55 protein-coding genes, 1 tRNA gene and 3 pseudogenes (2 of these 59 running past the window's edge) are annotated in these 55,145 nt (G+C 64.1%); 30 read left to right on the top strand and 29 right to left on the bottom strand.

Features of this window, described 5'->3' with window-relative positions; genetic code table 11:
• From AAFG07_RS22190 to AAFG07_RS22200, 3 genes are all read left to right on the top strand, one after another.
• Nucleotides 1–282, top strand: the end of a protein-coding gene (locus AAFG07_RS22190) for a LysR family transcriptional regulator (protein ID WP_342722035.1). Its footprint begins 669 nt before the window's first position; the window shows 282 of its 951 coding nt (coding positions 670–951); the start codon falls outside the window, past its left edge; the stop codon is at nucleotides 280–282.
• Nucleotides 283–360: 78 nt separating this feature from the next.
• A complete protein-coding gene (locus AAFG07_RS22195; RefSeq protein ID WP_342722036.1) occupies nucleotides 361–663 on the top strand; it encodes a DUF485 domain-containing protein in 303 nt (100 codons plus the stop codon).
• A 15-nt stretch (nucleotides 664–678) separates the two neighbouring features.
• Nucleotides 679–2,262, top strand: coding sequence for a cation acetate symporter (locus AAFG07_RS22200; RefSeq protein WP_342722037.1), 1,584 nt, complete (start codon nucleotides 679–681; stop codon nucleotides 2,260–2,262).
• Nucleotides 2,263–2,545: 283 nt separating this feature from the next.
• Here AAFG07_RS22200 and glmU read toward each other — a convergent pair whose 3' ends face one another.
• Complete coding sequence (gene glmU / locus AAFG07_RS22205) at nucleotides 2,546–3,904, bottom strand: bifunctional UDP-N-acetylglucosamine diphosphorylase/glucosamine-1-phosphate N-acetyltransferase GlmU (protein WP_342722038.1); 1,359 nt, start codon at nucleotides 3,902–3,904, stop codon at nucleotides 2,546–2,548.
• Nucleotides 3,905–4,087: 183 nt separating this feature from the next.
• Between glmU and AAFG07_RS22210 the strand changes: the two genes are divergently transcribed.
• Together AAFG07_RS22210 and AAFG07_RS22215 are read left to right on the top strand one after the other, a co-directional pair.
• On the top strand, nucleotides 4,088–5,476 hold the full coding sequence (locus AAFG07_RS22210; RefSeq protein ID WP_342722039.1) for a hypothetical protein: 1,389 nt from the start codon (nucleotides 4,088–4,090) through the stop codon (nucleotides 5,474–5,476).
• 95 nt (nucleotides 5,477–5,571) lie between these two features.
• Nucleotides 5,572–5,952, top strand: a complete 381-nt coding sequence (locus AAFG07_RS22215) for a hypothetical protein (RefSeq protein ID WP_342722040.1) — start codon at nucleotides 5,572–5,574, stop codon at nucleotides 5,950–5,952.
• Here AAFG07_RS22215 and AAFG07_RS22220 read toward each other — a convergent pair.
• Complete coding sequence (locus tag AAFG07_RS22220) at nucleotides 5,912–7,540, bottom strand: beta-(1-6) glucans synthase (protein ID WP_342722041.1); 1,629 nt, start codon at nucleotides 7,538–7,540, stop codon at nucleotides 5,912–5,914. The two genes, AAFG07_RS22215 and AAFG07_RS22220, sit on opposite strands and share 41 nt — an antisense overlap.
• 244 nt (nucleotides 7,541–7,784) lie before the next feature.
• Between AAFG07_RS22220 and AAFG07_RS22225 the strand changes: the two genes are divergently transcribed.
• From AAFG07_RS22225 to AAFG07_RS22235, 3 genes are all read left to right on the top strand, one after another.
• Nucleotides 7,785–8,393, top strand: coding sequence for a beta-1-3, beta-1-6-glucan biosynthesis protein (locus tag AAFG07_RS22225; protein ID WP_342722042.1), 609 nt, complete (start codon nucleotides 7,785–7,787; stop codon nucleotides 8,391–8,393).
• Nucleotides 8,394–8,587: 194 nt separating this feature from the next.
• Entirely contained in the window at nucleotides 8,588–11,416 is a 2,829-nt protein-coding gene (locus tag AAFG07_RS22230; protein ID WP_342722043.1) for a glycosyltransferase, read from the top strand.
• A 177-nt stretch (nucleotides 11,417–11,593) separates the two neighbouring features.
• Nucleotides 11,594–11,669, top strand: a tRNA-Lys gene (locus AAFG07_RS22235).
• A gap of 834 nt (nucleotides 11,670–12,503) precedes the next feature.
• Here AAFG07_RS22235 and AAFG07_RS22240 read toward each other — a convergent pair.
• The 7 genes and pseudogenes from AAFG07_RS22240 to AAFG07_RS22270 form a co-directional block, all read right to left on the bottom strand.
• Nucleotides 12,504–13,082 carry an IS5 family transposase gene (locus AAFG07_RS22240; RefSeq protein ID WP_342722044.1) on the bottom strand — a complete coding sequence of 193 codons (579 nt, stop codon included), beginning with the start codon at nucleotides 13,080–13,082 and terminating at the stop codon, nucleotides 12,504–12,506.
• Nucleotides 12,983–13,309 (bottom strand): annotated as a pseudogene (locus AAFG07_RS22245) (IS5 family transposase); the annotation flags it as partial. The pseudogene AAFG07_RS22245 and the gene AAFG07_RS22240, both read right to left, overlap by 100 nt.
• Before the next feature lie 139 nt (nucleotides 13,310–13,448).
• On the bottom strand, nucleotides 13,449–13,694 hold the full coding sequence (locus AAFG07_RS22250; RefSeq protein WP_342722045.1) for a hypothetical protein: 246 nt from the start codon (nucleotides 13,692–13,694) through the stop codon (nucleotides 13,449–13,451).
• A gap of 233 nt (nucleotides 13,695–13,927) precedes the next feature.
• Nucleotides 13,928–14,173 (bottom strand): hypothetical protein, encoded by a 246-nt coding sequence (locus AAFG07_RS22255; protein WP_342722046.1) that lies wholly within the window; start codon nucleotides 14,171–14,173, stop codon nucleotides 13,928–13,930.
• A gap of 114 nt (nucleotides 14,174–14,287) precedes the next feature.
• Nucleotides 14,288–14,380: pseudogene (locus AAFG07_RS22260) on the bottom strand (ribonuclease Z); the annotation flags it as partial.
• A gap of 44 nt (nucleotides 14,381–14,424) precedes the next feature.
• Nucleotides 14,425–16,662, bottom strand: coding sequence for an NF038122 family metalloprotease (locus AAFG07_RS22265; protein ID WP_342722047.1), 2,238 nt, complete (start codon nucleotides 16,660–16,662; stop codon nucleotides 14,425–14,427).
• A gap of 353 nt (nucleotides 16,663–17,015) precedes the next feature.
• Nucleotides 17,016–17,210, bottom strand: coding sequence for a hypothetical protein (locus AAFG07_RS22270; RefSeq protein ID WP_342722048.1), 195 nt, complete (start codon nucleotides 17,208–17,210; stop codon nucleotides 17,016–17,018).
• Between the two features lie 286 nt (nucleotides 17,211–17,496).
• Here AAFG07_RS22270 and AAFG07_RS22275 point away from each other — a divergent pair, with 286 nt between their 5' ends.
• Nucleotides 17,497–17,778, top strand: a complete 282-nt coding sequence (locus tag AAFG07_RS22275) for a hypothetical protein (RefSeq protein ID WP_342722049.1) — start codon at nucleotides 17,497–17,499, stop codon at nucleotides 17,776–17,778.
• Between the two features lie 39 nt (nucleotides 17,779–17,817).
• Here the strand turns inward: AAFG07_RS22275 and AAFG07_RS22280 are convergent, their stop codons facing one another.
• From AAFG07_RS22280 to AAFG07_RS22300, 5 genes are all read right to left on the bottom strand, one after another.
• Complete coding sequence (locus tag AAFG07_RS22280; RefSeq protein ID WP_342722050.1) at nucleotides 17,818–18,312, bottom strand: hypothetical protein; 495 nt, start codon at nucleotides 18,310–18,312, stop codon at nucleotides 17,818–17,820.
• Nucleotides 18,313–18,349: 37 nt separating this feature from the next.
• Nucleotides 18,350–18,514, bottom strand: a complete 165-nt coding sequence (locus AAFG07_RS22285) for a hypothetical protein (RefSeq protein ID WP_342722051.1) — start codon at nucleotides 18,512–18,514, stop codon at nucleotides 18,350–18,352.
• An 84-nt stretch (nucleotides 18,515–18,598) separates the two neighbouring features.
• A complete protein-coding gene (locus AAFG07_RS22290) occupies nucleotides 18,599–18,859 on the bottom strand; it encodes a DUF3551 domain-containing protein (RefSeq protein WP_176531265.1) in 261 nt (86 codons plus the stop codon).
• 297 nt (nucleotides 18,860–19,156) lie between these two features.
• Nucleotides 19,157–20,008, bottom strand: coding sequence for a 3-hydroxybutyryl-CoA dehydrogenase (locus AAFG07_RS22295; protein WP_342722052.1), 852 nt, complete (start codon nucleotides 20,006–20,008; stop codon nucleotides 19,157–19,159).
• 140 nt (nucleotides 20,009–20,148) lie between these two features.
• Entirely contained in the window at nucleotides 20,149–20,340 is a 192-nt protein-coding gene (locus AAFG07_RS22300) for a hypothetical protein (protein ID WP_342722053.1), read from the bottom strand.
• Nucleotides 20,341–20,585: 245 nt separating this feature from the next.
• On the opposite strand from AAFG07_RS22300, the gene AAFG07_RS22305 reads away from it, so the two are divergent.
• The 7 genes from AAFG07_RS22305 to AAFG07_RS22335 all read left to right on the top strand — a co-directional run bounded on the left by AAFG07_RS22305 (nucleotide 20,586) and on the right by AAFG07_RS22335 (nucleotide 24,765).
• Entirely contained in the window at nucleotides 20,586–20,735 is a 150-nt protein-coding gene (locus tag AAFG07_RS22305; protein ID WP_194454413.1) for a hypothetical protein, read from the top strand.
• A gap of 134 nt (nucleotides 20,736–20,869) precedes the next feature.
• Entirely contained in the window at nucleotides 20,870–21,085 is a 216-nt protein-coding gene (locus tag AAFG07_RS22310) for a hypothetical protein (RefSeq protein ID WP_342722054.1), read from the top strand.
• A 128-nt stretch (nucleotides 21,086–21,213) separates the two neighbouring features.
• Nucleotides 21,214–21,471, top strand: a complete 258-nt coding sequence (locus AAFG07_RS22315; protein WP_342722055.1) for a hypothetical protein — start codon at nucleotides 21,214–21,216, stop codon at nucleotides 21,469–21,471.
• Nucleotides 21,472–21,703: 232 nt separating this feature from the next.
• Entirely contained in the window at nucleotides 21,704–22,993 is a 1,290-nt protein-coding gene (locus AAFG07_RS22320; protein ID WP_342722056.1) for a hemolysin family protein, read from the top strand.
• A 119-nt stretch (nucleotides 22,994–23,112) separates the two neighbouring features.
• On the top strand, nucleotides 23,113–23,712 hold the full coding sequence (locus AAFG07_RS22325) for a formyltransferase family protein (protein WP_342722057.1): 600 nt from the start codon (nucleotides 23,113–23,115) through the stop codon (nucleotides 23,710–23,712).
• A 194-nt stretch (nucleotides 23,713–23,906) separates the two neighbouring features.
• Nucleotides 23,907–24,266 carry a hypothetical protein gene (locus tag AAFG07_RS22330; protein ID WP_342722058.1) on the top strand — a complete coding sequence of 120 codons (360 nt, stop codon included), beginning with the start codon at nucleotides 23,907–23,909 and terminating at the stop codon, nucleotides 24,264–24,266.
• Entirely contained in the window at nucleotides 24,211–24,765 is a 555-nt protein-coding gene (locus tag AAFG07_RS22335; RefSeq protein ID WP_342722059.1) for a hypothetical protein, read from the top strand. The genes AAFG07_RS22330 and AAFG07_RS22335 overlap by 56 nt, the downstream gene beginning before the upstream one ends.
• An 85-nt stretch (nucleotides 24,766–24,850) precedes the next feature.
• Here the strand turns inward: AAFG07_RS22335 and AAFG07_RS22340 are convergent, their stop codons facing one another.
• Nucleotides 24,851–25,249, bottom strand: coding sequence for a RidA family protein (locus AAFG07_RS22340; protein WP_194454419.1), 399 nt, complete (start codon nucleotides 25,247–25,249; stop codon nucleotides 24,851–24,853).
• 142 nt (nucleotides 25,250–25,391) lie between these two features.
• Here AAFG07_RS22340 and AAFG07_RS22345 point away from each other — a divergent pair, with 142 nt between their 5' ends.
• The gene (locus AAFG07_RS22345) at nucleotides 25,392–26,267 is read left to right on the top strand and encodes a DMT family transporter (RefSeq protein ID WP_342722060.1); all 876 of its coding nucleotides are present in this window, start codon (nucleotides 25,392–25,394) and stop codon (nucleotides 26,265–26,267) included.
• 79 nt (nucleotides 26,268–26,346) lie between these two features.
• Here the strand turns inward: AAFG07_RS22345 and AAFG07_RS22350 are convergent, their stop codons facing one another.
• Both AAFG07_RS22350 and cysK read right to left on the bottom strand, forming a co-directional pair.
• On the bottom strand, nucleotides 26,347–26,592 hold the full coding sequence (locus AAFG07_RS22350; protein WP_092114100.1) for a BrnA antitoxin family protein: 246 nt from the start codon (nucleotides 26,590–26,592) through the stop codon (nucleotides 26,347–26,349).
• Between the two features lie 3 nt (nucleotides 26,593–26,595).
• A complete protein-coding gene (gene cysK, locus AAFG07_RS22355; protein ID WP_092114098.1) occupies nucleotides 26,596–27,570 on the bottom strand; it encodes a cysteine synthase A in 975 nt (324 codons plus the stop codon).
• 228 nt (nucleotides 27,571–27,798) lie between these two features.
• On the opposite strand from cysK, the gene AAFG07_RS22360 reads away from it, so the two are divergent.
• On the top strand, nucleotides 27,799–28,014 hold the full coding sequence (locus tag AAFG07_RS22360) for a hypothetical protein (protein WP_050400485.1): 216 nt from the start codon (nucleotides 27,799–27,801) through the stop codon (nucleotides 28,012–28,014).
• 10 nt (nucleotides 28,015–28,024) lie between these two features.
• Here the strand turns inward: AAFG07_RS22360 and tgt are convergent, their stop codons facing one another.
• Complete coding sequence (gene tgt / locus AAFG07_RS22365; RefSeq protein ID WP_342722061.1) at nucleotides 28,025–29,158, bottom strand: tRNA guanosine(34) transglycosylase Tgt; 1,134 nt, start codon at nucleotides 29,156–29,158, stop codon at nucleotides 28,025–28,027.
• A 253-nt stretch (nucleotides 29,159–29,411) separates the two neighbouring features.
• Between tgt and AAFG07_RS22370 the strand changes: the two genes are divergently transcribed.
• The 5 genes from AAFG07_RS22370 to AAFG07_RS22390 all read left to right on the top strand — a co-directional run bounded on the left by AAFG07_RS22370 (nucleotide 29,412) and on the right by AAFG07_RS22390 (nucleotide 34,517).
• Complete coding sequence (locus tag AAFG07_RS22370) at nucleotides 29,412–30,545, top strand: patatin-like phospholipase family protein (RefSeq protein ID WP_342722062.1); 1,134 nt, start codon at nucleotides 29,412–29,414, stop codon at nucleotides 30,543–30,545.
• A 98-nt stretch (nucleotides 30,546–30,643) separates the two neighbouring features.
• Complete coding sequence (locus AAFG07_RS22375; protein ID WP_176531251.1) at nucleotides 30,644–31,381, top strand: TetR/AcrR family transcriptional regulator; 738 nt, start codon at nucleotides 30,644–30,646, stop codon at nucleotides 31,379–31,381.
• A gap of 307 nt (nucleotides 31,382–31,688) precedes the next feature.
• Nucleotides 31,689–32,291 (top strand): PepSY domain-containing protein, encoded by a 603-nt coding sequence (locus AAFG07_RS22380; RefSeq protein WP_342722063.1) that lies wholly within the window; start codon nucleotides 31,689–31,691, stop codon nucleotides 32,289–32,291.
• A gap of 250 nt (nucleotides 32,292–32,541) precedes the next feature.
• On the top strand, nucleotides 32,542–33,579 hold the full coding sequence (locus AAFG07_RS22385; RefSeq protein WP_342722064.1) for an aspartate-semialdehyde dehydrogenase: 1,038 nt from the start codon (nucleotides 32,542–32,544) through the stop codon (nucleotides 33,577–33,579).
• 113 nt (nucleotides 33,580–33,692) lie between these two features.
• A complete protein-coding gene (locus tag AAFG07_RS22390; protein ID WP_342722065.1) occupies nucleotides 33,693–34,517 on the top strand; it encodes an IS5 family transposase in 825 nt (274 codons plus the stop codon).
• Nucleotides 34,518–34,692: 175 nt separating this feature from the next.
• Here the strand turns inward: AAFG07_RS22390 and queA are convergent, their stop codons facing one another.
• From queA to coaD, 5 genes are all read right to left on the bottom strand, one after another.
• Nucleotides 34,693–35,769, bottom strand: a complete 1,077-nt coding sequence (gene queA / locus AAFG07_RS22395; RefSeq protein WP_342722066.1) for a tRNA preQ1(34) S-adenosylmethionine ribosyltransferase-isomerase QueA — start codon at nucleotides 35,767–35,769, stop codon at nucleotides 34,693–34,695.
• 134 nt (nucleotides 35,770–35,903) lie between these two features.
• Complete coding sequence (locus AAFG07_RS22400; RefSeq protein ID WP_342722067.1) at nucleotides 35,904–36,368, bottom strand: peptidylprolyl isomerase; 465 nt, start codon at nucleotides 36,366–36,368, stop codon at nucleotides 35,904–35,906.
• On the bottom strand, nucleotides 36,344–36,784 hold the full coding sequence (locus AAFG07_RS22405) for a hypothetical protein (protein ID WP_342722068.1): 441 nt from the start codon (nucleotides 36,782–36,784) through the stop codon (nucleotides 36,344–36,346). The genes AAFG07_RS22400 and AAFG07_RS22405 overlap by 25 nt, the downstream gene beginning before the upstream one ends.
• Nucleotides 36,785–36,790: 6 nt before the next feature.
• Complete coding sequence (locus AAFG07_RS22410; RefSeq protein ID WP_173643492.1) at nucleotides 36,791–37,354, bottom strand: peptidylprolyl isomerase; 564 nt, start codon at nucleotides 37,352–37,354, stop codon at nucleotides 36,791–36,793.
• Nucleotides 37,355–37,400: 46 nt separating this feature from the next.
• A complete protein-coding gene (gene coaD / locus AAFG07_RS22415; protein ID WP_342722069.1) occupies nucleotides 37,401–37,898 on the bottom strand; it encodes a pantetheine-phosphate adenylyltransferase in 498 nt (165 codons plus the stop codon).
• Between the two features lie 268 nt (nucleotides 37,899–38,166).
• On the opposite strand from coaD, the gene AAFG07_RS22420 reads away from it, so the two are divergent.
• Nucleotides 38,167–38,424, top strand: coding sequence for a hypothetical protein (locus AAFG07_RS22420; RefSeq protein ID WP_342722070.1), 258 nt, complete (start codon nucleotides 38,167–38,169; stop codon nucleotides 38,422–38,424).
• A gap of 312 nt (nucleotides 38,425–38,736) precedes the next feature.
• A complete protein-coding gene (locus tag AAFG07_RS22425; protein ID WP_342729215.1) occupies nucleotides 38,737–40,635 on the top strand; it encodes a KUP/HAK/KT family potassium transporter in 1,899 nt (632 codons plus the stop codon).
• A gap of 90 nt (nucleotides 40,636–40,725) precedes the next feature.
• Here the strand turns inward: AAFG07_RS22425 and AAFG07_RS22430 are convergent, their stop codons facing one another.
• The 3 genes from AAFG07_RS22430 to AAFG07_RS22440 form a co-directional block, all read right to left on the bottom strand.
• A complete protein-coding gene (locus AAFG07_RS22430; RefSeq protein ID WP_342722071.1) occupies nucleotides 40,726–43,797 on the bottom strand; it encodes a hypothetical protein in 3,072 nt (1,023 codons plus the stop codon).
• 357 nt (nucleotides 43,798–44,154) lie between these two features.
• The gene (locus AAFG07_RS22435; RefSeq protein ID WP_342722072.1) at nucleotides 44,155–44,346 is read right to left on the bottom strand and encodes a hypothetical protein; all 192 of its coding nucleotides are present in this window, start codon (nucleotides 44,344–44,346) and stop codon (nucleotides 44,155–44,157) included.
• Nucleotides 44,343–45,152, bottom strand: coding sequence for a transglutaminase family protein (locus AAFG07_RS22440; RefSeq protein WP_342722073.1), 810 nt, complete (start codon nucleotides 45,150–45,152; stop codon nucleotides 44,343–44,345). Before AAFG07_RS22440 ends, AAFG07_RS22435 begins: the two co-directional genes overlap by 4 nt.
• Nucleotides 45,153–45,412: 260 nt before the next feature.
• Here AAFG07_RS22440 and AAFG07_RS22445 point away from each other — a divergent pair, with 260 nt between their 5' ends.
• The gene (locus AAFG07_RS22445) at nucleotides 45,413–45,592 is read left to right on the top strand and encodes a hypothetical protein (protein WP_092114072.1); all 180 of its coding nucleotides are present in this window, start codon (nucleotides 45,413–45,415) and stop codon (nucleotides 45,590–45,592) included.
• Between the two features lie 402 nt (nucleotides 45,593–45,994).
• On the opposite strand, the gene gyrA is transcribed toward AAFG07_RS22445, so the two are convergent.
• From gyrA to AAFG07_RS22460, 3 genes are all read right to left on the bottom strand, one after another.
• A complete protein-coding gene (gyrA, locus tag AAFG07_RS22450; protein WP_342722074.1) occupies nucleotides 45,995–48,721 on the bottom strand; it encodes a DNA gyrase subunit A in 2,727 nt (908 codons plus the stop codon).
• Between the two features lie 235 nt (nucleotides 48,722–48,956).
• Entirely contained in the window at nucleotides 48,957–49,355 is a 399-nt protein-coding gene (locus AAFG07_RS22455; RefSeq protein ID WP_342722075.1) for a DUF2306 domain-containing protein, read from the bottom strand.
• Nucleotides 49,356–49,612: 257 nt separating this feature from the next.
• Nucleotides 49,613–50,107, bottom strand: coding sequence for a single-stranded DNA-binding protein (locus AAFG07_RS22460; protein ID WP_097672149.1), 495 nt, complete (start codon nucleotides 50,105–50,107; stop codon nucleotides 49,613–49,615).
• 446 nt (nucleotides 50,108–50,553) lie between these two features.
• Here AAFG07_RS22460 and AAFG07_RS22465 point away from each other — a divergent pair, with 446 nt between their 5' ends.
• The 4 genes and pseudogenes from AAFG07_RS22465 to uvrA form a co-directional block, all read left to right on the top strand.
• A complete protein-coding gene (locus AAFG07_RS22465; RefSeq protein WP_342722077.1) occupies nucleotides 50,554–51,300 on the top strand; it encodes an outer membrane beta-barrel protein in 747 nt (248 codons plus the stop codon).
• 87 nt (nucleotides 51,301–51,387) lie between these two features.
• Nucleotides 51,388–51,678 (top strand): annotated as a pseudogene (locus AAFG07_RS22470) (outer membrane beta-barrel protein); the annotation flags it as partial.
• 235 nt (nucleotides 51,679–51,913) lie between these two features.
• The gene (locus tag AAFG07_RS22475) at nucleotides 51,914–52,573 is read left to right on the top strand and encodes an outer membrane beta-barrel protein (RefSeq protein WP_342729216.1); all 660 of its coding nucleotides are present in this window, start codon (nucleotides 51,914–51,916) and stop codon (nucleotides 52,571–52,573) included.
• 245 nt (nucleotides 52,574–52,818) lie between these two features.
• Nucleotides 52,819–55,145 carry the 5' portion of an excinuclease ABC subunit UvrA gene (gene uvrA, locus AAFG07_RS22480; protein WP_342722078.1) on the top strand. 652 nt of this gene lie beyond the right edge of the window, so only the first 2,327 of its 2,979 coding nucleotides appear in the window; its start codon is at nucleotides 52,819–52,821; its stop codon lies beyond the right edge, outside the window.

The raw sequence follows: 55,145 nt of genomic DNA on the forward strand, positions 1-55,145 counted from the left end.
AGCATGATCGCACAGATGAACGCCGCGGCGGGCGGCCTCGGCATCGTCATGCTGCCGAGCTTTGCCACCAACGACCGGCCCGACCTGATCCCCGTGCTGCCCACCCTCGCCGGCACCGTTCGCGAGGTCTGGCTCAACGTCCACAGTGACCTGCAATTTGCCCCGCGCATCCGCGCCGTCCGCGCGTTTCTCAAAAATACCCTGAAGCAGGACCCCGACATGCAGGTCACGCTGGCCGATGCCCTGCCGCAGCCGCGCACGGCAGATTGCAAAAATCCATAGTTCCCTTCCATCGGAGCCCGGCTGAAGCTCGTCCGATTGGCGCAAGGTCGCGCGCGCTGAAGTTTTGAGGGGGCAAGCATGAACGTGGTTATTCCCGGCAAGTCCGATCCGGCGCCGAGCGTCAGCGCCTTGGCCAAGAAACTGACCAGGAAGCGGCTGATCGTCGCGCTCGTGCTCAGTGCCGCGATGATCGTGATCTATTTCAGCTTCATGGGGCTGTTCGCGTTCGACAAGCCGCTGCTCGGCACCATCCTGATGCCCGGCCTGTCGCTCTGCATTGTGCTCGGCCCGCTCGTCATCATCTCCTCCTTCGCGCTCTGCCTAGTCTACGTGCTGTGGGCGAACCGGGTGTTCGATGCCGGCATCCGCAATCTTCGCTGAAGGGACCAGAGCAAGATGGGCAGCAGCACGCTTTCGATCGGGTTCTTCTTCGCCTTCATGGCGTTGACACTGGCGATCACTTATTGGGCCGCGCGGCGCACGCGCACCACCGAACACTTCTTCGCCGCCGGCGGCCAGGTCACGCCGTGGCAGAACGGCTGGGCACTCGCAGGTGACTTCCTGAGCGCCGCCGCCCTGCTCGGCATTGCCGGCATCGTCACCTCAAACGGCTTCGACGGCATGATCTATTCGATCGGGTGGCTGGTCGGCTGGCCGATCATCCTGTTCCTGATCGTCGAACCGTTGCGCAACGTCGGCCGCTTCACCTTCGCTGACGTCGTGGCCTATCGGCTGCGCCAGCGCCCGGTGCGCCTCGCCGGCGCCGTCGGGACACTTGCCGTCATCCTGTTCTACCTGATCGCCCAGATGGTCGCGACGGGATCGCTGATCAAGCTGCTGTTCGGCCTGCCCTACACCTGGTCGGTCGTCGTGGTCGGCAGCGTCATGCTGGTCTATGTGCTGTTCGGCGGCATGTTGGCGACGACCTGGGTGCAGGTGGTGAAGGCTGCGCTGCTGATGGGCGGTGGCATCCTGCTTGCCTTTCTCGTGTTGACCCATTTCGAGATGAACCCGCTCAAGCTGTTCGCCGCGGCGTCCGAGAAATACGGCACCAAGGTCCTGCAGCCGGGATCCAAGGTGGTCTCGGGCCAGTGGGATGCCATCTCGCTCGGGCTCGGCCTGATGTTCGGGACCGCCGCGATGCCGCATGTGCTGATGCGGGCCTATACGGTGAAGGATGCCAAGGCCGCGCGGCTGTCGATCCTCTATGCCACCGGCCTGATCGGCGTCTTTCATCTGATGGTCTTCATCATCGGCTTTGGCGCCATGGTGCTGGTCGGCGCCGACGCGGTGGCAAAGGCCGGAGGCGGCGGTAACATGGCAGCGCCCCTGCTCGCGCTCGCGGTCGGCGGTAATGCCTTCTTCGGCTTCATCTGCGCGGTCGCGTTCGCAACCATGCTCGCCGTCGTCGCCGGGCTGACGCTGTCGGGCGTCGCCACGCTCTGCCACGACGTCTGGACCAATGTGATCCGCAATGGCAGCGCTTCCGAGGCCGAGCAGCTCAAGGTCGCGCGCGTCGCGACCGTCATGATTTCGATCTTCGCCATCTTCCTCGGCATCGCGTTCGAGGGCCAGAACGTCGCCTTCATGGCGGGCCTCGCGTTCTCGATCGCCTGCGCCGCCAACTTCCCCTCGCTGGTGCTCGCCATCACCTGGCGCCGTTTCACGACGCCTGCAGCCGTGGCGAGCATCCTTGTCGGCACGCTGAGCTCGCTGGTGCTGATCTATCTGTCGCCGACCATCCAGGTCGACATTCTCGGCAAGCCGCTGGCCGCGGTCGAGCATCAATGGTGGTTCGTGTCGCTGCGCAATCCGGCGATTATCAGCATGCCGCTATCGTTCGCCGTCGCGATCCTGCTATCGCTGGTCACGCGGGAGAAGAACGCCGATCTCGCCTTTGACGAGATGCAGCGGCGCATCCTGCTCGGACCGGTTCAGCCGGACACCAGCGCGCAGGGCCAGGTGAAGAGTGCGGCCTGAACCGCGGCGCGCAGAGCGAGATGTCGCGATAGCGCGGATGTGTGGCTCACATATCGTGCAACACACTCAGTGTCGTCCTGGCGAAAGCCAGGACCCATTACCCCAAATGCCAATCGCTGCGCGACGCTAAGGAAACAATCCCTCTCACAATCAGATACGGTGGTTATGGGTCCTGGCTTTCGCCAGGACGACGATTGGGGGGATTGGGGGCTCGAATCTATTACCGTTCTGCCGGCACAATGGCGAAGCCGTTGTGCCCACCTGACGGCGATCACACCAGCCCTTACTTCCCCTTCGCAGCCTTCGCCTTCAGCTTCGCCGCGCGATAGCGGGCGGCGCCGCCTTCGCGGATCGACTGTTCGCTGCGCTCGAGCGCCATCGCGTCGTCGGGGACGTCCTTGGTGATGACGGAGCCCGAGCCGATATAGGCGCCGTTGCCGATCGTCACCGGTGCGACCAGCGAGGTGTTGGTGCCGATGAAGGCGCCCTCGCCGATCAGCGTCTTGTGCTTGAGGAAACCGTCATAGTTGCAGGTGATGGTGCCGGCGCCGAGATTGGAATTGGCGCCGACATGGGCGTCGCCGACATAGGAGAGATGGTTGACCTTGACGCCGGCCTCCAGCGTCGCGGCCTTGGTCTCCACGAAATTGCCGATCCGCGCGCCGTCGCCGAGCGAGGTGCCGGGCCGCAGCCGGGCATAGGGACCGACCGACACCTTCTTGCCGATGCGGGCCTCGACGATGTGCGAGAAGGAATGGATCACGGCGCCGTCGTCGATCGAAACGCCCGGTCCGATCACCACGAACGGCTCGATCACAACGTCCCTGCCGAATTTGGTGTCGGCGGCGAGATAGACGGTGTCCGGCGCGATCAGGGTCACGCCGGCCTCGAGCGCCTGCTTGCGCAGCCGCGCCTGCATCACGGCCTCCGCCTCGGCGAGCTGTGTCTTGGTGTTGATGCCGCGCACTTCGTCTTCGCTGGTTTCGATCACGACGGCCTCCAGTCCCAATTCCCTGACGATGCCGACGGCATCGGTCAGATAATATTCGCCCTTGGCATTGGCATTGCCGATCTTCTCGATGATCGCGAGCGCCTTGCTGCCGTCGAACGCCATCACGCCGGCATTGCACAGCGTGATCTTGCGCTCCTCGGGGCCGGCATCGGCATGCTCGCGGATCGCAATCAGCTTGCCGTTCTCGGTCACCAGCCGGCCGTAGCCGGTCGGGTCGGCGGCGTGGAAACCGAGCACCGCAAGCGCGGCGCCATCGCGCAGCGGCGCACGCATCCGCGCAAAGGTCTCGGCCGAGATCAGCGGCGTGTCGCCGAACGCGACCAAGAGGTCGTCGGCGCCGCGGGCGAGCGCCTCGCGCGCCGCCAGCATCGCATGCGCCGTGCCGAGCCGCTCGCGCTGCACGAAGGTCTGCGCGTCGGGCCGCACCCGGCGCGCCTCGGCGGCGACCGCCTCGTGGTCGGGACCGATCACGACCGCGAGCTGTGATCCCTCGCCGGAGGCGGCGGCATCGAGCACATGCGCCAGCAGCGACTGCCCGGCCACCGGGTGCAGCACCTTCGGCAGCGACGAGCGCATCCGCGTGCCCTCTCCGGCCGCAAGTACCACTGTCAGGCTCGTACGCGTAGTCATTCGGCATCCTCGATGGTTCGCGCAGTCAACTGCGCAACGCTTTCTTTGAGGCCGTCTTTAATTGTTTTCCCCGGCAGAAGAAACCGATTCGCCTCCGTGGCCTCTCAGATTCAAGTTCCCGGTCCATTTCCTGTTAATCTTTGCCTCGTGATTCGGCGGGCCTTGAGGAGGGCCAAGCGGGCTTTGGCCAAAGATCCCGATAATCTGGCGGCGGATTTCGACACCGAAAGCACCACCGGCTTTTTGGCCGAGGAGGATGCTTTCGATCGCCGCATGCTGTGGCGGCTCGGCTCGTGGGGCGTGGCTGCGGTCGGCGCCGTCAGCATCGCCGTGATGGCCAACCAGTCCGCGCTGACGCTGCGGCGCGATCAGGTCGCCGCATCTGATATCGCGCGCCAGGCCCAGCAGTTGCAGACGCTGGCGAAGGAGAGCCACAACGAGACGCGGCGGCTGGCATCCGCGATCGATACGCTCAACGGCGACCGCGACCGGCTGTATTCGCGCGTCACCACGCTGGAACAGGGTCTCGACTCCGTGACCGGCACGATCGCCAAACAGCCGGTGGTGGCCGTGCCGGCACCACCACCCACTCCGGCTGCGGCGCCTGCTACGCCGCCAGCTTCAGCCAATTTGGCGCCGGCAGTGGCGGCACCGGCCGTTGCCGCCGTCGCAACGACGCCGCCTGCCGCATCGGACAAGCCGGCCGCGACCGACAAGGTGGTGGCATCCATCGACAGCAAGGCGCCGGCGCCGGTCGAGAAGCCGGTTGCTGCGACCGAGAAGCCCATGGCGGCCGACAAGAAGCCGGCGGCCGCCGCGAGCAGGCCCCAGGTTGCTGCGGAGAAGCCGTCGGCCCCCGAGAGCTCGCCGCCGGTTTCTGCCTCCGCCCCATCAGTTGCCAGTCCGATGAGCGCCGCGGCCGCCGCGGCCAGTACCGACGAAATAAAGCCGGCCGCGCCAGCGCCCGGGGCCAAGCCGGCTGCGGACAAGCCGCTGATGGCATCGCGCGATCCTGCGCCGAACAAGGCAACCGAAGCGCCCAAGCCGCCGACCTCGAGCGATGTCAACGCCGCGCCGATCCCCCCGCAGGTGATCACACCGGATCCGGACTCCGATGTTGAAGAGGATGCGCCGAAGGCGCAGATCCAGCGCACCGAGTTCGGCGTCGATCTCGGCACGGCAAATTCGGTCAATGGACTGCGCGCGCTCTGGCGCAGCCTCTTGAAGTCGAAGGCCAACGCGCCGCTGGCCGCGCTGCGGCCGATCATCGTCATCAAGGAGAACAGCAACGGGCTCGGCATGCAGTTGCGCCTGGTGGCCGGACCGCTGAACGACGCCGGGACCGCCGCCAAGATTTGCGCCGGCCTCAGCCTGGTCCAGCGGACCTGCGAGACGGCGATCTACGACGGCCAGCGGCTGGCCCTGAACGAGCCGCCTGCCGGAGCCAGGCCGGCGTTGCCGCACCGGCGGGCCGCGCTGAGGCGCACCGTCGCACCGCCGCAGCCGGTTGCAGAGGAAAAGAAGCCGGAGCCGACGTCGATCTCCTCGATGTTCCGGCGGAACAGCCAATAGTCATGTCCGGCAAAGGATTGCGGCCAAATTCTCAACCGATTTCGCTGCTTTGACCGAGCCTTGTCCGAAACCCCGTTCCCGACCATAGTGCCGCGATGACAAAACCTCCGTTCCGCCTCTCCCCCTATCAGGTCCAGTTCCTGATGGTCGTGGGCTTCGTCACCGTCGGCTACGCGCTGTACGTGCGCTATCTCGCCATCGAATTCTCGCCCGTTGCACTGGCCTGCGACGCCGGCACGCAGACCATGCTGTGCAAGGCCCGCGCGCTGTCGACCGTGCTGTTCAAGAACTCGGTGTTCGGGATCACGGCGCTGGTGATTGCGGTGCTGAACCTGACGCGGCCGTCGATCGTGCTGCTCACCGTCGGCTTGATCGCAGCCGCGCTCGGGATCGTGCTCTACAATGTCGTGCTGTCGGGGCTCGCGATCGGGCTGTTCATCCTGGGTTTTGCGCGGCCCGCGCCCGCCACAGCGTAGCGGCGAGCAGGAGGTACATCACGCAGGTCCAGTCCGACTGCCAGTTGATCGTGCCCTCGTTGAACATCGTGTAGAGCGCGGCGATCGCCAGCAGGCCGGCGAACACGGATTCCGCCAGCGGGCGGATACCTTCCTTCGGACGATTGAACATGGTGAGCAGCGCGAACGGCACCACCGCCATGGTCAGGGAAGCGTACGGAAAATCGCGGTAGCGCGGATCGAAGGCGAAGCCGAGTGCGGTCTCCGCTGCGATCACTGTGGTGATGACCAGCACGATCGCCAGCAACGCGCCGATCGCGCCCTTGCCGCGATAGTCGCGCGGCCCGACCAGCTCCAGGAAGGTCGGCAGCGAGCGCCCGGCGATCAGCGCATGCGCCGTCAACAAGGGCGATGCGATCGCGGCCGCGAGCAGCACGCCCCAATGCAGCCAGCCGCCGACGCCGTAGCTCTCGTAATACATCTTGTCGCCGGCGATCCCGAGCAGCGTCCCCGCCGTCGTCGCCGAAATCGCGACCGCGATCCAGGCCGACGGCCGCGGCGTCCAGGGCCGGCGGCGCAGCGTCAGCCAGGCCGCGAGGAAGATGGCGATCGACAGCGCCATGCCGCCCGCCATCTGCAGCTTCCACTCCGGATAGTTGCTGATCGCAACGCCGGGCGGGTACTTCACCTGCCGCTTGACCGCATCGAACAGGCCCCAATTGCCGCCAACCGTACCCTCGAGCTTGCGCTTCCAGGGTTGGTCATAGGCCTCGATCAGGTTGACCCGAAAGCCCTCGCGCTTGGCGAGATCGAGGATCTCGGACACCACCCGCGCCTGGTTGGTGCGCGATGGCAATGCGCCCTCCCGCATCCGCCCCGCGCTCGGCCAGCCGGTCTCGCCGATCAGGATCTCCTTGCCCGGGAAAGTCACTGCCATCCGCTTGCGGATATCGTCGACATGCGCCGCGGCGTACTTCGCCTTGATCGGGATGTCCTCCCAATACGGCAGGATGTGAATGGTGACGAAATCGACCGCGTCATAGATCTCGCGGTTCTTCACCCAGTATTCCCAGACGTCGGCGTAGGTGACGGGCAGATTGCCCGCCGCCGACTTCACCGCGCGGATGTTGCCGGCAAGATCGGTGGCGGTCATCTCGCCGCGCAGCAGCACCTCGTTGCCGACGATCAGCGAGGTGACGACGCCGGGATATTCCTTGGCGAGCCGGACCGCGATCGCGATCTGCTGCAAATTCTTGAAGCGGTTGCTGCTGAGCCAGATGCCCTGCATCACCTTCAGCCCGACCTTGGCCGCCACGCCCGGGACCTGGTCGAGGCCGTTCTCGATCGAATAGGTGCGCACGCAATCGGTGACCTTGGCGAGATCGGCGAGGTCCTGCTCGATCTGCTCGACCGGAACCTGCGTGGTCGGATCGAGCGGCGTCTGGGCGCCGCGGAACGGCGTGTAGGACACGCATTGCAGCTTTGCGGCAGGATCGATCGGTGCGCGCGCGAGCGTAATCGGCGTGGCGAGCCACCACCACACAGATGCAATCACTGCGAGCGAGATCAGGAGAAGCGCCAGCGGCGTACGAAGCGAAATCGGTTCCATCCTCCGGGGGACCGTCGAATTAGCCGGTCATAGCCCGTCTGCCAAGTCCAGGAATCGGTCAATACCATGGTTGTCCTGCGACAGTTTTGCGCTGGGTCGATAAAGTTGTGAGTTTGCTGGACAAAATACCAAATTCCAGTCATGGGATTCCGCCACAGTCTCCGCCGCACTGGAGACCTATTTGGACGGCATCACGCGAGCCGTTAGGATGATCCCGCAGGGGCAGGAACATATCGGGGAATGCATGCGTCGACGGCTGCTTGAGTTGAAGAACACTGCTTTGCGCCATCTTGCCGTAACGGGCCTCGTCACAGCGCTCGCGCTCTTGAACGGAGCCGGCGGCGCGTTCGCCCAGAGCGGCACGCCGAATCCGCCTGATCAGGCCAAACAGCAGCCTGGACAGCCCGACCCCAATGCCAACGCCGTGCGGGAGGCCAACCAGCGCAAGGTCGAGGAGTTCGTCGAGGCCCAGCAGGCCATCAACGGCCCGGCCGGTAATCCGGAATGCGTCTGGCTCGGCCGCCGCGTGGTCCGCCTCATGTGGAACGACGACCTCGACACCGCCTTCCGCCATCTCGACCTCTACGACCGCTTCGGCTGCCCCGGTGGCCACGTCCAGGCCGCCTTCCGCTGCCTGACCAGGTTCGGCGCCCAGATCGACGACAAGGTGCGCGGTAGCCTCGACGGCCGCATCCACGCCTGCTGGATCAACCCGGGCGCCCAGCCGCAGGCCGCGGCAGCCGCCGCGCCCACCCCGGCGCCATCGACGGCCGGCAATGCCGCGCCCGCGCCGGCAGCCTCGCCCTCACCTGCGCCGACCCCGTCGGCGACACCGGCGCCGGCATCGAAATAGCCGCATGGCGCGATTGGATCCGGCCGCGATTTTTTTTCGCGGCTGGAACGGCTTGCGCCCTTAAAACGCCATTGCGGCATACCAGTTGTTAAATCGGATGGCGGAGATATCTTTCCCTCCGCCGCTATGTTGGTCGAGCCCAGGGGACGGGTTCGCTTAGTCCTCAATCTCAGGCCCCGTATGGTTTAACCGCGATGCGCGCCGTCGTCGCCGTCCTGTTGCTTGTCACCGCCGCCCACGCCGCCCTGTGGGGTCTCTTCCAGGAGAAGCAGTCGGCGCCCGATTTCCGTGGCACGTTGCCGAGCCTGTCCTACGCCCCGTTCGAGTCCGGCCACTCCGTCGCGGACGTTGCCGCCGACAGCGAGAAGGTGCGCACCGACCTGCGAAAGCTGTCGACGCTCACCAAAGCGGTCCGCCTCTATTCGTCGACCGAAGGCAACGAGCTGGTGCCGCCGGTCGCCGCCGAGTTCGGCATGAAGGTCACGGTCGGCGCCTGGATCGACAAGGACGCCAACCGCAACAATCGCGAGCTCGAAGCCGCGATCAACCTGGCCAAGCGCAACAGCAACGTCATCGGCATCGTGGTCGGCAACGAAACCGTGTTCCGCGGCGAGCAGGTCCCGCTCGAAAACCTCGGCTCGGTTCCGGAGATCGGCGTGCCGCCTGAGGAGTCCGAGCGCATCCTCCGCGAGGAAGCGCAGCGCCTGCACGACGCGGAAACGCAGCCCGAAGACAAGCGGTCCGAAGCCGTCAAATGGGCAATCGCCGAAAGCAACGTGCATCGGCTGATCAAGGTGATCCAGCGCGTCAAGAAGTCGGTCAGCGTTCCCGTCACGACCGGCGAAATCTGGAACATCTGGCGCGACCATCCGCAGCTCGCCAATTCGTCGGACTTCATCGCCGCGCACGTGCTGCCGTACTGGGAAAACTTCACCGACAAGCAAGCGGTGGATCAGGCGGTCGACCGCTACAACCTGTTGCGCGACTCGTTCCCCGGCAAGCGCATCCTGATCGCCGAATTCGGCTGGCCGAGCCAGGGCTACAATCTGCGCAGCGCCGAGCCCGGTCCGTTCCAGCAGGCCACGGTGCTGCGCAATTTCGTCGCGCGCGCCGAAGCCATCGGCATGGACTACAACATCGTCGAAGCCATCGATCAGCCGTGGAAGTTCTTCGAAGGCGGCGTCGGTCCCTACTGGGGCATCCTCAATGCCGACCGCGATGCGAAGTTCGCGTGGACCGGCCCGGTCACCGATCTGAACTACTGGAAGATCGCGCTGGTCGCCGTGCTGGTCGGCCTCTTCATGTCGCTGCCGATCCTGCGGCTGGACCAGCCGACCGTGATGCAGGCGCTGCTGCTGTCAGCCGCCGCCAACGGTGTCGGCGCCTGGGTTGCGACCGTATTCTCGTACTGGACCACGCACTACTTCGTCTGGGGCTCAGCCTTCGCGCTCAGCCTTGGCCTCGTGCTGCTGGTTCCGCTGGTCCTGATCGCGATGGCGCGGATCGAGGAGATCGCGGCGGTGGCATTCGGCCGCGGCCCGCGCCGGCTGATCGGCAAGAGCGCGACCCTCGCACCGGCCACGATGGGCGAGAATGTGACGTTCCCGAAAGTCTCGATCCACATCCCGGCCTATTTCGAACCGGTCGAGATGCTGAAGCAGACGCTCGATGCGGTGTCGCGGCTCGACTATCCGAATTTCGAGTGCGTCTGCATCATCAACAACACGCCCGATCCCGACTTCTGGCGGCCGATCCAGGATCACTGCCGGATGCTCGGCGAGCGGTTCAAGTTCATCAATGCCGAGAAGGTGCAGGGCTTCAAGGCCGGCGCACTGCGGATTGCGATGGAGCGGACCGCGGCGGACGCCGAGATCATCGGCATCATCGACGCCGACTATGTCGTGCATCCGGACTGGCTCAAGGACCTGGTGCCGGCCTTCGCCGATCCGCGTGTCGGCCTGGTGCAGGCGCCGCAGGAGCATCGCGACGGCGACCGCTCGCTGATGCACTACATCATGAACGGTGAATATGCCGGGTTCTTCGACATCGGCATGGTCCAGCGCAACGAGTTCAATGCCATCATCGTGCACGGCACGATGTGCCTGATCCGCCGCGCCGCGATGGACAAGGCCGGCGGCTGGTCCTCTGATACGATCTGCGAGGACACCGATCTCGGCCTCTCGATCCAGCAACAGGGCTGGCTCACCCACTACACCAATGTGCGCTACGGCGAAGGCCTGCTGCCCGACACCTATGAGGCCTTCAAGAAGCAGCGCCACCGCTGGGCCTATGGCGGCTTCCAGATCGTCAAGAAGCACTGGCGGCGCTTCCTGCCCGGCGCGAGCCGGCTGACGCCGGACCAGCGCCGCGAGTTCTCGCTCGGCTGGCTCAACTGGCTGGGCGCCGAAAGCCTCGGCGTCGTGGTTGCGATCCTCAATCTGATCTGGGTCCCGATCGTCGCCTTCGCCGACATCGCGATCCCCGACAAGATCCTGACCCTTCCGATCATCGCCTCCTTCATCGTCTCGCTGTTGCACTTTGTGGTGCTCTACCGGCTGCGGGTGAACATCAAGGCGGCCCAGATGCTGGGGGCCATGATCGCGGCGATGAGCGTGCAGTGGACGGTGTCGCGCGCGGTGGCGCAGGGCCTGATCACCGAGCATCTCGCCTTCGCCCGTACCTCGAAGGGCGGCCTGTCGCGGATGTCGATCGAATTCCAGGCGTTCTGGGAAGCCGTGATCGGCGTGCTGCTCCTGGTCGGCGCCATCGTGCTTGTCGTCACCAACGGCTACAAGCAGGTGCGCGAGATCTACATCTTCGCCGGCGTGTTGGTGCTGCAAAGCCTGCCATTCCTTGCCGCGGTCTCCATCGCGATCCTGGAGAATTCGCGGATCAACGAGTTCGCGTTCTGGCGCAATAGCGCGATCCGGACCGCGGAACTGATCGGGCTCCGCCCGGTCAGCCTGCCCTCGGTCGCCGCCCCGTCGCAGCCGGTCGGCTCGGAAATCCGCCACGACAGCTGACTAACTTCAAGAAACCGGCCTAACCCGAGGCGCTAGAACGGCAAATCCGCCGTAACGGTGCACAATTGACCGCCCCTCGGCTATTGACCCGATGGGCCCTGCCCCCTACACAGCGCGGGCTGGAGCATGATCCGGAGCGGCTCAAAGCCTGCGGCCGGATCCGATGCTCAGGTGAGTGAGCGCGTAGCTCAGGCGGTAGAGCACGTGACTTTTAATCATGGGGTCGAGGGTTCGAGTCCCTCCGCGCTCACCAATTCCCCAGACTTTCCGAGCTGTTTCACAGGCTCCCCGAAGCAACATCCATTTGCCGTGGGTGCCGCACGTCATTAAGCGCGGCGAGGGATGGCGATAGTTAGGACTCATCCTGGAAGTAGCGTTTCACCAATTACGGTCCCCGAGAACTTTCCCGTTAGGCTTAGGCAGCTTGAGTTGGTCGCGCCGAGCACAGAGGCCGCCAATCTTGTCGAGCATCCGTTCAAGCAGCGCTTCGGTCGCTGCCGTTGGCCATCCCTCTTTCCATGTGCAAAATGCGATACTAGGAGCTAGCACATGAAACTTGCCAGGGCAGTCGCAGTTTGGGTCGTGCCCTGCGCACTTGCCGCAACTGCCAACGCACAGAGCTGCCTCATGGGCCCCATCAAAACGAAGGATGGCTCGCTGCAGACGTGGACTGTCGTCAATCACTGCGGCGCACCGGTAACAGTGCGCTATTCGCTGAAAGGTCCCCTAGGCAAAGATGCAAAAAGCGCGGTCGTCCCCGCTTGCAGTAGGCAGCGGATTGTTCAGACCTTCGAGACAGACCACATCGATTTTCTAGAAACGGCATATGGTCCAGGCTGGGAGAAGATTTGCCCATCATTGGACGATGAGATTCGACCCAAGAAGCGACCGGAAAAATCAACCAACGAAGCAGATCAGATCCCATTTCCATCCATCAGCCCTCCGCCCTTGGCCGGTCCCAAGCCAATAGGCCCTGCGGGAGGGAAACCCATTCCCAAGGGATAGTCTGGGGATTGATTTCTCAGTGCCCCCCGCGACCCGCAACAGTCTGGATGCTCCCGCAACTGCGACTAGGACGAATCCACATTCAACGGAGCCAAATGCAGATTGCGGCGAGGTGGACGAAGGCGAGGAAGTAGTCAGCTCGTCGGTCATATCGCGTGGCGAAGCGGCGGAAGTGTTTGAGCTTGTTGAAGCAGCGCTCGATGCGGTTGCGTAGCTTGTAGATCGTCTCGTCGTGCGGGATGGGGACCTTACGAGAACGGGTTGAGGGGATTACCGCTTCAGCGTTCATGTCTGCGATGGTCGTGCGTAGATCGTTGTTGTCGTAGGCCTTGTCGGCGAGCACGGCCTCGGCGTTGAAGCCCTCGAGCAGGGCTTTTGCAGTGAGGTTGTCGTGTCGTTGGCCGGCGGTGAGCATGAAGCGCAGCGGCCGACCGAGGCTGTCGCAGAGCATATGGATCTTGGTCGTCAATCCACCTCGGGAACGCCCCAACTCCTGAGTTTTGGCCCCCCTTTTCCGCTCGCGGCCTGCTGGTGGACACGAACCAGAGTGGTGTCGAGCATCAGGTATTTGTTGTCGCGATCCTTGATCAGTTCGGCAAACACCTTCTCCCATACGCCGGCCTTGGCCCAGCGAGTGAAACGCGCGTGTACGCTCTTCCACTTGCCATAGCGCTCCGGCAGGTGCTGCCAGTTGGCACCGGACCGTAGAACCCACAAAACCCCGTTCACGAACAAGCGGTTGTCAACACCGCTGCGGCCGGGATCACCTACCTTGCCTGGCAGCATAGGTGCAATCCGAGCCCATTGTGCCTCGCTTAGCTCATAGCGCTTCACACCCATCAGTCCGCTCCGAATCAAAAGGTTCGGAACGCATTGATTCAGCATCATTCAGCTATGGGAATCCTGAATGTGGATTGGTCCTAGCTCAGTGTCGACCGAATTTCACGCTGTTCAAGATGACTGAGCCGAAGTTGCAGCAGTGCCCTCATTTCCCAAGCCGATCACAGATACCGTCACCGCTACCCGCTCACGGTCCCACCGTCAGCGGCAGCTCGCCCTGGCCGTTCGTCCAGTCGATGATGTCGAGCTGCAGCCCTCGCTTCAGCATCTCGGCCTCGAGGCTGCCGGCGTGGCGTTTCCACTCCGGCGTCGCGCGGACCCGGAATTTTGGCTCTTCGCCGTGTGCCTCGAAATCATCGTCGGCTTTGAGCGCGCCGCGGATGGCTTCGTACATCATCTTCAGGCTGGCGTCGGTGAAGGCGCCGTAGTCCATCGGTCGTCTCCCTCAGCACTCTCGGAACGCAAAAGGCCGCCACGGAGCTTGTCGTGGCGGCCTTCGGCGTAGCGGCCCATCCAGACGGCCCAACATGAGCGTGGATGAGTCGCGTTAATGAAACGTTGTTCGTGCGGCGGCATCCATCCGTGGGCTCGCCGACAAAGCCGGCAAAGAAGGGCCCCGCCGAAGCGAGGTCCTCTTTGGTTACGCGTGGTGCGTCCCGCTGCCGTTTAGTCGTCGTCCCAGTCACGACCACGGATCACGATGCCACGGTCGCGGTAGTAATCGCGGTGATGGTGCCAGCCGTGGTGCCAGCCGCGATCGTGCTCCCGGTATACGCGCGGACCGTCATACCGATCGCCGTAATAGCCGGGGCTGCTACCGAAATAGACGCCGACACCCTGCGCGCTGGCAATGGTCGGTGCCGCTATCGAGAGGGCCGCCGCTGCGGCAAGGGCGTAAGTAAGCTTCGTCATGACATCCTCCTTTCCAGTACCGTGACAACGACTGGCGTCTGCGCATGTTGCAGGAACAAGTTCGGAACTTTTCTGAACGCATGTTCAGCATCGTGGCGAGATAGACGCGATCGGCAGGGCCTCGTCCGGGTAGCGGACCGAGATGTCCGTGAGAACGAGCTGCTTGACCCCACTGCTCGCCGCAAGCGCGGCAGCTTCGGTAGCCGTCGACGCGGTATTCGTGCTTCACCGATCGCGCGGACGAGCCAAATCTAAACGATATGGAAGCCGCTCTGGTGCTCGAGCAACTGCGCCGTTGAGACATGCTGGAGCGTGATCGTGTCGCGGGCGGCATCGGTGATGACCGCGTTGCCGGACGCGTCGTCATGGATCGCGGCGACCAGGGCGCTCAGATCCGCAAAGACGCTCTTGCTGAATTGCAGCGTATCGGTCGCGGGCGCAAAGTGCGTGTGCGTCACACGGCCGAAGTTTTCCGCGAACACGAATGTGTCCTGCGCTACCGCACTGGAAAGCTGGTTGCCGCTCTGGCCCGGTGATGCCGCCGCGACAACCAACGTTCCTCCATTCCCATCATTAGTGAACTGGAAATTGTCCTGCGCGTACACCCCGAGGAAGTGGAGCGTGGCCGTGTGCGAGCCATCGCTCACCGAAAGCTCTCCGGAGGCAGCGTCGAAGCTGGAATGGACGGTGTTGAAGGTGATGCCGTGCAAGTCGATTTGATCGGACCCCTGCCCGCCATCGCCGCTGAACGCGATCATCTGGCCGTTGAACGTGGATGGCTGTTGAAGGTTCAACGTCGTGCCGTCGAAGGTTGTTGGTGCAGCGGCATTCGGAGCGGGGTCTGAAGGAACGACGTGAACCTGCGCTGCAGACGCAAAGAACTGGTCGGATGCCGCACCCGCTTGAACCAACGAAATTCCGGAAGATCCAACCGACGCAACTTGGGTGACCTTGCTGCCATCGAACGCGAGTTCGGTGACTTGACCGGCACTGTCCTGGGTTATCAGTTCCGCGATTCCGGCCGTCATGTTCTTGACGTCGTGAACAGGATCGTAGCTTCCCGGCAACAAATTGCTTCCAATCAGCTTCCCTTGATCGAAGTACAGAATGTCTATTTGGCCCGTCGCAGATTGAGTTATGACGTCGGAATGGCCGTCAGCATTGACGTCTGCAACTCCAACGACGTTCCAAAATGCTTGATTGGTGAGAGCGCTTGCAGTCAGGTGGCCGACGGAATCGAACCATAGAAAGTCGATCTGGCTGTTCCACTGCGTCACGAACCCGGGGTTCGTCTCTCCGCTGAAATGCCCCGCGCCCTTGATGTCCAAATAGCTGCCGGCGAGCAGAAGCGATGCCGAGAATTTGCCTCCGGAAAACCAAAGCAGGTCGATCTGGCCATTGGATTGCGTGACAAATTGAGTGCTGCCCGTCGAGTTAAAATCGACATCGCCAACAACTTTCCAAAAGCCTTGAGGGGTCAGCGACGAGCCAGTCAGGTTGCCGGAGCCAAATTGCAATAGATCGATCTGACCATCCGTCAGCTGCGCAGCAACATTATTGGTCTGGGTGCTCGCAGGTGCGGACGATGCCCCGATGTGAAACCCCAGGGAATCGAGCTGCTGCAGATCGACCGAAGTAAGATGCTGCAGCGTGCTGCCGGTGTAATATTCGTTGAAGGGATCATTTGCCCCCTGCACGCCGCTGTTGAGGAAGTCGCTCGGATCCGAGTTCTGGCCGTAGTCCGCGAGCTTCGTGCCGCCTCCGTTCAGGGAGAAATAGGCCGCTGATGCGGGAATATTGTTCGAGAACAACCGGACACCGGAACTGGTGAAGCGGTAGAAATCAAAAATATCCGGTTGTGATCCGTAGGGAACGCGGCCCATGGCGTGAGTGAGTTCGTGAAGGGCGACGCCAACCAGAAGACTGGGATCGATGTCGGTGGCAAAGGTAAGGCTACCGTCATCGGTCGTCGTGTCGTTCGCACCGATCACCCCCCAGAGCTTGAGCTGGGCGTTCCACACCGCGACCGAGGACTGGCCCTGGATCGAAGTTCCTGCCGGCAACGCATTGAAAGTCGTGTCACCCGCAGACGCATAGTTCACCAGGTCAGCCCTGACCGTCGAATAGCTGAGCCACTGTCCACTATCGGCGCCCCCCGCGGCGCCGCCACCGGTGCCGCTATAGTCGACGTTGAAATTGAGCGTGATCTTGTCGGTGATCGCTGCACTCAAAAGCGCTGCCGCCTGCTCGATTCCTTGTCGGAAGCTGGCAGGCGCCGCCATTGCGGCAGCGTCGAAGATCAGGTTGATCGTGAGCCCGCCGGAGGTCTCCGCGACGACAGAGCCCACGCCGCCCGAGCCGGAGCCGCTCACCGCAGTCTGCGCTTGAACCGATTCATCAGGGAGGACGACAGGCGTCGGCGGCGGGCTGTATGGCGCAGGCGCCTCACCACCGTCCTGATCCTGTTGTAACGCAGCCCTGGATATCATCGCTCGCTCCAGCTTTGGATCGCCCTATCGAGGGGATCCTGACCTTCCGCTTCCTCGGCAGGGCTCAAGCAGAAGATGCGCGGTCATCCTTAACCAGATCTTAAAGCCGGTATTCTCGTGCTGTTCACGGCACCAGGCCGGATACATTCCGTGGAAGCTAAAGTTGGCGGCCGCGCAAAGGTTCCGGCGCCAAGGTGGTCCGGCCGTCGAAACGATCGCGACGCGGGCCGCGGGGCAGTGCTGGTCTTCCGCGCGGCCGCCAAGATCATAACAGCCGGCTTGAACTCGCCGATCTTCCGGACCGAGATTGGCGCTTGCACCGTCGCGCCGCGTCCGTGTCACGCGTCAATCAGTCATAGCCCCAAGCATCGAAACAGCTGGGCGAGCGCCGTGTTGGCGGATTGCGCGCGCCGTTCGAGGATTTCGGCCGCCGAGGCGTAGTTGCGTGCCAGGATCTGGAGCGCGCGTCGCGCATCCGGCAGCGTGGACTGCTTGGCCATCTCCAGGCACTGGTGCTCGAAGTAGCGAAGCTCCTCAAGTTCGGTCATTGCGATTCGTCCGATTTCATCTGCATCTTCGAACTCAGTGCGCCAACGACCTAGTGAAAGTTTGGCAAGATTGTTGCAGACGAGGGATGATCCGGTCGGAGTGTTGCTGGAGGCATGATTTGATAATCACTGCTCCGTGACCCGTGCGGGTGCGTGCTACGCGGATCGACAAGCACGCCCGATCGCATCACTATGCGTGAGTCTTGCTTGGGACACAGTAACGTCTTGGCCGCAGCGTTGGGGCATCTTCGCTCGGATTGCCGTGGCGAGGCATGCGGTGGAGTGGTTGGCGCAGGCACGTGGCCGGCGTGTCCTTGAGTTGGCATTGTTGTATCAGATGAAGAAACGCGATTGGGCCTTCGTGGCCGCCTGTGTGGCCGGCGCGCTGTTGTTCGGTGTCTGGAGTTTCCAGATGGGGATCGCGTTTCATCGCTCCCGGCAGGGCGCAACCGATCTCTCCAGCTCGCACCGGCGTAGCCTGGGCGGCTCTCAGGACGGCTCTTCTGCAGGTATCCCTGCCCGGCCCGCGGCCGACGACAGCGACCAACAGGCCCGACAGCCGCGATAGCCGGCGCAATTGCGTTCTTCACCGCCGCATCGCCTCGAACTAAGCCCACGCCAGCCCCGCGACGACAGTCGGCTCATCATCGTCGGTCCTCGCGCCGGTGAGACGCCTGCGGCGCGCGCTGTCCTTGGCGCGACGATGACGCGCGTCAAACCGCCGTAGCGCCATCGGCACACGCCACGCGAGGCTTTGAGCGAGCTCGATGGCCTGTCTGACCACGGCCGTCACGGTCGCCACGCGCGTGAACAGGCCGATCAGGAAGATCGTCGAGAAGACGTCGATATAGGCCAGCACATCGCCGACCAGCATCAATTCGGGAGGAAGCGGAATCCGGTGCAGATAGGCACCGATCAGGATGACGACCGGAATCAGCGCGATCAGCTTCCGCAACGTCAGCCGATCCAGCAAGGCCGCGAGCTCAACGACCAGAACCTGCCAGAGCCAGTCGCCAAGCGCGGCCGGCTTGTCGATCGTCCAAGTCTGCCACAATGGCTGCCACAACGTCTGCAACAGCTGCCGCCAGTTCCGTTTCCCCATCGCAGCGTCCGCATCCTCACGCGCGCAATACCGGCGGCTACGGCTTCGACGACGCCTCGCTGCCGTCGCCCTCGACCGCGGCGCCTTGCACGTCAGCCGAATCGGCCGATGGAAAGATGCGCTCGTAGTTGGCCCTGGCCTCGCGAATCAGCTGCGCACGCTCGCGTTCCGATTTCGAGATGAACCTGATGATCTCGCCCATGTGCTCTCCAACGCAGGGGGAATTCTCCGACCATCGGCAATGCAACCATCGTGCCTGATGGCCGCCCGGCCGACATGCTCGCGCTTACCGGATCCGCCGCGGCGATATCCGCTGCTGGCTGAACGCAACACGGGGATTGATGCCGCAATAGGCATCGCGGCCTGACGCCGACGCCTGGCACTGCTCGTAGGTCTGGTAGCCGCAATAGCCGGGGTATCCCTCATCCCTGCCCTGGATGCACCAGGGATAATCATAGGGATCGGCCGCCGCCGGCTGTGCGGAGCCGACAATCCAGCTCGTTCCGAGCGCCGCGAACGCCAGAATTGCCCAATTCGACCTGCGCATGAACCTGCTTCCTTCCTCGATCGGCACCCAGCCGTTGATTTAGGTACGCCGGGAAGATCTGCGAGGTTTCCGCTCACCGCCTCAAGAAGGTGTGACCCGAGCGCGGAGGGAGCGCATCGGAAGCCAGCCGCCCTAGATGGGCGCGGGACCCACAAAAAACACGAGGCCCGGTGTGCCTAGGAGCCCGGGCCTCGTGTCTGATGTCCCCCGCCTCAGTGGCGGATCAGGCGTTGTGGTTACGCGAGCTTGCCCGCGCGATCCATCCCGGATGACTACGGGGTCAGGCGCGCGCAGATTTCACTTGCTGTAGCTGTAGAACCCCTGCCCGGTCTTGCGGCCGAGATGGCCGGCATCGACCATCTCCTTCAGCAGCGGCGCCGGCCGGTATTTGGGATCGTTGAAGCCGGTGTAGAACACCTCCATCACCGACAGCATGGTGTCGAGCCCGATCAGGTCGGCAAGCGCGAGCGGGCCGATCGGATGGTTGCAGCCGAGCTTCATGCCGGCATCGATCTCTTCCGCGGTCGCAATGCCTTCCTGCAGCGCGAAGATCGCCTCGTTGATCATCGGGCACAGGATGCGGTTCACCGCAAAGCCCGGGCTGTTCTTCGCGGTGATCGCGACCTTGCCGATACGCTTGGCAAACGCTTCGGCCTTGGCGACCGTGTCGTCCGAGGTCTGCAGGCCGCGGATCAGTTCGAGCAGCGCCATCACCGGGACCGGATTGAAGAAGTGCATCCCGATGAAGCGGTCGGGACGATCGGTCGAGGCCGCAAGGCGGGTGATCGAGATCGACGAGGTGTTGGTTGCGACCAGCGCGCTCGGCTTCAGCCCGGCGCAGAGATCCCTGAGGATCTTGACCTTCAGCTCCTCGTTCTCGGTGGCGGCTTCGATCACGAGATCGCAGGCGGCAAGCTTGGACTTGTCGGTGGTCGCGTTGATCCGCGCGAGCGTCGCGTCGCGATCGGCCGCCGTCATCTTCTCCTTGGCGACCAGGCGATCGAGACTGGACCCGACCGTCTTCAGGCCGCGTTGCACCGCCGCGTCCGAGATATCCACCATGGTCACGGCAAGCCCCGCCGCCGCGCAGATTTGCGCGATGCCGTTGCCCATGGTTCCGGCGCCGATGATGCCAACCGTCTCGATCATTGTGTCTGTCCCTTCTCGTCGCTTGCGCCGCCGCGCGGCCGCATCGTCAAAAACGGCGGACCCGGAAGGTCCGCGGATGGCGCATGCATAGCAGTCCGGCCGAACGGCCGATACAGGACACGGCGGTATTCTGGTGAGGTCTATTCCGGGCGCGGCGGGATGGATCGCCGTGGCGGGACGGCGGCGCGCGGCGGCAATTGGGTGCGCGGCGGCTCTGCCGCACGCGACGGCTCGAGCACGCGGTTGAGCCGCACGATCCACCAGGCGAGGCGTCCGTAGCTGCGGCGCAGCGCCGACCCAAATCCCTCGTCGATGTCCTGGTCCCGATCCATGCCGCTCTCGTAAACGTCGATCCTTGAAGGAACGGTGTGACGCAATCACCCGCTGCGCCAGCCACTGTTAGGAATTTGGCAACTATCGGCGCGCAGACTGAAGGCTTCGCGCCGGTAATCTCCCGGATTGCACAGGGCAGACCCCGCGCAGCAGCATCGCCATGGCGGCGCGACTCGCTTTTAATTGATCGAATTTTCCGCCGGATGCCGCGACATAAGGACATTAGACGACGAGGGCTACGCCCATGCTTTCTGAAAAATTCTTTTTGGTTCTCGAGACATTGCTCAACGGCCAGACCCATTCCGACGGCAGCCCGCGTGTGGTGAGCACATCGCCCCACATCCCGGTCAAGCTTCCGCAGGAAAGCCAGCCGGAACGCAAGCTCCCTCGCTAGGCTTCGTGCCGCGAGCCGGCCTGATCGATCGCCGCGACGAGCGAAGCCGATCGTCCGTTTCGCGCCCGTGATCCAGCTCATAGTTGATGAAGGTGAGCCACGCTACACCACTCCCGCAACGAAGTGGTGCCGCCGTGAACCATGAGACCGACAGCAAGACCGATTTCGGGAGCATCGCCGTCGCGATCTGCGTCGCCGCCTACACAGCGATCATGCTCGCCTATCTCGCCCAACACGATCTCGGCCTGACCGCCACGCAAACGCGTCATCTTTCGATGATGGCCGCGCTGTTTCTCGCGCTGCCGATCGCGCTGGATTTCCTGCGCACCGGCCCCGACAAGGCGCGCTGAGCCGGGCAATGGCGCGCCTGCAGCATCCGATCTCCCCTGCCGAACACACGCCTGCGCAACATAGCGCTAGGTGAAGCGACGCGAATCAGCGTTACTTTGCAACTGATCACTTCGTGGGATTTGGCTGCATGACCCAGCCCAGCGTCCTGGATCAGAAGATTTTGGATCAGAACATTCGCGAGCTGCAGGAATGGCTGCGCAGCGCCTGGCAACAGCTCGCGGACCCCTCGCTCACCGCCTTCTCCCGCCGCGAACTGCGCAACCAGATGAAGCAATGCAACGCCGATTTGCGCGTGCAGCTGCAAGCCGCTTCCAAGCAAATGCGGAGTCAGCCGGCTCGATCGGGCAAGACGTTCGCCAGACCTGAGCTGCGGATACTCGCGTAGGAGCGTTTTCCAGCGCAGCGGATTGCGGCTCGCGTGAAGAAAACGCGCCGGTGTCGCAAGCGCCGGCGCGCCAAAATGCCGCGATCTCCTGCTGCATGCGCGCCATACGCACCCTCTGCTTGTGCAGGGGCGCCCGACAAGGCACAGCAAAACGGCCCCGGTATGCCTATATCCCGGTATGCCTATATAGGGCGTCGCAGAGCGGCCATGCCGCCAAACCTCAGGGACTCCCGTGTTATATCTGGAACTTGCGATCGTGGCGGTCTTGATCGTCGTCAACGGTCTGTTGTCGATGTCGGAGCTCGCGATCGTCTCCTCCCGTCCGGCGCGCCTCGCGGCGTTGGTCGAGAAAGGCGTCAGCGGCTCGCGCCGCGCGCTTGCGCTGGCCTCCGATCCCGGAAAATTCCTCTCCACGGTGCAGATCGGCATCACGCTGATCGGCGTGCTGTCCGGCGCCTTTTCGGGCGCGACGCTGGGCCAGCGCCTCTCGCAATGGCTGTTCGAGGTTGGAGTGCCGGCCAACGTCGCCGACGCTGCCGGTGTCGGCATTGTCGTCGGCGTGATCACCTATGCGTCGCTGATCGTCGGCGAGCTCGTGCCGAAGCAGATCGCGCTGCGCGATCCAGAGGCGATCGCGGTGCGGGCCGCGCCGGCGATGACGGTGATGGCAAGATTGTCGCTGCCGGTAGTGTGGCTGCTCGACCGCTCCGGCAAGTCGTTGCTGTGGCTATTGGGCCATCGCGAGGATGCGCAGGACCGCGTCAGCGAGGACGAGATCAAGACGCTGGTGGTGGAAGCCGAAAACGCCGGCGTGCTGGAGCCCGGCGAAAAGGAGATGATCGCCGGCGTGATGCGGCTTGGCGATCTGCCGGTCGGCGCCGTCATGACGCCGCGCCACGAGGTCAGCCTGATCGACCTCGCCGCTCCCACGCCCGAGATCCTGGCGGCGCTGCAAAGGAGCAGTCACTCGCGCTGCGTGGTGTTCGACGGCAACCGCGATCATGCGCTCGGCATCGTGCAGGCCAAGGACGTGCTCGACGTCTACCTCGCCGGCCAGACGCCCGACATCCGCGCGCTGACGCGCGATGCGCCGATCATTCCGGAGACCGTCGATGCCCGCGACGTGGTCGCGATCCTGCGCGACTCCGCGGTGCATATCGGCCTCGTGCACGACGAATACGGCACCTTCCAGGGCGTCGTGACCAGCGCCGACATCCTCGAGGCCATCGTCGGTGTTTTCCATACCGAGGAAGGCCCGGCCGAGCCCGCCTATGTCAGGCGCGACGACGGCTCCTATCTGATCTCGGGCTGGATGCCGGCGCTCGAGTTCAGCGAACTGCTCGGCATCGCGCTGCCCTCGCCGCGGCCCTACCAGACCGCCGCCGGCTTCCTACTGCATGCGTTCGGCGCGATCCCCGATACCGGTGCGAAAACCACTGCGCAGGGCTGGGATTTCGAGATCGTCGATCTCGACGGCCGGCGCATCGACAAGGTGCTGGCGAGCAAGCCGTCGGTGGCCTGAGGTTGCCAGCCGGCCGGCCTGTTGATAACGGGCAGGACAACGAACCAGGCGACCGCGGTGTGCTATCGGCATAGCGGCAGCCCAAGCAAATCCCGCGTAACCCCCACGGAATTGATCCCATGCGCATTACCCTTGTCGGTTCCCGCCATTTCGGCGTGACGACCCTGAACATGCTGCGCGAGCACCACGTCACGCTAGTCAGGGTGGTCGTCCATGACGGCGAGGACCGGCTGGCGGCAGCGGCAAGGGCGGCCGGCATCGAGGTCGTGGTGCAGGCGGATCCCAAGCTGGTGACGGCCGCCGAGATCGCGCCGGGCACCGAGCTGATCGTGACCGCCCACAGCCACGCCCGCGTCAGCAAGGAGGCGCTTGCCGTGGCCAAGCTTGGCGGCATCGGGTACCACCCCTCGCTGCTGCCGCGTCACCGCGGCATCGCAGCGGTGGAGTGGACCATCAAGGAAGGCGATCCAATCGCCGGCGGCAGCATCTATCACCTCGCCGACCGCATGGACGCCGGCGCGATCGCCGCCCAGGACTGGGTGTTCGTCAAGAAGGGCGAGACGGCCCGCGAGCTCTGGGAGCGCGCGCTGGCACCGCTCGGGCTGCGCCTGCTCGGTGAGGTCATCGACTACGGCAAGGTCAATGGCGCGCTGCCGGCCAAGCCCCAGGACGAGCAGTTTGCGACCAAGGCGCCTAACCTCAGCCCTGGCAAGCACTAATCCCGCATTTCGGTATCTAGATACCTCACAAAATCAAGCGACGGAACAAATTCTTCGTTCCTGGCCCGGAACCAGATTCACTATGATGTGTTTGAGTTCACAGGAACATTCGGGGCTCCCGCGACGCAGCAAATTTTGAACACATTGTGACAGGATAAGCCGCGTCATCACACGAAATTACAGGGATTTGATTCATGCGTTCGATCCGCATTCGCGACCTGATTTTGGTCACTTCGGTCGCCTCGGCTGCCGCCCTCACCGCTGCTCCCGTCTCCGCCCAGCAGCCTTATGACGGCCTCTGGAACGTCACCGTCGTCACCAAGACCGGTAGCTGCGAGCCGTCGTCCAGCTCCACCCTGACCGTTTCGGAAGGAAAGATCACGGCGCCCGGCGCGACGATCTCCGGCACCGTCGGCAGCGGGGGCCTTGTGCGAGTCTCGATCAATGGTGCATATGCGAACGGACAACTCAGTGGCAACTCCGGATCGGGGAAGTGGAATGGGGCATCAGCTGGCGTACCGTGCAGCGGCCGATGGGAAGCATCCCGTCAGTAAGATCAGCAGCGTATCGAGTTTCTTCGCTATCGCGCGGCGGCCAGCATATGCAGCCGTCGCGTTTTTCGTGACCGCATTGGCGAGCACCTCAGGCCATGCCCAGTCCAGCCCGTTCGCCGGCATGGCGGGCACCTGGTCGGGCGCTGGCTCGGTCACCCTCGACGACGGCTCCAGCGAGCGGATCCGCTGCCGTGCGACCTATCGCGTCGGTGGGCCCAGGATGACCATGAGCCTCACCTGCGCCAGCGACGCCTACAAGTTCAACCTGGCGGCCGACGTGGAGGCCGAGGGCAACGCGGTCACTGGCTCCTGGAGCGAGTCCAGCCGCAATGTCAGCGGCGATCTGCGAGGTCGCGGCGGCGGCGGCAACTTCCAGGTCGTTGCCAGCGCGCCCGGCTTCAACGCCGACATTTCGATGCGCACCAGTGGCAACAAGCAGTCCGTCACGATCAGAGCCGACAGCCAGTTCCGCGGCGCCAACATCACGCTGTCGAAGTAAGCTATCAGGACTCCAACGACAAAAGCCCTCGGGTGATCCCGAGGGCTTTTTTGTTGGCTGCGCAGGCAATGGCTCGCATGTGCCGCTATGCGGCAGGCACGAACGCCGTCACCTCGATCTCGACCTTGGCGCGCTGATCGACCAGCCCGTCGATATAGAGCAGCGTGGACGGGGGGAAATTGCGTCCGAGCGTCTCCTTCCACGCCGCGCCGATACCGGCGCCCGCGGCCTCGTATTCGCTGCGGCTGGTCAGGTACCAGGTCAGGCGCACGATGTGCTCGGGACCGGCGCCGGCTTCGTTCAACAGCTTGATGATGCGCTTCAGCGCCGTGCCGACCTGGGCAGCCATCTCGGGCGCGTACTCGCCCTTCTCGTCGCCGCCGGTCTGCCCCGCCAGCACGATCCATTTGCCGGGCGCGTCGAACGCGACACCGTGCGAGAAGCCGCGGGGTTTCGACCACTCGGCCGGTTGCAAGACACGCATGAGCAGATCCTCCTGATGTGATTATTCCCGCCCTGCTTAGCAGAGATCACGCGGCCAGCGCACCACGCATCGGCAGAATTGCGCGTTGCAAATTCATATCGGCTCGCCGATACCGGGAATCCCTCCTCATCTCATTCCGATCATGGATCGCACGCCCTCAAAGACCCGCGCAGCACTGTGGATGTCCGGTTGGCTCGCGCTGATGCTGATCGTGGCGGTGGCCGGCCGCGAGGCGACGCGCGAGGTCAACGTCTTCCAGCTGATGGCCGTGCGCGGCGTGCTCGGCTTCGTGATGCTGTATCCGATGGTCCACACCCATGGCGGGTTTGCGATCGTGAAGACCGCGCGCGTGCACGTCCACATCGCGCGCAACCTGATCCATTTCTGCGCGCAGCTTGGCTGGTTCTATGCGCTGACACTGATCCCGATCGGCCAGGTGGTCGCGATCGAGTTCACGATGCCGATCTGGACCGCGATCCTCGCGGCGGGCTTCCTCGGCGAACGCATGACATCCTGGAAGATCGTCGCGATCGTGCTTGGTCTGGTCGGCGTCATCGTGATCGTGCGGCCGGCGACCGGTGCGATCAATCCGGGCCAGCTGATCGCGCTCGCCGCGGCCATGGGCTTCGGAGTCTCGATCGTCGTGGTCAAATCGCTGACGCGGACCGAGCAGGCGCTGACGATCATCTTCTGGATGCTGGTGGTGCAGTCGCTCGCCAGTATCGGGCCTGCGCTCTATGTCTGGACCTGGCCGCCGCTCTCCACCTGGGGCTGGCTTGCCGTGATCGCATTCTGCGGCACCTTCTCGCATTACTGCATGGCGCGCGCCCTGCTCCACGCCGACGCGACCGTCGTGATCCCGATGGATTTCGTCCGGGTCCCGCTGACCGCGATCGTCGGGTGGCTGATCTATGCCGAGCAGCTCGACGCCTATACGGTGCTTGGCGCCGCCATGATCCTGGCCGGCAACCTCCTGAACCTGAAGCCCGCTGCAAAGGTGTCGGCGCGCCCAAGATGACGGCCGCGCGGCGCTACACCACGGCGGCTCGACCACAAAGCCCGGGGATGTTCCCGGGCTGCTCTGCTTCGAAAGCGTGCTACTTCCCGGCGGCTTTGCGCAGCGCCGCGTTGATGCGGTCCTGCCAGCCAGGGCCGCCCTCCTGGAAATATGCCAGCACGTCCTGATCGATCCGCAGCGTGACCTGCTCCCGGACGCCGGGGACCGGGACGGCCGCAGTCTTTGGCAGCGCATCCGCGACTTTGGTGGTGGCCCGTTTGAACGCCGCCTCGGCTTCGCTACGGGCATCGTTCAGGGTTCGCGGTCGTCTCGGCTGGTCGGCCATGTCCTAGATTCCTTCAAACAGCACCGTCGAGAGATAGCGCTCCGAGAATGACGGCACAATCGCCAGGATAGTCTTGCCCGCAGCCTCCGGCCGCTTGCCGATCTGCAAGGCGGCCGCGATTGCCGCCCCAGACGAGATACCGCCGGGGATACCTTCGTTGCGCGCCAGCGCGCGCGCGGTCTCGATTGCGGTGGCGCTGTTGATCTTGACGATCTCGTCGATCACCGAGCGGTCGAGGATGTCAGGGATGAAGCCCGCGCCGATGCCCTGGATCTTGTGCGGCGTATGCTGGCCGCCCGACAGCACCGGGCTCTCCTCCGGCTCCACCGCGACGACGCGCAATGACGGCTTGCGCGGCTTCAGCACCTGCCCGACGCCGGTGATGGTGCCGCCGGTGCCGACGCCGGCGACGAAATAGTCGATGTTGCCGCCGGTGTCGTTCCAGATCTCCTCCGCCGTGGTGCGGCGATGGATTTCGGGATTGGCGAGGTTCTTGAACTGCTGCGGCATGACGGCGTTGGGGGTCGTGCGCACGAGTTCTTCCGCGGTCGCGATCGAGCCCTTCATGCCCTGCGCCGCCGGGGTCAGCACGATCTCCGCGCCGAGGAAGGCGAGCATCCGCCGCCGCTCGATCGACATCGACTCCGGCATCACGAGCTTCAGCCGATAGCCGCGCGACGCCGCGACATAGGCAAGCGCGATTCCAGTATTGCCCGAGGTCGGCTCGATCAGCACGGTGTCAGCGTTGATGATGCCGGCCTTCTCCATCGCCACGATCATCGCCGCGCCGATGCGGTCCTTCACGCTGGCCGCCGGATTGAAGTATTCCAGCTTGGCGAGGATCGTCGCGTTGACGCCGCTTGCCTGCGGCAGTCTGCGCAGCCGCACGATCGGCGTCGAGCCGATCGCATCGACGATGGAGTCAAAGACGCGGCCGCGTCCGGGTTGCACTGCACTCGTTGTCGACGGCGCGTCCATCAAGCGGCTCCTGCTGCGGGATATGCTGGAAATATGCGGTCTTCTCTCATTAGAAGCAGCGCATCATGGCGCGCAAGTGAGAAACCGCCGAGACGCAAATTCGTTGCATCGCAAAATAAGAACCTACGCAAATAACGTAAAACCTACGCATTTGTGTTGCGACAAGGTCAAACAAGTGCGTCTATATACTTTCGTCAGGTGCAGCTCAGAACGCAAAGGGAGGCGCACATGCCAGCACTTGCTGAAGTCCGGTCGACCGCAGCGTCCAGACCCGATCCGCGCGGCAGCGATTTGCCGACCTGTCCTGTGTGTGCTGACTCCATGGTCGCGGCAGAAGCGTCCGCCTACCTGTTCGACAATTTGATCAGCTATCTCTGGACCTGCGACAATTGCGGTTACGGGTTCGTAACCAAGCACACGGTGAAACCGATCGTGTGCAACTGATCACTTAAGCTCACCTCGGAGCGATGTCACCGCGCGCCCAACCGGCGCGCGTTTTCGTTTTGAAATCCTCGAACGTGCCGTTTGCCACCGCGTCGCGGATGCCCTGCATCAGCTCCTGGTAATAGGCGACGTTGATTTCGGACAGCAGCATTGCCCCAAGCGTTTCGCCTGATCGCACCAGATGGTGCAGATAAGCGCGCGAATAACTGCGCGCCGCGGGCCACGTGCTCTCTTCATCGAGCGGACGCGGATCGTCGATGTGCCGGGCGTTGCGCAGGTTGATCTGCCCGAACCGGGTGAACGCCATGCCGTGGCGTCCGTTCCGGGTCGGCATCACACAGTCGAACATGTCGACGCCGCGCGCCACCGCCTCCAGAATGTCCTCCGGCGTGCCTACGCCCATCAGATAGCGCGGCCGATCGGACGGCAGCGCCGGCGCGGTCTCCTCGATCATCGACAGCATCACCGCCTGCGGCTCGCCGACCGCCAGCCCGCCGATCGCGTAGCCGTGAAAACCAATCTCGGTCAGGCCGCGCGCGCTGACGTGGCGGAGATCGGGGATGTCGCCGCCCTGGACGATGCCGAACAGCATGTAGCCGTCCGGCGCGCTCTCGAAGGCACGCTTGGAGCGTTCGGCCCAGCGCAGCGACAGCTGCATCGCGCGCTCGATGTCGGCGCGCTCGGCCGGCAGCCTCACGCACTCGTCCATCTGCATCGCGATATCGGAGCCGAGCAGCCGCTGCACGTCGATCGAGCGCTCCGGCGACAGCTCGACCTTGGCGCCGTCGATATGCGAGCGGAAGGTCACGGCCTTCTCGGTCACCTTGCGCAGTTCCGAGAGCGACATCACCTGGAAGCCGCCGGAATCCGTCAGCATCGGGCCGCCCCAGCCGGTGAAGCGCTGCAGGCCGCCGAGCCCCGCGATCCGCTCGGCGCCCGGCCGCAGCATCAGGTGATAGGTGTTGCCGAGCACGATATCGGCGCCGGCATCGCGCACCTCGCGCCAATGCATGCCCTTCATCGCCCCGGCGGTACCGACCGGCATGAATGCGGGCGTCCGGACGACGCCATGCGGCGTGGTCAGGCGCCCGGTGCGGGCGGCGCCATCAGTGGCCAGCAGTTCGAAATGATTGGGAAGATTCATGCGGCTGCTTATTGCGTGTCGCCGGTGCCCGATCAACCCGTCGGGTAACGGCTCCCGCGCGACTTCGTGAACGCCAACAGCCGGACGGATGCTTGCCCCGGAACGGTCCTTCCGTTAAACAAAACGACACCGTATCGTTTTATGTCGAGAATAAGGCGGCGGCACTTCCCGTTGCGACTGCTATCCGCGTGAAACCTGACTGGCCGAGATGTTCCCACCCTGCAGCGCCCGGCCTGACCGCGTCCGCCATCGGATGACAAGCGCTCATGCGATCCGGCAAGCGGTGCTGCTGTGCGGGCTCGCCTTCGCGCTGGCGGCCTGCAGCTCGCTGCCGCGGATGCCTTACACGGCGGCCAACGCCGCCAATTCGCGGGTGCTCGATCTCGACGGGCTGCGCCGTTACGCCGACGAGCCGGCGTCCAAATTCCGGCTCGAGAAGAACACCGTTGCCCCGATCAAGACCTATCTCGCCCTCTCCGGCGGCGGCGCCGACGGCGCCTATGGCGTCGGCGTCCTCAACGGCTGGACCGCGGCCGGCAACCGCCCGAGCTTCTCGGTCGTCTCCGGTGTCAGCACCGGCGGGCTGATCGCGCCCTTTGCATTCCTCGGCCCGCGCTACGACGATACGCTGAGGGAGGTCTACACGTCGGGGATCGCCGAAAGCCTGCTGCAGGACCCGAGCCTGATGCGGGTGCTGTTCGGCTCCGGCCTGTTCGGCAACAAGCGGCTGCGCGAGCTGGTGGCGCGCTACGTCGGCCAGGACGTTCTGAGCGAGGTGGCGCGCGAAAACGCCAAGGGCCGAAAACTCCTGATCGTCACCACCGATCTCGACACCCAGCGCACGGTGATCTGGGACATGGGACGGATCGCTGCCGTCGGAACGCCCGAGGCGCTACAGCTGTTTCGCGACGTGATGGCGGCCTCCGCCAGCATCCCGCTGGTGTTTCCGCCGATCATGATCGACGCCGAGGGCCAGGGGCGCCGCTTCCAGGAGATGCACGTCGACGGCGGCGTGACCGCTCCAGTCCTGACGCTGCCGGACGCACTGCTGTTCCGCGAGCGTAGCTGGCCCGCCGATGGCCGAATGAACATCTACATCCTCGTCAACAAGAAGCTCGAGGGCAACTTCGAGCTGGTGTCGAACTCGACGATCGACGTCGCTTCGCGCAGCATTTCCGCAATCACGCAGGCGCAGACGCGCTCGGTCATTCTCTCGACCTATGATTTCGCCCGCCGCAACCGGCTGGGCTTCCATCTGTCTTACATCGAGCGCGACTATCCGGCGCCGGAAACCCAAGGCTTCGACACCGCCTATATGCGCGCGCTCTACCAGCACGGCTACGAGAAGGCCGCCGCGGGGCAGGCCTGGACCGCGACGCCGCCCTAAAGCGGGCCAGCCCCCGGTACCACCGAATGGACGAATCCGCATCGCGCGGGTTATAGACCGGACAGACCCGTCCGAACGCACAACGAGATGAATGGGCAATGGGATTGACGGCAACCAAGGCCAAGGTGGCCAAGCGCGGCGTGATCAAGTCACGTGGCGGCCGGCCGACCCGGGATGCTGCGATCGAGCGCGACCAGCGGCTGATCGAGGTCGCCACGCGCCTGTTCCTCGAGCGCGGCTTCGATGCGACGTCGATCGACGCTGTGGCCGAGGCCGCCCGCGTCAGCAAGCCCACCGTCTACGGACAGTACGGCGACAAGCGCGGCCTGTTCACCGCGGTGCTCAGGCGCGAAATTGCCCGGTGGCTGGCCCCGCTCGCCGCCGCGGCGGCCGAAGCGCAGGCCGGCGGTAGCTGCGATGGTTCGGTCGAGGAACGGTTGATCGAGCTCGGGCGCCAGCTGCTGGTGCTGAACTGCAGCGCCGACTCCATCGCCTTCAGCCGGATCCTGACCGCGCAGGCGATCAATTTCCCCGAGGTCGCCAAGCTTGCCGTCGACGAGGGCTGGTCGAAGGCGGTGTCGACGACGGCGGATTTCTTCGACCATTTGGTCGACAATGGCGCTCTCGACCTCGAGGACACCACGATCGCGGCCGAGACCTTCCTCAACATGGTGGTCGGCCACACCCACCGGATGGCGACATTCGGGATTCTGATCGACATGAAAGCTGCCGTGACGCGGATGGAAGTCTCGATTCGGCTGTTCCTCGCCGGTGCCGTGGGACCGCGGGACCGGCTGCGCGACGCAGCCAAGGCCCGTCGCCGGCCGGCGCGCTGACCGTTTTATAGGATCGTTTCGTCGTCTTACACGTTGCCGTGATGAGTCTTGAATAAACAGAACGAAACCGTATTGTTTAGTTGCAAAGAGACGCTCAGGGCCCGGATCGCCCCCCAAGGGTTCTGCGTCACCTTGTAACTTCGATCGTCACGACGGAGCTGCCGCCATCGCTCCGCCTGAACGTTCGGCGGCCGATCTCTGACTAACAGAGGTCGGCCGCACCTTTCTCGGCCCGCCCCTCGCTCTGCGAACGCGGGTCACGCGCGTGCACATGTTCAATACAGGTTTGACGATGAGGACAGGACGATTGCGCGCACTGAGGCATTGGGCATTGGCAGCGCGGCTGCTTGCAACCGCGCTGCTGGCGCTGCCCTTCGCGTCGCCGGCCCATGCGATCACGAGCTCGGCTGCCGCCGCGCTCACCCCGCAGGACAGTGACAGCGCGCTCGACGTGCATGCGGTTCGCCGCGAGCTCGAGAGTTTCCAGTCCGCCCAGATCTCGCTGCGCAAGGCGATGGCGATCGCGGAGGCGCTGCACTCAGGCTCGATCACCGCCGACATCAGCTTCGACGGCGCGTCGGATCCCGCAGTCTATCGGGTCAAGACCATGCAGCAGAACCGCATCTGGCAGCATGCGATCGACGCCTGGACCGGCCAAGTGGTCGGCGGCGAGCCCCCGTCGCCGCTGGCCTCCCTTGGCGCCGAAGACCGCGACAACCTTGTCGTGCTCAGGGCGCTGCGGCATCGGCTCGCCGATGCGGTGCGCGTCGCCGAGCACACGACATCAGGCAAGGCGATCAGCGGCGGCTTAATGCGCGAGCGCGGCAAGCTCAATTTCGTCATCGTGGTGCTGACGGGCAGCGACCTGAAAGAGGTGATCCTCGAGCCGCCCGGCGCGCGCCGGCGCTGAGAGCGGCGCGGCGGTTGCCAGGTTTTTCCCGTGCCAAGTTTTCGCCCAAAAGCCGTTGACGGACGCCGATCTCTGCCGCATAAGTCCGCACCATGATCACCGCGACCAAACGCACGACCAAAACCACCAAGCCCTCTGGGGCCTCGGGAGGCGTGCGCGCGTAGTCGGTCGTACAGCATCATCTCTACCCGAAGCCCCGCCTGATGAAGGTCCGGGGCTTTTTTATTGCCCGCGTTACGCTCAAATTCGAATGGAGGACAAAGTGAGTAACGATCCCGTCGTCGCGATTGTCGGCGTCACCGGCGCAGTCGGCGCCGAATTCATCGCCACCATGGACAAGCGCGGCTTCCGCGTCGGCAAGCTGAAGGCGCTGGCGAGCGCCCGCTCGGCTGGCAAGACCGTCAGCTTCCGCGGCAAGCCGGTCGTAATTGAGGAGCTGAGCGAGCGCGCCTTCGAGGGCGTCGACATCGCCCTTTTCTCGGCCGGCAGCGGCATCTCGAAGAAGTTCGCGCCTGTCGCGGTGAAGTCCGGCGCCGTCGTGGTCGACAATTCGTCGGCCTTCCGGATGGATCCGAACGTGCCGCTGGTGATCCCCGAGATCAACGCCAACCGCATCCGCGACCACAAGGGCATCATCGCCAACCCGAACTGCGCCGCCATCACCGCGCTGGTGCCGCTGTGGCCGATCCACCGGAAGAACCGCATCAAGCGCGTGATCATCTCGACCTACCAGGCCGCGAGCGGCGCGGGAGCAGCCGCGATGGAGGAGCTCGTCGAATCCACCCGCGCCAATCTCAACGGGCAGGTCTACACCCCGAAGGTGATGCCGCACCCCTACGCCTTCAACCTGTTCAACCACAACACGGCCATCGATCCGGAGACCGGCTACAACGACGAAGAGACCAAGGTCATCAAGGAGACCCACAAGATCTTCGAGGACGACAAGATCGCCATCGGCGTCACCTGCGTGCGGGTGCCGGTGCTGCGCGCGCATTGCGAGGCGATCACCTTCGAATGCGAGAAGCCGATCACCGAGGACCAGGTGCGCGCGATCATGGCGCAGGCGCCGGGCGTCAAGATCGTCGACGATCGCGCCAAGAACTACTTCCCAATGCCGATCGATGCGTCCGGCCAGGACGATGTGCTGGTCGGTCGCATCCGCAAGGATCTCAGCGATCCCTCCGGGCACTCGATCTCGATGTTCGTCGCAGCCGATCAGTTGCTCAAGGGCGCCGCATTGAACGCGGTGCAGATCGCCGAGCTGCTGCCCGAGCGCGCAATGGCGTGAGGGAATGACGCGAAGTCCTGCCCCGTCATCCTGAGAGCCTGACCGAAAAAGCAGTGAGTGATTTCAGTCGGCTGTGATTCCTTCGGATTTGCAAAGATTCGAGGGAGTGCACCATGCCATGGACCAAAATCACTCGTGCTCAGTATCTGCGGAACGGACTGCGCTATGCAAGCGACATGACCGACGCGGAGTGGCGTCTGATAGCCAGGAAGTTGCCGGGTCGGCGTCGATTGGGCCGCCCGCGGAAGGTTGATCTGCGCAAGGTAGTCGAGGCCATTTTGTTCATTCTGTCCACCGGCTGCCAATGGCGCGCTCTGCCGCGGGAGTTCCCGCCGTACTCGACGGTGCAAGGTTATTTCTATACTTGGCGCGATACTCGCCGATGGCACAGGATCGTGAAGGCTCTGGTCCGACAGGCACGGCGCAAACTCGGCCGCAAGCCGACACCGACGGCGGCCGTCATCGACAGTCAGAGCGCTTCGACGACACAAGCCGGCGGCCCGCGCGGCTTCGATCCGGGCAAACGTGTTAACGGACGTAAGCGGCACATCGTCACCGATACCAACGGTCTCTTGCTGGCCGTCCACGTTCACCCAGCCAATGTTCAGGACGTGCATGGTGCAGTCCCCTTACTGGAGCGCGTGCGAGAGCGCTTTCCGAAACTGCGTCATGTCTTTGCTGACCGGGTTTATCGCGGAAAGCAGCTTGTTGGCGCGCTCTCCCATTGCGGGCCATGGACCATTGAGATCGTTCAGCGGCCGCCTGGGGTCAAAGGCTTCCAGCTCTTACCACGACGCTGGGTCGTCGAGCGCACCTTCGCGTGGTTCGGCAGGTGTCGCCGCCTCTCCAGAGATTTCGAGGGCTCCGCCTCAACTGAGGTCGCCTGGCTCCTCGTAGCCCATCTCAGACTCTTGACCCGACGCCTCGCTACGCCCTGAAAATACTCAGCTCATTTGGAGTCAGACTCTGAGGCGCGAGCGGAGCGAGCCTCGAAGGATGCATCGGCCCCAGTCGGGCCGTCGCCCTTCGAGGGCCGCTGAAGAGGCGGCCACCTCCGCGACAAAGGCGAAGCCTTTGCGCGGGGGTGGCGGTGATAAAGTTGAGTTCGCGGAGTCAGTCGCGCGCGCGAAACAGCAAGCACGCATCGCCGTAAGAATAGAACCGGTAGCCGTTCGTGATCGCATGCGCGTAAGCGGCCTGCATCGTCTCGAGGCCGGAAAAGGCCGAGACCAGCATGAACAGCGTCGAACGCGGCAGATGGAAGTTCGTCAGCAGGATATCGACCGCGCGGAAGCGATAGCCCGGCGTGATGAAGATCGAGGTTTCCGCCGCGAACGGCTGAATGGTGCCGTCGGCATCGGCGGCACTCTCCAGCAGCCGCAGCGACGTGGTGCCGATCGCGACGATCCGGCCGCCCTTTGCGCGCGCGGCATTCAAGGCGGCAGCGGTCTCGGCGGTGATGCAGCCCCATTCGGCATGCATCTTGTGTTCGGAGGTCTCATCGACCTTCACCGGCAGGAACGTCCCTGCCCCGACATGCAACGTCAGCCGATGCAGCGCGACGCCGCGGCTCTTCAGCGTGGCCTCGAGCGCCGGCGTGAAATGCAATCCCGCCGTCGGCGCGGCGACCGCGCCTTCGTTGGCAGCGAACATGGTCTGGTAGTCGCTGACGTCCTGGTCGTCGGGCGTTCGTTTGGAGGCGATGTAGGGCGGCAGCGGCGTGGCGCCGACATCGGCGATGGCCTGGTCAAGCACCGGACCATGGAACGAGAATGAGAGCGTCACCTCGCCCTCCTGCCCCTTGGCCTCGACCTCTGCATCGAGATTGCCGAGCAGGCAGACCTTGCCCTCATTGCCGAAGCGGATGGTGTCGCCGGGCGCAAGCTTCTTCGCCGGCTTCACCAGCGCCTGCCAGCGCGAGCCGTCGAGCCGCTTGATCAGGGTCGCCTCGATCTTCGGCTCGGTCTCGCGCCCGATCCGGCGGCCCTTGAGCTGGGCCGCGATCACCTTGGTGTCGTTGACCACAATCTGATCGCCCGCCTCCAGCCAATGCGGCAGGTCCGCGATGGTGGCGTCGCGCAGCACACCGTCCGGATGCGCCACCAGCATCCGCGCGGAATCGCGCGGGCTCGCGGGGCGAAGCGCGATGCTCTCGGGCGGCAGTTCGAAATCGAAGAGATCGGTGCGCATGGTGGCGATTATTACTTCAGCGCCGTCATTCCGGGGCACGCGAAGCGTGAACCTCAGGTGCGCAATTGCGCACCGGGGAATCTCGAGATTCCGGGTTCGATGCTGCGCATCGCCCCGGAATGACAGCGCTTAGCTCAAGCCGCGTCGGCGGCCATCCGCGCCTTGACGATCTTGTCCGGATCCTTCACCGGCTCGCCGCGCTTGATCTTGTCGACGTTCTCCATGCCCTCGGTGACCTTACCCCAGACCGTATACTGGCCGTTGAGGAAGGAGGCGTCGTCGAAGCAGATGAAGAACTGGCTGTCGCCGGAATCCGGGTTGGCGGCGCGGGCCATCGAGGCTGTACCGCGAACATGCGGCTCCTTGTTGAACTCGGCCTTCAGCTTCTTGCCGGAACCGCCCATGCCGGTGCCCTGCGGGCAGCCGGTCTGCGCCATGAAGCCGTCGATCACGCGGTGGAACACGATACCGTCGTAGAAGCCTTCGCGCACCAGCTCCTTGATCCGCGCGACGTGACCGGGCGCGATATCCGGGCGCATTTCGATCGTGACCGGGCCCTGGGTGGTTTCGAGGATCAGAGTATTTTCGGTAGCAGCCATGCTCGCTTCTCCTGGCTTCGGGGTGGATATTTCTTATTCCTGAACGGGATCGCGAACGGGCGGCCAGCAACCGCGCCGCCCAGGCTCTCGGTAAATGGCATCGGCGTGCAGCGTTGCAACGCCTCCATCACGGCGACCCGGTACGCAATCCGGTCGTTGTCGGTCGCCTCCTGCGATTCATAGCTGATCCTGGGATGCCCGAGGATCGCGCCCTCACGGTTGAAGCTGACAATGACGGTAATGTCGATCGGGCCAGCCTTGTCCGCCGGCGGCGGCCGCCAGCAGCGATGGATGGCAAGAACAACGTCCTTGATCGTATTGAGTTGCTCCGGCTCGGCCGCCACCGATCCGGTCAGCGCGAGCCACAGCACCAGCGGCGCGGCGAACCAGGCAAGTGGTTTGCTGCGCGCCGCCATCGCCGATCACTTGATGTCGGATGCGACCTGCACCTTCACCATCTTGTCGGGATCGGTGACGGCGCCGCCGGGAGAGCCCGCGGGAGCCTTCTTCAGCTTGTCGACCACGTCCATGCCCGACACCACCTCGCCGACCACGGTGTACTGGCCATTGAGGCTCGATCCGTCGGCGAACATGATGAAGAACTGCGAGTTGGCGCTGTCGACAGAGTCGCCGCGCCGGGCCATGCCGACGATGCCGCGCTTGAACGGGACCTGCGAGAATTCCTGCTTCAGGTTCGGATATTTCGAGCCGCCGGTGCCGTTGAAGTTCTGGCCGTCGCCGGTCTGCGCCATGAAGCCATCCATCACGCGATGGAACGGCACATTGTTGTAGAAGCCCTCGCGCGCCAGCTGCTTGATGCGCTCGGCGTGCTGGGGCGCGATGTCGGTGCGCAGCTTGATGACGATGCGGCCCTTGGTGGTGTCGATCACGATCGCATTGGCCTTGTCGAGATTGGCAGGCAGCGGCTGCGCGACCGCGGGCACGACGCAGAGCAGCGCGGCAACGAATGCAAGAATGCGGATCATGGAAACTCCGGACCTTTGATGTTCTGGGTGTGGCAGGCCGCCGGGATCAGCCGGCGAACTTGGCCTTCAGGCTAGCGGCGACTGATGACGGCACGAATGCAGAGAAGTCGCCGCCCATCTGGGCGATTTGGCGCACCAGTGTGGCGGTGATCGGGCGGACCGCGACCGACGCCGGAACGAACACGGTATGCACCTCGGGCGCCATCGCCTCGTTCATGCCGGCGAGCTGCATCTCGTAGTCGAGATCGGTGCCGTCGCGCAGGCCGCGAATCATCAGCGTGGCCTTGGCCGCGCGCGCGGCCGCGACCGTGAGGTTGTCATAGGTCGAGGCCTCGAAGGCGCAGCCCGCCTTTTGGGCAATCGGGTCGAACACCTCATGGACCATGGCCAGCCGTTCCTCGGTCGAGAACAGCGGCTTCTTGCCGGGATGGACGCCGATGGCGACGATCAGGCGGTCGCAGAGGAAGACGGCCTGTTTCACCACGTCCAGATGGCCGTTGGTGACGGGATCGAAGGAGCCGGGATAGAGCGCGATACGGGACATCGTCCCTCCTAACCCGCCCGGCTCTCCCCGGCAAGCCGCCCGGGTTCCGCCCGCCGCGCGAAATAAATCTCTCCTCGTCCGGTGAACGAGTCCTGGGATGCCAGCGTCTACGTGGGTGAATGTTTCGTCGGCCGTTGGCGGACGAAACAAAACCGGCCCGCGATGAAACCATTTTCCGCCCTGGCGAAGACACCAGGAAACTTGCGGCCGGTAGACGTTGGACAACGAAACGACGGGCCCGGGCGGGCCCGATCATATGGGGACCGTCATGATCAAGGCACTTTCCGCTGTCGCTGTTGCCGCGTTTATTGCCGCCGCGCTCACCGTGCTGCCGGGCTTTGCGCCCCAGGTCGCAGCCTCCACCCCGCAGCCGCTGGCCAAGGCCGACCGTCTCGACGTCCACCCGGTCGGCAAGGACTGCTCGCAACAGGCCTGGCCGAATTTCGAAGCCTCCTGCCTGCGCGGCGCCGGCAACAAGACGGTGGTTCGCGAAGCCCGCCTCGTCACCGCCGACCGCACCCCGTAGGTGATTTGAGGACACTTGGCACTGGTCCAGATGCAGACGACCAATCCCGACAAGTTGCATGGGCGTCGCCAAAATATCGAAAACAACCCCATGCAAAGTAGCTGCCCATCGCAGCAACCCGAAGCGATCGCCTTGCCGCTCCGGCGCGATCAGAGCGGAAACCGGCCCGTCAGTTCGGTGTAAGCTCAGTCCGTCACACAAAACCCAATGGTAATTTGCGACGTCCCGTCGCAGACTATCGTCTAAAGCGCCCGCCCGGATGATCCGGAGGGCGCAAGCCATCAGGGGATTGCCGTGACCAGTACGCCCGCCATCGTTTCTTCTGGCCATCCTCCCAGCAGTCCGCTCCCGGTCGCGGTCACACTCGGTGCCCTGGGTGTGGTCTATGGCGACATCGGCACCAGCCCCCTCTACGCCCTGAAGGAAGCCGCCAAGGCCGCCGCCCATGGTGGGCCGCTGACGCAAAGTGCCGTGCTCGGCGTGGTCTCGCTGATCCTGTGGGCGCTGATCCTGATCATCTCGGTCAAATACGCGATGCTGATCCTGCGCGCGGACAACCGCGGCGAAGGCGGTATCGTCGCGCTGCTGGCGCTGCTCTCGGCGCGCAATGCGGCGCCCGGCACCTGGCGCTCCCATCTGCTGGTGGTCGGCCTGATCGGCGCCGCCCTGCTCTACGGCGACGGCGCGATCACGCCGGCGATTTCAGTGCTGTCGGCGATCGAAGGCCTCAAGGTCGACGCGCCCTCGCTGACGCCGGCGGTGGTGCCGCTCACCGTCGTCATCCTGATCGGCCTGTTCTTCATGCAGAAGCAGGGTACGGGCTTCATCGGCAAGATCTTCGGCCCGGTGATGCTGTTCTGGTTCGCCGTGCTCGCAGCGCTCGGCATTCACGGCATCGTCAAGGCGCCCGGCGTGCTGGTCGCGCTGAGCCCGTTCTATGCATTCGATTTCCTGATCCATCAGGATTTCCACGTCAGCTTTGCCATCCTCGGCGCCGCATTCCTTGCCGTCACCGGCGGCGAGGCGATGTACGCCGACATGGGGCATTTCGGCCGCTTTCCGATCCGGCTCGCCTGGTTCGCCGTCTGCCTGCCCGCGCTGGTGCTGAACTATTTCGGCCAGGCCGGTGAACTGATCAACGACCCGAATTCGATCGACAACCCGTTCTTCCAGCTCGCCCCCGACTGGGCACATTACCCGCTCGTCCTGCTCGCGACCGTAGCGACCGTGATCGCCTCGCAGGCCATCATCTCCGGCGTGTTCTCGCTGACCCAGCAATCGATCCAACTCGGCTTCCTGCCGCGCATGCATATCCAACACACCACGAGCGACGCGATCGGGCAGATCTATGTGCCTCTGGTGAACTGGCTGCTCGCGGCCGGCACGCTCGGCGCGGTGCTGGCGTTCGGCACCTCCGACGCGCTCGCCGGCGCCTACGGCATCGCGGTGTCGCTGTTGATGGCGATCACCACACTGCTCGCCGCGCTGGTCGCGATCCAGTGGGGCTATTCGCCGATCATCGTGATCGCGGTGAACGGCTTCTTCTTCATCATCGATGCGATCTTCTTTGCGGCGAACACCGAGAAACTCTTTGAAGGCGGCTGGTTCCCGCTGCTGCTCGCGGCTGCCGTGGCGTTCCTGATGATGACCTGGCGCGGCGGCGTCAAGCTGGTCGAGAAGGCGCGCGGCAAGCTGCGCCAGCCCGAAGAGGATCTGATCGAGACCGCGGTCAACAAGTGCAGCGCCCGCCTGCCCGGCACCGCGGTGTTCCTGGCCTCGGCCCCCAACGGCGTGCCGCTCGCGCTGACCCAGTTCGTCAAGCACAATCACGTTCTGCATCAGCGCGTGCTATTGGTCACCGTGCAGATCGAGGAGCGGCCACGAATTCCCGACGAGGAACGCGCCGACGTGAACGAGATCAGCCCGGGTATCACCCGGATCATCCTGCACTACGGCTTCATGCAGTACCCGACGATCTACGAAGGGCTGCAGCTCGCCTGCCGGCAGGGCAAGCTGCCCGGCATCGATCTCTCGGACGTGACCTACTACATCGGCCGTGAAACCATCATCCCGCGCGAGGACGTTCCGGGCATGTGGGTATGGCGTGAATCGCTGTTCGCCTTCCTGCAGCGCAACGCCGAGCGGTCGGCGGCGTTCTTCGGCGTGCCGACCGGACAGGTCGTGGAGTTCGGCACCGAGATCGAGATTTGATCGAGCGGCTCGCGTAGCCCGGATGTCTGCATTCCGGGCTACGGATGGCGAAACAAACCTAGTTTTATTTAGGCCGTCGCTGGCCAACGATCATGCAAGATGCGGCGGGGCCGCAAGCACCATCGCGGGGCTGACGGGCTGGTTCACCACAAGTGTACCTCCATGGCCGTCGCTGGAGGCAACGAAGGTTGACGCCATGTAGTTGCCCAGCAGCGCGATGTTCGCGGCATGCGTGCCATCGGTCAAACTGAGCGTCCCGCCCGTGCTGTCGCCCGAATAGCCCGGGATGACCGCCTTCGAAAACGCGATGTCGGCGAAATCGATGGCGTCGCGCCCCGTCATTCCCGCAACCGTTCCGGTGAAGGTCTGGGAGTCATCCAGCTTCAGCGTGCCACTATCTGACGCAAAGGAAAGATCGGCAGCGCTCGCCGAAGGCAGATCGAGCGCTTGTCCGGGCGCGATCGTCGAGGGGTCCTGAACCGTGAACGGGCTCGACCAGTTTCCCCAGACCGTGCCATCGAACGCGCGAATCCAGAGCGTGTCGCTGCTTGAACCGACCTTGTAGGTTAGCTGCGAGAGTAGAGACGCCGATAGATAGTTGTCCTGGTTCGGTGCCAGTGCCAGCCCATTGAGGTAGAACGCGCCGCCGCCGGCTCCGGTGTCCCATACGTCATACTGCGTTGCCGGGCTCCCGAACGGGTCGGAATAGGTAAAGAGCACGGAGCCGGGATAGATCTGGCCCTGGATGGATGTCACCGTCGGGTTGACCGGCGTGACGACCGGCCCGGTGTCGATCGGCGCGTTGACCGTGAATGCACGGGACCATGCGCCCCAAACCGTCCCGTCATTGGCACGCACCCACAGCGTATCGGACCCCGATCCCGATTGGTAGGTCAGGTACGGAAGCTGTGCGGCGGTGAAGATGTTGTCGCCGTTGGGCTGGAGTGCCTGCCCGTTGAAGACGAAATGTCCGCCACCGCCGCCGGTGTCCCACACGTCATACTGCGTGGCCGCGCTCCCGAACGGGTCGCTATAGCTGAACAGCGACGATGCGGCGTAGCTTTGCCCATGGGTCGCGTTCAGATTTTGCACGATCTCGACGGGGCCGGGATCGATCGGAGCCGAGATGGTAAAGGCGTTCGACCAGGCTCCCCAGACGGTCCCGTCGTTTGCCCGTATCCAGAGCGTGTCGGTGCCCGATCCTGATTGATAGGAGAGCGATGAGAGTTGGGCGGCCGTGACGTAGTTGTCCCGGCCTGCCTGAAGCGCGAGGCCGTTGAGCGAAAAATGGCCACCGGGGACGCCGCTGTCCCAGACATCGTATTGAACCGCGACGCTTCCGAACGGATCGCTGTAGGTGAACAGCGACGACACGGCATAGCTCTGGGCATGAACGGCCACATGGTTGACGACGGTCTCGACCGGGCCGCTGTCGAGCGGGGCAGTCACCGTGAACGCTGCCGACCAATTCCCCCACACCGTCCCGTCATTGGCACGCACCCACAGTGTGTCCGCGCCGGAACCCGACTGGTAGACCAGCTGTGAGAGCTGCGCGGCCGTGATGATGTTGTCTGTGTTGGGGTTGAGCGTCACCCCGTTCAGAACGAAATGCCCGCCGCCCGCACCACTGTTCCAGAAATCATACTGCGTGGCGCCGGCCCCGAACGGATCGCTGTAGATGAACAGCGTGCTGGCCGCATAGCTCTGGCCGTGTGCCGCCTGGATCGACGCGACTGCCTCCACCGGTCCGGTATCGATCGGACCGACCACCGTGAAGGCATTCGACCACGAGCTCCACACGTACCCGTCGAACGCACGGACCCACAGCGTGTCGGAGCCGGAGCCAGCCGTGTACGTCAGACTGGAGAGCTGACTGGCATTGATGATGATGTCCTGACCACCCGCGTAAGGCGCAAGCGCGCCCAGCTGGAAATAGCCGCCGCCGGATCCTGTGTTCCAGAAATCATATTTCGTGGCGGCACTGCCGAGCGAGTCGCTGTAGCTGAACAGCGACGCCGCGCTGAAGATTTGGTTGTGCGTGGCGGTCTTGGCGAAACCAACAACACTAGGCGTATCGACGGGGGCCGTAATCTGAATGGCCTGCCAGGAGCCCGTGACGCTTCCGTAGACGTACTGGACCCAGAACGTGTCGCTGCCGGATCCCGCAAAATAAGTGGCTTGCGCCAGTTGTGCAGCCGTCAGGCCGACCGTTACGCCGTTCGACTGCACTACCCCGTTGACGGTAACCGTCGCTCCGCCGCTACCGGTCTCCCAGATATTGTAGAGCGTGATCGTGCCGCTCCCGGATGCGGCTCCCTTGGACACCAGGTTCGCCAGCGGCATGCTGCCGGCGTGCGCGAAACCGAACGAGGAAACGTTCAGTGATCCGTAGGTGTCGGCGTCAAGGATGTTGTAGTACCCGTGTCCGCCTGTCGAAGGATCGCCCGACCAGCGGCTGACGGCAGTATAGCCGCTGACCGTGACGCCCCCGGACGCTCCGTTCACCGCCCAGGTCGTGCTCGCACCGTTGATGGCGATCTGCACGATGCCAAAGTCGATCGCGCCCGCAGAAACCGGCTGGCCGTTCAGGAAATAGACCGGCGTGTCCCACTCAGTGGCGATCTGCGACAACACCTGAACCTCGGAGCCAAGCGCCGAGAAACCTGCATTCGCCAACTCGGTGGCATCGTTGGCCAGTTGCGAGCCGATCGCGAGCGGCGACTGCCCGTTCGGTTGCAGCAGCGCATTGACCAACGGCTCGATCGCATCGAAGGTGTTCTGGACGCTGTAGCCGTTCGCGATGTAGGCGTTCAACGTCGATACGAATTGGACGTTCGCGGCGATCAAGTTGTTGTAATAGGCGAATGCGCCGACCTCGAGCGTGACCGTGATGGGGCTGCCCTGGATCGAGCCGAACGGCGTGTATTGGAGGAGCGTAAAGACCCCGTTGGCGCCGGTCTCATTGAGGTGGTCGACATATTCCGGGTCGGGGATCAGAAGCACGCCGGCGATGGCGTTTGTCGAGACCGTGTAACTCTGCACCAGCGTGGGCGAGGCCGAGATCGTCGTCTGCCAGGCAGGGCCGCCATCGGCGGCGATCAGTGTCGGACTTCCCAGGATTGAATAAGTCTGTACCGCGTTAGATAATATTATGAGTGCCATGCAACTGTACCTGCCGTCTAAACCGTAGAGGCAATGACAGTGAAATATCAAATGTTGCGGCGAATTGCGAGAGCCCGGATTTCATCTCGCTCCATCCAGGCTACGGGTGCTGTCAGGGAAGGTCAGACGATCCGCCTCTCCAGCTGAAGCCACGGCTCGCAGTCTCGATCGACCAGGCGCAGGCGATCATCCGCCGCACCGCGCCTGGCGCCAGGGTGCGCGACGTCGTCGAGCTGCGCAGCGGTGCGATCCGGAGCTAAGCGAGCGGGAGCAATTTGCGATCTTCGCCGAGGGCGCGTTGGCTCATTGACCCAAATCGGACGCGGCATCCAAAGGCCTGGCAAAGGCCTGGACGGTCTATTTGCCCGCCGCGAGACGACGAACGCCGGATGCCGTCAGACCGAGTTCACCGAGCCGTCTGACTGCGTAGCCGAGACCGACAAGGCGCTCCCCGTGCAACTGGGGAATCTCCCGTTGGGCTTCGCCCTTGCCGACCTCGACCAGGGAGGCGAACTCGTCCGAACTGAGGACTTGGGGATCATCCGTCATGACGCGGCCTCGTCGGTCCAGACCTTGAACGAGATCAGTGTGTTTGGCCCAAACGTCTGGGTGATCGGAACGTCGGAGGCATCCCGTCCCTGTGCGATCAGAACCCGGCCGATCCTCGGCACATTGTTGCGCGGATCGAACATATGCCAGCGGCCGCCGAGATAGGCCTCGAACCAGCCGGCGAAATCACCAGCCGCCCAAGGCAGCGGGGTGCCGATGTCGCTGAGATAGCCGGTGCAATAGCGCGCCGGAATGTTCATGCAGCGGCAGAAGGCAATAGCGAGATGCGCGTAGTCGCGGCACACGCCCTTGCCTTCGTCGAAGACCTCCCGCGCCGTCTTGGTGGCGCGGGCGTGCTCGTAGCCGAAAGCGATGTGGTGATGGACGAAGTCGCAAATGGCCTGGACCCGCGGCCAGCCGGGCGGCGTGCCCTCGAACAGCTTCCATGCGATTTCCGAAAGCCGGTCGGTCTCGCAATAGCGGCTGCCGAGCAGATAGACCAGCGTGTCCGCCGGCAAGTCCTCGACCGCGTGCTGGCCTGCCGAAGCAAGCACCGGATCAGGCGCGCCGCTGTCGCGCACGACGCCATCGGCCGCCAGGCGCATCGGACCGGCCGGCGCGACGATACGGCTGCACCAATTGCCGAATCCGTCGCGATACGGCGTGATCGGCACCGCGGGGCTGGTGGTCAGGTGGTCGGGGACGATGATGTCGGACGCACGCGTGAAATGCGTGCCCAGCACCATGATCATGGGCGTCGGCTGGGGGAACTCGTAGTGCATTTCGAATCCGACGCGAAGCTTCATTCGAAATACGTTCCTGTTTGTCCTACCGACATGGCGACGATGCGGTCGAATACAAGGTACGATCTGCCTGATCGGACAAATACCCGTATCGCGCGAGAAAGTGCTGGCTATTTGCAGCAATCGCGCGCAGGAACGACGACGCTTGCCGGCTGGCGCGGCTTGCCAGCGCGAGGCGAACCCGACGAATGTTCCAGTCGGATGGTTGAAAGCCTCCTCCGTGCGTTCGAGACAGATTCGAACGCACTCACCGAAAGAGCTTCATGCAAAATCTCTCGCCTCGTCACGTCAAGACTGAAGAGTCCGTGCGCCTCGGCGTGACGTCAGGTTGGTATTCCACAAAAGTCAGCGGAACATTCGTGACCGGCCCGCACGACACCGAAGCCGATTGCCTGCGCAAGATCGCCGAGATCAATCCTCCGCCGCCGAGGAAGAAGAAATAGCTCCTGCGCGACCGGATTGGGCGCGTCGGCAAATGCCAACTCAGACGCATGTCGGCAAGATGGCCAAACAAACCCGCGTTCGCCTCCTGGAGGTCATCGTGAGTGCGCAGAAGGAGCCCACTCGCTGGAAATGGCATGTTTCCGAAGGCGGTCTGGAGCTCGTGCACGGCTACGCGACGTCACGCGAAACAGCGCAACGGGACGGCGATAGCGTTCTGTTCACAATGCTATCTGCCCCCCAGGCGCCCTGAACGGGTCGCCCGTCTAACATAGACGCAGGTTCCCGAAGCCCGCCGAAACGACCCACGGGCGCAGCCCTGCGCGCCCGCGCAATCAGGCATCAATCAGCCTGGCGGGCCCCAACCTCGAGCCGCATGCAACGAACTACGTTCGGGAACGGCCCTACTCGCCGTTCCCGTTCGCGCCGTTCTCTTCCTCCGGAATGTGCTCGACCGAGACCACATGCTCGTCCTCGGCGGTATCGAACACGATCACGCCCTGGGTCGAGCGCCCGGCGACGCGGATGTCGGCCACCGGGCAGCGGATCAGCTGCCCCTTGTCCGTGACCAGCATGATCTGGTCGGCGTCCTCGACCGGGAACGACGCCACCAGGTTGCCGTTGCGGTTGTTGACGCTCATCGCGACGATGCCTTTGCCGCCGCGGCCGGTGGTGCGGTACTCGTAGGACGAGGTCCGCTTGCCGAAGCCGTTGACGGAGACGGTGAGCACCACCTGCTCGGCAGCCGACAGCTCGGCGTAGCGCTCCTGCGACAGCTGGATCGCGTTCGTCGTCTCCTCGCCCTCGGCATCCGCGGGCTCCTCGGCCGTCGCCTCGCCGGCCACCGCTCGGCGCATCTTCAGGTAGGCTGAGCGCTCGTCCGAAGTGGTCTCGACATGGCGCAGGATCGCCAGCGAGATCAGCTTGTCGGCCTCGGCCAGCGCGATACCGCGCACGCCCATCGAGGTACGGCCGGTGAAGACGCGCACATCGGTGACCGGGAAGCGGATGCACTGGCCGCCGGCGGCGGTCAGCAGCACGTCGTCGCGCTCGGTGCAGATCTGCACGTCGACGATCGCCTCGCCCTCGCCGAGCTTCATGGCGATGATGCCGGAGCGGCGGACGTCGACGAAATCGGACAGCTTGTTGCGGCGAACGGTGCCGCTGGTGGTCGCGAACATCACGTCGAGATTGCCCCAGGAGGATTCATCCTCCGGCAGCGGCATGATCGTGGTGATGCGCTCGCCCTGCTCCAGCGGCAGGATGTTGATCAGCGCCTTGCCGCGCGCGTTTGGCGCAGCCATCGGCAGCCGCCAGACCTTCTCCTTGTAGACTTGGCCGCGCGACGAGAAGAACAGCACCGGCGTGTGGGTCGAGGCCACGAACAGCCGCGCGACGAAATCCTCGTCGCGGGTCTGCATGCCGGCGCGGCCCTTGCCGCCGCGGCGCTGCGCCCGGTAGGTCGACAGCGGCACGCGCTTGACGTAGCCCGCATGCGACACGGTGACGACCATGTCCTCGCGCTGGATCAGGTCTTCGTCCTCGACCTCGCCTTCCTGCTCGATGATGACGGTCTTGCGCGGGGTGGCGAACTGCTGCTTCACCTCGGCGAGCTCGGTCTTGACGATGCCCTGCACGCGGGCACGCGAGCGCAGGATGTCGAGATAATCGGCGATCTCAGCCGCGAGCTTGTCGAGCTCCTCGGATATTTCGTCCCGTCCCAGCGCGGTCAGGCGCTGCAGCCGAAGATCGAGGATGGCCCTGGCCTGCTCCATCGACAGCCGGAGCGTGCCGTCATCGTTGATGCGATGCCGGGGATCGTCGATCAGCGTGATCATCGCCTCGACGTCGCGTGCCGGCCAGTCGCGCGACATCAGGGCCTCGCGCGCGGTGTTCGGATCGGGCGAGGTTCGGATGACACGGATCATCTCATCGATGTTGGCGACGGCGATCGCAAGGCCAACCAAGATGTGGGCGCGATCGCGGGCCTTGCCGAGCAGGAACTTGGTCCGCCGGGTCACCACCTGCTCGCGGAACGCGACGAAGATGGTGAGCAGGTCCTTCAGATTCATCGTCTGCGGACGGCCGGAATCCAGCGCCAGGATGTTGGCCGGGAAATTCGTCTGCAGCGGCGTGAACCGGTAGAGCTGGTTCAGCACCACGTCGGGCACCGCTTCGCGCTTCAGCTCGATGACGACGCGATAGCCGTCACGATCGGACTCGTCGCGCAGGTCGCCGATGCCCTCGATCTTCTTCTCTTTTACGAGATCGGCGATACGCTCGACCATCGTCGCCTTGTTCACCTGATAGGGAATCTCGGTGATGATGATCGCTTCGCGATCCTTCCGGATGGTGTCGATCGCCACCTTGCCGCGCATCACGATCGAGCCGCGGCCGAGATGGTAGGCCGAGCGGATGCCCTGGCGGCCCAGGATGATGCCGCCGGTCGGGAAGTCCGGTCCGGGAATGATGTCGATCAACTCGTCGATCGTGAGCGCCGGATTGTCGATCAGCGCCACGCAGGCGTCGACGACCTCGCCGAGATTGTGCGGCGGGATGTTGGTCGCCATGCCGACGGCGATGCCGCCGGCGCCATTGACCAGGAGGTTCGGGAAGCGGGCCGGCAGAACCGCCGGCTCCTTCTCCGAGTTGTCGTAGTTCGGCTGGAAATCGACGGTGTCCATGTCGATGTCGGCCAGAACGGCAAGCGCCGCCTTGGTCAGCCGTGCCTCGGTATATCGATAGGCCGCCGGCGGATCGCCGTCGACCGAGCCGAAATTGCCCTGGCCGTCGATCAGCGGCACCCGCAGCGAGAAGTCCTGCGCCATGCGGACCATCGCGTCGTAAATCGACTGGTCGCCATGCGGATGATATTTACCGATCACGTCGCCGACGACGCGCGCGGACTTGACGTATTTCTTGTCCGGCGTGTGTCCCTGCTCATGCATCGAATAGAGGATGCGCCGGTGCACCGGCTTGAGCCCGTCGCGCGCATCGGGCAACGCACGCGACACGATCACGCTCATCGCGTAATCGAGGTAGGACTTCTTCATCTCGTCGAGAATGGAAACGGGACGAATATCGGAGGGCACCGGCGGCTCGCCGGGCTTGTCGTCTTCGGGTTCGGACAAAGGGGAAATCCGGTCAGTTCTGCTGGGGAATCATATAGACCATCAGGGGCCTGATAACCACCCTTGCGCGGCTCCGGCAAGCCGTTTTTCCCTTCGTTTTTTCATGTACTTACGGGCTTGTTTGCGGCTTCGGCCGCGGCTTGGCCCGGGAAGCGAATCGTGAGCGGCGAATTGCGCATGGAACACGGGTTCCCGGTACGGTATTCGCCGCTCACCATTCGCGATTTCGCTTCTCTCAGTGCCCGAACACCACTGCGTGCATGATCCGCCCGGGCACGAAGGTGAACAGGCCGGCAATCACCAGCGCGCCGAAGAAAATGCCGATCATCGTGAACTTGTGGCGGCGGACGTTGTGGCTCCGCGCGGCCGTCACGCCGAGCACCAGCATGACCAGTGAGAAGATCGACAGCAGGTGTATCGGACTCCACGGGCCCACCAGCTGGATCTGATGGATCCAGAACGAGCTCCCGGCGACGACCAGCATCAGGATCACCCAGATCCAGCCCAGCGTCCGGTGCGGCAGCGTGCCCTTCGGGGCCGCGAGCTGGATGGAGCCGAGCACGAAGGCAGCCATCGCGGCAAAGGCATGGAGCGGGATCGCAGGCGCAGCGTCGAGCAATGGCGCGAGGCTCATGATGGCAGCCCTCGAGTGAAGCTCACGGCCAGACGTCACTCGCCGCAGGCCAATGTAAATATCATTCACATTGACCTGTGTCAAAGTCTGGGGAACTTGCGCGATCCACTGGATGTTAGTGAAATATGGTCAGATGGATATGAGGTTATCCTCATAATCCACACAAGGACCTATCCTCGCCGCGTCATACCGCCGCTCCGGGAAATGAATCTTCACGGAACGGCGCCTGACGGAAGCGTCGAAACCGCGACTTGCGGTCAGAACGGGATGTCGTCGTCCATGTCGCTGTTGCGGCTGCCGCCGCCGGCGGCGACCGCGCGGCGCGGCGCTGAGCTGACCGGACCGGACGAGCCGAAATCGCTGCCGCCGCCATCATCGGCGAAGCTGCCGCCTCCGCCGCCCCGCCCGTCGAGCATGGTGAGGTTGGAGTTGAAGCCCTGCAGCACGACCTCGGTCGAGTACTTCTCGACGCCGCTCTGGTCGGTCCATTTGCGGGTCTGCAACTGACCCTCGATGTACACCTTGGCGCCCTTCTTCAGGTACTGCTCGGCGACCTTGCAGAGGCCTTCGTTGAAGATCACGACGCGGTGCCACTCGGTCTTTTCCTTGCGCTCGCCGGTGCCCTTGTCGCGCCAGGTCTCCGAGGTGGCGATGGAAAGATTGGCGATCGGACGGCCGTCCTGCGTCCGCCGGATCTCCGGATCCTTGCCGAGGTTTCCAACCAGGATCACCTTGTTCACGCTTCCCGCCATTGCATCATCTCCACTCGAAAACCGGGCGCCGGACATCGGCCGCCACTCTCAACCATCGCCACTTACTTGCAGGCGTCGCGAATGACCTATACGGCCGGTGCCGGCTCGATGCCCTCGCCGTCGCGCGGTTATCCACGATTATCGAGATATAGCACCGCAGCCGGCACTGTTCCAGTTTTGTTCGCCACAACCAGCCGTAGAAGCGGCCGATGGCGACGGCGCGGCCGCCGATTTCGGTCCCAGTCACCAGCGAGCTCCGACGCCTTACGAAATGCAAATCAAATCAACGCCTTGCCGTGTCGATACTTCGTCCGCGAGTGTTGCATTTGGGAGACGGCGTTTCCGGTTGAATCAGCGTATAGGTACCAGCCATCAGATGGGCGCTCGCGTCTGAAATCGCGCTTCGGGACCTTTTGGAAGCCGATTGGGAAGCTGGGGGTTTGATTATGAAGAAGTTTTTGCTCGCGACGGTTGCGCTGATTGCGTTCGCTGCGCCGGCCGCGGCCGCCGATCTCGCTGCGCGCCCCTACACCAAGGCGCCGCCGCCAATGATCGCCGCCGTCTATGACTGGAGCGGCTTCTACATCGGCGCCAACGGCGGCTGGGGCTCAAGCCACAATTGCTGGGACCAGATCCCGGGCGGCATCCTGCTCGGCTCGGATGGTTGCCATGATGCGACCGGCGGCGTTGCCGGTGGCCAGATCGGCTATCGCTGGCAGGCTGGCACCTGGGTGTTCGGCCTCGAAGCGCAAGGCGACTGGGCTGACTTGAAGGGCAGCAACAACAGCGCGATCTTCCCGGGTCTGTTCACCAACCAGAGCAAGATCGACGCGTTCGGCCTGTTCACCGGCCAGATCGGCTACGCCGTCAACAACGTGCTGCTTTACGCCAAGGGCGGTGCCGCGCTGACCGACAACCGCTTCAGCACCTACTTCACGCCGACCGGCGTGCTCGCCGGCCGCACGACCGACACCCGTTGGGGCGGCACCATCGGCGCCGGCATCGAAGTCGGCTTCGCGCCGAACTGGACCGCCGGTGTCGAGTACGACCACCTGTTCATGCAGGACAAGACCTACAACCTCACCACCCCGACCGGCGCGCTGTTCAGCGGCATCCGCGATCGCCAGGACGTCGACCTCGTCACCGTCCGCGTGAACTACAAGTGGGGTGGCCCGGTGGTTGCGCGCTACTGATCGCGCGACACGGATTTGATCCAAACGAAAGGCCGGCCTCGCGCCGGCCTTTTTGTTTGCTTGGTCGGCTCGTTTGCGCGGCCAAGCGCGGTTGGCGACATCCTGCATCGCTACAATGCCGGGCTCGCGCCGCCCTCGATCTCGGCCAGCGACACGCGCTGGGGTTGGACCGACGGCGCCGGCGTCGAATACATGTTCGCCGCCAACTGGTCGGCCAAGCTCGAGGACAATTACATCGATCTCGGCAAGGTCGCGCCGATCCAGTACACGCCCGCGATCAACGATCGCTCGGAGTGGAAGGACACGTTCCACACCGTCAAGCTCGGCATCAATTACCACTTCAACGTGGCGAGCCCGGTCGTATCAGCGAAATACTGAGCTACCGGCAGTCGCGCGCCGCACCTGCGCAGCGAACACAAGAGCCAGCCTTGCGCCGGCTTTTTCGTTGCGAGCAAGGCGCGCCTCGCGCGGGCCGTTTTCCGTGCATTGTGGTTTCACGGATACACAACTTCCAAGATTTCTATGTAGAAACACACGAGCGTCACACGACAGGGCTGTGACGTTCCCTTCAAGTTTGGAGGGGCAACAAGAAAATGGGACTGGGACTTTGAAAATCAGGAATGTTTTGCTGGCATCGGCCGGCATGTTTGCCTTCAGCGCAATTGCACCGGCGATGGCCGCCGACATGGCGGCCCGCGCGCCTTACGTGAAGGCTCCGCCGCCGGCCGCGATCTACAACTGGACCGGCTTCTACATCGGCGGCTTCGGTGGCTATGCCAGCGAGGACTCCGGCAACCCGAAGATGGAAGGCGGCTTCGGCGGCGGCACCATCGGCTACAATTGGCAGGCCGGCAACATCGTGTACGGCCTCGAGGCTGACGGCGCCTGGGCTGACGTCAATGCGTCCGCTACCGCTTTCGGCATCACCGCGACGAGCAAGATCGAGTCGCTCGGCACCGCGCGCGGCCGCATCGGCTTCGCCGTCGACAAGGTGCTGTTCTACGGCACCGGCGGCTACGCCTGGGCCGACAACAAGCTCACCCTCAGCGCTGGCGGCGTGAGCGTCTCGCAGAGCAACTTCCACTCCGGCTGGACGGTCGGCGCCGGCATCGAGGCGTTCATCGCGCCGCAGTGGTCGATCAAGGGCGAGTACCTGTATCGCAGCCTCGGCGGCGAGACCTACTTCGGCATTCCGTCTGCCGACATCAACCTGCACACCGTGCAGTTCGGCGTGAACTATCACTTCGGCGGCCCGATCGTCGCCAAGTACTGAGCGAAAAGCAGACCTCAGGGTCTCGGAAAGGCCGGCCTCGCGCCGGCCTTTTTCGTTGCCGGAACCGGGCCCTGCTGACGGCTGCTGCCATCAGGCAAACTATCCGTTGATGGACGCGACTCAGCACTGGAAATTGTCGGCCGTTCTTCCTACGTTCCAGTCTTCTCACCCATCGGCGCAAGGTCCCGGCAGCACCGGCGATGCGCGCCCAAAAGGCGCCCGATCATGCGCCCGGAAATGTCGCTATGGATGAAGTGCTCAAGGCGAAGCGCCAACAGAACGCCGGCTCCTCATCGCGCGCCATCACGATCCGCGGCGCGCGCGAACACAATCTGAAGAACATCGACGTCGAGATTCCGCGCGACAAGCTCGTGGTGTTCACCGGCCTGTCCGGCTCCGGCAAATCGTCGCTCGCATTCGACACGATCTATGCCGAGGGCCAGCGCCGCTACGTCGAGTCGCTGTCGGCCTATGCGCGCCAGTTCCTCGAGATGATGCAGAAGCCGGACGTCGACCAGATCGACGGCCTGTCGCCGGCGATCTCGATCGAGCAGAAGACGACGTCGAAGAATCCGCGCTCCACCGTCGGCACCGTGACCGAGATCTACGACTATATGCGCCTGCTGTGGGCGCGCGTCGGCGTGCCCTATTCGCCGGCCACGGGCCTTCCGATCGAAAGCCAGATCGTCTCGCAGATGGTCGACCGCGTGCTGGCGCTGCCGGAAGGCACCCGCCTCTATCTGCTGGCGCCGGTCGTGCGCGGCCGCAAGGGCGAGTACAAGAAGGAACTCGCCGAGTACCTCAAGAAGGGCTTTCAGCGCGTCAAGATCGACGGCACCTTCCATGAGCTGTCGGAGGCGCCCGCGCTCGACAAGAAATTTCCGCACGACATCGACGTCGTGGTCGACCGCATCGTGGTGCGTCCCGACCTCTCCCAGCGCCTCGCCGAAAGTTTCGAGACCGCGCTGAAGCTCGCCGAGGGCCTCGCCGTGATCGAATACGCCGACGCGCCGGCGGCAGCACCGGCCGAGGACAAGAAGAAGACCGCGAAGATCCACGACAAGAGCGGGCCCGAGCGCATCCTGTTCTCGGAGAAGTTCGCCTGCCCGGTTTCCGGCTTCACCATCCCCGAGATCGAGCCGCGCCTGTTCTCGTTCAACAACCCCTATGGCGCCTGTCCTGCCTGCGGCGGCCTCGGCGTCGAGCAGCATATCGACGAGGACCTGGTCATCCCCGACAAGGAGCTGACCTTGCGCAAGGGCGCGATCGCGCCCTGGGCGAAATCGTCGTCGCCCTATTACATCCAGACCCTGACCGCGCTCGGCAAGCACTACAAGTTCACGCTCGACACCAAGTGGAAGGACCTGACCAAGAAGGTGCAGGCCGCGCTGCTGCACGGCTCGGGCGACGACGAGATCAAGTTCTCCTATGAGGACGGCGTCCGCTCCTACGACACCAAGAAGCCGTTCGAGGGCGTCGTCACCAACATCAATCGCCGCTACCGCGAGACCGAGAGCGAGTGGGCGCGCGAGGAGCTCGGCAAGTATTTCTCAGACGTGCCCTGCGCCGGCTGCAACGGCTACCGGCTGAAGCCCGAGGCGCTGTGCGTCAAGATCGGGGCTAAGCATATCGGCGAGATCTCCGAGCTCTCGGTCAGGCGCGCCGGCGAATGGTTCGAGACCGTGCCGGAGGCGCTGAATGCGCAGCAGAACGAGATCGCCGCGCGCATCCTCAAGGAGATCCGCGAGCGCCTGACCTTCCTGCTCGACGTCGGCCTCAATTACCTGACGCTGTCGCGCTCGTCCGGCACGCTGTCCGGCGGCGAGAGCCAGCGCATCCGCCTCGCCTCGCAGATCGGCTCAGGCCTGACCGGCGTGCTGTACGTGCTGGACGAGCCGTCGATCGGCCTGCACCAGCGCGACAATGCCCGCCTGCTCGACACGCTGAAGCGGCTTCGCGACCTCGGCAATACCGTGGTCGTGGTCGAGCATGACGAGGACGCCATCCGGCTTGCCGACTATGTGCTCGATATCGGCCCCGGCGCCGGCATGCATGGCGGCCACATCGTCGCCGAAGGCACGCCCGACCAGATCATGCGCAACCCGAAATCGCTGACCGGCAAATATCTCACCGGCGAGCTTTCGGTCCCCGTGCCCGACCGGCGGCCGCCGAACCACCGGCGCACCATCAAGGTCATCAACGCCCGCGGCAACAATCTGAAGAACGTCTCGGCCGAGATCCCGCTCGGCCTGTTCACCTGCGTGACCGGCGTTTCCGGCGGCGGCAAGTCGACCTTGCTGATCGACACGCTCTACAAGTCGATCGCGCGCAAGCTGAACAATGCCAGCGAAGGCGCGGCGCCGCACGACCGCATCGAGGGCCTCGAGCACATCGACAAGATCATCGACATCGACCAGTCGCCGATCGGCCGCACCCCGCGCTCCAACCCCGCGACCTATACCGGCGCCTTCACGCCGATCCGCGAATGGTTCGCCGGCCTCCCCGAGGCAAAGGCACGCGGCTACGAGCCCGGGCGCTTCTCCTTCAACGTCAAGGGCGGCCGCTGCGAGGC

The sequence above is a fragment of the Bradyrhizobium sp. B097 genome, from assembly GCF_038957035.1.
Lineage (GTDB): Bacteria > Pseudomonadota > Alphaproteobacteria > Rhizobiales > Xanthobacteraceae > Bradyrhizobium.

Excerpts from the sequence above, each read along its gene's own strand:
- AAFG07_RS22345 (WP_342722060.1), top strand. The coding sequence starts at position 25,392 with ATGGATCGCACGCCCTCAAAGACCCGCGCAGCACTGTGGATGTCCGGT.
- glmU (WP_342722038.1), bottom strand. The coding sequence starts at position 3,904 with ATGACTACGCGTACGAGCCTGACAGTGGTACTTGCGGCCGGAGAGGGC.
- AAFG07_RS22340 (WP_194454419.1), bottom strand. The coding sequence starts at position 25,249 with ATGCGTGTCTTGCAACCGGCCGAGTGGTCGAAACCCCGCGGCTTCTCG.
- AAFG07_RS22280 (WP_342722050.1), bottom strand. The coding sequence starts at position 18,312 with ATGGGGAAACGGAACTGGCGGCAGCTGTTGCAGACGTTGTGGCAGCCA.
- AAFG07_RS22335 (WP_342722059.1), top strand. The coding sequence starts at position 24,211 with ATGGGGCATCAGCTGGCGTACCGTGCAGCGGCCGATGGGAAGCATCCC.
- AAFG07_RS22285 (WP_342722051.1), bottom strand. The coding sequence starts at position 18,514 with ATGGGCGAGATCATCAGGTTCATCTCGAAATCGGAACGCGAGCGTGCG.
- AAFG07_RS22315 (WP_342722055.1), top strand. The coding sequence starts at position 21,214 with ATGACCCAGCCCAGCGTCCTGGATCAGAAGATTTTGGATCAGAACATT.
- AAFG07_RS22370 (WP_342722062.1), top strand. The coding sequence starts at position 29,412 with ATGACAAGCGCTCATGCGATCCGGCAAGCGGTGCTGCTGTGCGGGCTC.
- AAFG07_RS22200 (WP_342722037.1), top strand. The coding sequence starts at position 679 with ATGGGCAGCAGCACGCTTTCGATCGGGTTCTTCTTCGCCTTCATGGCG.
- AAFG07_RS22270 (WP_342722048.1), bottom strand. The coding sequence starts at position 17,210 with ATGACCGAACTTGAGGAGCTTCGCTACTTCGAGCACCAGTGCCTGGAG.
- AAFG07_RS22225 (WP_342722042.1), top strand. The coding sequence starts at position 7,785 with ATGCGTCGACGGCTGCTTGAGTTGAAGAACACTGCTTTGCGCCATCTT.
- AAFG07_RS22460 (WP_097672149.1), bottom strand. The coding sequence starts at position 50,107 with ATGGCGGGAAGCGTGAACAAGGTGATCCTGGTTGGAAACCTCGGCAAG.
- AAFG07_RS22360 (WP_050400485.1), top strand. The coding sequence starts at position 27,799 with ATGCCAGCACTTGCTGAAGTCCGGTCGACCGCAGCGTCCAGACCCGAT.
- AAFG07_RS22220 (WP_342722041.1), bottom strand. The coding sequence starts at position 7,540 with ATGGAACCGATTTCGCTTCGTACGCCGCTGGCGCTTCTCCTGATCTCG.
- AAFG07_RS22195 (WP_342722036.1), top strand. The coding sequence starts at position 361 with ATGAACGTGGTTATTCCCGGCAAGTCCGATCCGGCGCCGAGCGTCAGC.
- coaD (WP_342722069.1), bottom strand. The coding sequence starts at position 37,898 with ATGTCCCGTATCGCGCTCTATCCCGGCTCCTTCGATCCCGTCACCAAC.
- AAFG07_RS22250 (WP_342722045.1), bottom strand. The coding sequence starts at position 13,694 with ATGGACTACGGCGCCTTCACCGACGCCAGCCTGAAGATGATGTACGAA.
- cysK (WP_092114098.1), bottom strand. The coding sequence starts at position 27,570 with ATGGACGCGCCGTCGACAACGAGTGCAGTGCAACCCGGACGCGGCCGC.
- AAFG07_RS22420 (WP_342722070.1), top strand. The coding sequence starts at position 38,167 with ATGATCAAGGCACTTTCCGCTGTCGCTGTTGCCGCGTTTATTGCCGCC.
- tgt (WP_342722061.1), bottom strand. The coding sequence starts at position 29,158 with ATGAATCTTCCCAATCATTTCGAACTGCTGGCCACTGATGGCGCCGCC.
- AAFG07_RS22410 (WP_173643492.1), bottom strand. The coding sequence starts at position 37,354 with ATGATCCGCATTCTTGCATTCGTTGCCGCGCTGCTCTGCGTCGTGCCC.
- AAFG07_RS22295 (WP_342722052.1), bottom strand. The coding sequence starts at position 20,008 with ATGATCGAGACGGTTGGCATCATCGGCGCCGGAACCATGGGCAACGGC.
- AAFG07_RS22305 (WP_194454413.1), top strand. The coding sequence starts at position 20,586 with ATGCTTTCTGAAAAATTCTTTTTGGTTCTCGAGACATTGCTCAACGGC.
- AAFG07_RS22390 (WP_342722065.1), top strand. The coding sequence starts at position 33,693 with ATGCCATGGACCAAAATCACTCGTGCTCAGTATCTGCGGAACGGACTG.
- AAFG07_RS22255 (WP_342722046.1), bottom strand. The coding sequence starts at position 14,173 with ATGACGAAGCTTACTTACGCCCTTGCCGCAGCGGCGGCCCTCTCGATA.
- AAFG07_RS22330 (WP_342722058.1), top strand. The coding sequence starts at position 23,907 with ATGCGTTCGATCCGCATTCGCGACCTGATTTTGGTCACTTCGGTCGCC.
- AAFG07_RS22325 (WP_342722057.1), top strand. The coding sequence starts at position 23,113 with ATGCGCATTACCCTTGTCGGTTCCCGCCATTTCGGCGTGACGACCCTG.
- AAFG07_RS22430 (WP_342722071.1), bottom strand. The coding sequence starts at position 43,797 with ATGGCACTCATAATATTATCTAACGCGGTACAGACTTATTCAATCCTG.
- AAFG07_RS22265 (WP_342722047.1), bottom strand. The coding sequence starts at position 16,662 with ATGATATCCAGGGCTGCGTTACAACAGGATCAGGACGGTGGTGAGGCG.
- AAFG07_RS22435 (WP_342722072.1), bottom strand. The coding sequence starts at position 44,346 with ATGACGGATGATCCCCAAGTCCTCAGTTCGGACGAGTTCGCCTCCCTG.
- AAFG07_RS22375 (WP_176531251.1), top strand. The coding sequence starts at position 30,644 with ATGGGATTGACGGCAACCAAGGCCAAGGTGGCCAAGCGCGGCGTGATC.
- AAFG07_RS22215 (WP_342722040.1), top strand. The coding sequence starts at position 5,572 with ATGACAAAACCTCCGTTCCGCCTCTCCCCCTATCAGGTCCAGTTCCTG.
- AAFG07_RS22385 (WP_342722064.1), top strand. The coding sequence starts at position 32,542 with ATGGAGGACAAAGTGAGTAACGATCCCGTCGTCGCGATTGTCGGCGTC.
- AAFG07_RS22455 (WP_342722075.1), bottom strand. The coding sequence starts at position 49,355 with ATGAGCCTCGCGCCATTGCTCGACGCTGCGCCTGCGATCCCGCTCCAT.
- AAFG07_RS22445 (WP_092114072.1), top strand. The coding sequence starts at position 45,413 with ATGCAAAATCTCTCGCCTCGTCACGTCAAGACTGAAGAGTCCGTGCGC.
- AAFG07_RS22300 (WP_342722053.1), bottom strand. The coding sequence starts at position 20,340 with ATGGATCGGGACCAGGACATCGACGAGGGATTTGGGTCGGCGCTGCGC.
- AAFG07_RS22350 (WP_092114100.1), bottom strand. The coding sequence starts at position 26,592 with ATGGCCGACCAGCCGAGACGACCGCGAACCCTGAACGATGCCCGTAGC.
- AAFG07_RS22405 (WP_342722068.1), bottom strand. The coding sequence starts at position 36,784 with ATGGCGGCGCGCAGCAAACCACTTGCCTGGTTCGCCGCGCCGCTGGTG.
- queA (WP_342722066.1), bottom strand. The coding sequence starts at position 35,769 with ATGCGCACCGATCTCTTCGATTTCGAACTGCCGCCCGAGAGCATCGCG.
- AAFG07_RS22440 (WP_342722073.1), bottom strand. The coding sequence starts at position 45,152 with ATGAAGCTTCGCGTCGGATTCGAAATGCACTACGAGTTCCCCCAGCCG.
- AAFG07_RS22465 (WP_342722077.1), top strand. The coding sequence starts at position 50,554 with ATGAAGAAGTTTTTGCTCGCGACGGTTGCGCTGATTGCGTTCGCTGCG.
- AAFG07_RS22290 (WP_176531265.1), bottom strand. The coding sequence starts at position 18,859 with ATGCGCAGGTCGAATTGGGCAATTCTGGCGTTCGCGGCGCTCGGAACG.
- AAFG07_RS22230 (WP_342722043.1), top strand. The coding sequence starts at position 8,588 with ATGCGCGCCGTCGTCGCCGTCCTGTTGCTTGTCACCGCCGCCCACGCC.
- AAFG07_RS22400 (WP_342722067.1), bottom strand. The coding sequence starts at position 36,368 with ATGGCTGCTACCGAAAATACTCTGATCCTCGAAACCACCCAGGGCCCG.